63 protein-coding genes (1 of these 63 cut by a window edge) are annotated in these 54832 nt (G+C 69.1%); 20 read left to right on the top strand and 43 right to left on the bottom strand.

Annotated elements, in window-relative coordinates; all coding sequences use genetic code 11:
• Together rpsI and rplM are read right to left on the bottom strand one after the other, a co-directional pair.
• Positions 1-65 carry the 5' end (the start) of a 30S ribosomal protein S9 gene (rpsI, locus tag VNT50_RS09215; protein ID WP_325484817.1) on the bottom strand. Its footprint begins 421 nt before the window's first position, so only the first 65 of its 486 coding nucleotides appear in the window; its start codon is at positions 63-65; its stop codon lies beyond the left edge, outside the window.
• A gap of 30 nt (positions 66-95) precedes the next feature.
• A complete protein-coding gene (rplM, locus tag VNT50_RS09210) occupies positions 96-542 on the bottom strand; it encodes a 50S ribosomal protein L13 (RefSeq protein ID WP_325484816.1) in 447 nt (148 codons plus the stop codon).
• Positions 543-983: 441 nt separating this feature from the next.
• On the opposite strand from rplM, the gene galU reads away from it, so the two are divergent.
• Both galU and VNT50_RS09200 read left to right on the top strand, forming a co-directional pair.
• A complete protein-coding gene (gene galU, locus VNT50_RS09205) occupies positions 984-1871 on the top strand; it encodes a UTP--glucose-1-phosphate uridylyltransferase GalU (protein WP_325484815.1) in 888 nt (295 codons plus the stop codon).
• Positions 1872-1974: 103 nt separating this feature from the next.
• Entirely contained in the window at positions 1975-2178 is a 204-nt protein-coding gene (locus tag VNT50_RS09200) for a hypothetical protein (protein WP_325484814.1), read from the top strand.
• Between the two features lie 38 nt (positions 2179-2216).
• Here VNT50_RS09200 and VNT50_RS09195 read toward each other — a convergent pair whose 3' ends face one another.
• The gene (locus VNT50_RS09195) at positions 2217-3737 is read right to left on the bottom strand and encodes a sugar transferase (protein ID WP_325484813.1); all 1521 of its coding nucleotides are present in this window, start codon (positions 3735-3737) and stop codon (positions 2217-2219) included.
• Positions 3738-4035: 298 nt separating this feature from the next.
• On the opposite strand from VNT50_RS09195, the gene VNT50_RS09190 reads away from it, so the two are divergent.
• From VNT50_RS09190 to VNT50_RS09145, 10 genes are all read left to right on the top strand, one after another.
• Positions 4036-4944: an alpha/beta fold hydrolase gene (locus VNT50_RS09190; protein WP_325484812.1), complete on the top strand. Its 909-nt coding sequence runs from the start codon at positions 4036-4038 to the stop codon at positions 4942-4944.
• Positions 4941-5990, top strand: a complete 1050-nt coding sequence (locus tag VNT50_RS09185) for a glycosyltransferase (RefSeq protein WP_325484811.1) — start codon at positions 4941-4943, stop codon at positions 5988-5990. The genes VNT50_RS09190 and VNT50_RS09185 overlap by 4 nt, the downstream gene beginning before the upstream one ends.
• Positions 5987-6847, top strand: a complete 861-nt coding sequence (locus VNT50_RS09180) for an alpha/beta hydrolase (RefSeq protein ID WP_325484810.1) — start codon at positions 5987-5989, stop codon at positions 6845-6847. Before VNT50_RS09185 ends, VNT50_RS09180 begins: the two co-directional genes overlap by 4 nt.
• Before the next feature lie 159 nt (positions 6848-7006).
• Positions 7007-8368 carry a tyrosine-protein kinase domain-containing protein gene (locus tag VNT50_RS09175; protein WP_325484809.1) on the top strand — a complete coding sequence of 454 codons (1362 nt, stop codon included), beginning with the start codon at positions 7007-7009 and terminating at the stop codon, positions 8366-8368.
• Positions 8369-8393: 25 nt separating this feature from the next.
• Positions 8394-9551, top strand: a complete 1158-nt coding sequence (locus VNT50_RS09170; protein WP_325484808.1) for a glycosyltransferase family 4 protein — start codon at positions 8394-8396, stop codon at positions 9549-9551.
• The gene (locus VNT50_RS09165; RefSeq protein ID WP_325484807.1) at positions 9548-10648 is read left to right on the top strand and encodes a polysaccharide pyruvyl transferase family protein; all 1101 of its coding nucleotides are present in this window, start codon (positions 9548-9550) and stop codon (positions 10646-10648) included. Before VNT50_RS09170 ends, VNT50_RS09165 begins: the two co-directional genes overlap by 4 nt.
• On the top strand, positions 10645-11613 hold the full coding sequence (locus VNT50_RS09160) for a glycosyltransferase family 2 protein (protein WP_325484806.1): 969 nt from the start codon (positions 10645-10647) through the stop codon (positions 11611-11613). Before VNT50_RS09165 ends, VNT50_RS09160 begins: the two co-directional genes overlap by 4 nt.
• 200 nt (positions 11614-11813) lie before the next feature.
• The gene (locus tag VNT50_RS09155; protein WP_325484805.1) at positions 11814-13238 is read left to right on the top strand and encodes a right-handed parallel beta-helix repeat-containing protein; all 1425 of its coding nucleotides are present in this window, start codon (positions 11814-11816) and stop codon (positions 13236-13238) included.
• Positions 13219-14361 (top strand): glycosyltransferase, encoded by a 1143-nt coding sequence (locus tag VNT50_RS09150; protein ID WP_325484804.1) that lies wholly within the window; start codon positions 13219-13221, stop codon positions 14359-14361. The genes VNT50_RS09155 and VNT50_RS09150 overlap by 20 nt, the downstream gene beginning before the upstream one ends.
• A gap of 36 nt (positions 14362-14397) precedes the next feature.
• Positions 14398-15618 (top strand): glycoside hydrolase family 5 protein, encoded by a 1221-nt coding sequence (locus tag VNT50_RS09145; RefSeq protein WP_325484803.1) that lies wholly within the window; start codon positions 14398-14400, stop codon positions 15616-15618.
• Here VNT50_RS09145 and VNT50_RS09140 read toward each other — a convergent pair.
• The gene (locus VNT50_RS09140) at positions 15602-16837 is read right to left on the bottom strand and encodes an Ig-like domain-containing protein (protein ID WP_325484802.1); all 1236 of its coding nucleotides are present in this window, start codon (positions 16835-16837) and stop codon (positions 15602-15604) included. The two genes, VNT50_RS09145 and VNT50_RS09140, sit on opposite strands and share 17 nt — an antisense overlap.
• A gap of 246 nt (positions 16838-17083) precedes the next feature.
• On the opposite strand from VNT50_RS09140, the gene VNT50_RS09135 reads away from it, so the two are divergent.
• From VNT50_RS09135 to VNT50_RS09125, 3 genes are read left to right on the top strand one after another with little or no spacing between them, the layout of a single operon-like run.
• Positions 17084-18058 (top strand): glycosyltransferase, encoded by a 975-nt coding sequence (locus tag VNT50_RS09135; protein WP_325484801.1) that lies wholly within the window; start codon positions 17084-17086, stop codon positions 18056-18058.
• A gap of 59 nt (positions 18059-18117) precedes the next feature.
• Positions 18118-19251 carry a hypothetical protein gene (locus VNT50_RS09130; RefSeq protein ID WP_325484800.1) on the top strand — a complete coding sequence of 378 codons (1134 nt, stop codon included), beginning with the start codon at positions 18118-18120 and terminating at the stop codon, positions 19249-19251.
• Positions 19244-20326 (top strand): glycosyltransferase family 4 protein, encoded by a 1083-nt coding sequence (locus tag VNT50_RS09125; RefSeq protein WP_325484799.1) that lies wholly within the window; start codon positions 19244-19246, stop codon positions 20324-20326. Before VNT50_RS09130 ends, VNT50_RS09125 begins: the two co-directional genes overlap by 8 nt.
• On the opposite strand, the gene VNT50_RS09120 is transcribed toward VNT50_RS09125, so the two are convergent.
• From VNT50_RS09120 to VNT50_RS09095, 6 genes are read right to left on the bottom strand one after another with little or no spacing between them, the layout of a single operon-like run.
• Positions 20286-21719 carry a Coenzyme F420 hydrogenase/dehydrogenase, beta subunit C-terminal domain gene (locus tag VNT50_RS09120; protein ID WP_325484798.1) on the bottom strand — a complete coding sequence of 478 codons (1434 nt, stop codon included), beginning with the start codon at positions 21717-21719 and terminating at the stop codon, positions 20286-20288. The two genes, VNT50_RS09125 and VNT50_RS09120, sit on opposite strands and share 41 nt — an antisense overlap.
• Positions 21716-22726 (bottom strand): acyltransferase family protein, encoded by a 1011-nt coding sequence (locus tag VNT50_RS09115; RefSeq protein WP_325484797.1) that lies wholly within the window; start codon positions 22724-22726, stop codon positions 21716-21718. The genes VNT50_RS09120 and VNT50_RS09115 overlap by 4 nt, the downstream gene beginning before the upstream one ends.
• Positions 22726-23844, bottom strand: a complete 1119-nt coding sequence (locus VNT50_RS09110; RefSeq protein WP_325484796.1) for an acyltransferase family protein — start codon at positions 23842-23844, stop codon at positions 22726-22728. The genes VNT50_RS09115 and VNT50_RS09110 overlap by 1 nt, the downstream gene beginning before the upstream one ends.
• Positions 23837-25114 carry a polysaccharide pyruvyl transferase family protein gene (locus tag VNT50_RS09105; protein WP_325484795.1) on the bottom strand — a complete coding sequence of 426 codons (1278 nt, stop codon included), beginning with the start codon at positions 25112-25114 and terminating at the stop codon, positions 23837-23839. Before VNT50_RS09105 ends, VNT50_RS09110 begins: the two co-directional genes overlap by 8 nt.
• Before the next feature lie 2 nt (positions 25115-25116).
• Complete coding sequence (locus VNT50_RS09100) at positions 25117-26649, bottom strand: lipopolysaccharide biosynthesis protein (RefSeq protein ID WP_325484794.1); 1533 nt, start codon at positions 26647-26649, stop codon at positions 25117-25119.
• Entirely contained in the window at positions 26646-28064 is a 1419-nt protein-coding gene (locus VNT50_RS09095) for an O-antigen ligase family protein (RefSeq protein WP_325484793.1), read from the bottom strand. Before VNT50_RS09095 ends, VNT50_RS09100 begins: the two co-directional genes overlap by 4 nt.
• Positions 28065-28305: 241 nt before the next feature.
• On the opposite strand from VNT50_RS09095, the gene VNT50_RS09090 reads away from it, so the two are divergent.
• The 4 genes from VNT50_RS09090 to VNT50_RS09075 all read left to right on the top strand — a co-directional run bounded on the left by VNT50_RS09090 (position 28306) and on the right by VNT50_RS09075 (position 32663).
• Complete coding sequence (locus VNT50_RS09090) at positions 28306-29346, top strand: acyltransferase family protein (protein WP_325484792.1); 1041 nt, start codon at positions 28306-28308, stop codon at positions 29344-29346.
• A complete protein-coding gene (locus VNT50_RS09085) occupies positions 29343-30380 on the top strand; it encodes an acyltransferase family protein (RefSeq protein WP_325484791.1) in 1038 nt (345 codons plus the stop codon). The genes VNT50_RS09090 and VNT50_RS09085 overlap by 4 nt, the downstream gene beginning before the upstream one ends.
• Positions 30381-30490: 110 nt before the next feature.
• On the top strand, positions 30491-31801 hold the full coding sequence (locus VNT50_RS09080; protein ID WP_325484790.1) for a UDP-glucose dehydrogenase family protein: 1311 nt from the start codon (positions 30491-30493) through the stop codon (positions 31799-31801).
• A 133-nt stretch (positions 31802-31934) separates the two neighbouring features.
• Complete coding sequence (locus VNT50_RS09075; RefSeq protein WP_325484789.1) at positions 31935-32663, top strand: endonuclease/exonuclease/phosphatase family protein; 729 nt, start codon at positions 31935-31937, stop codon at positions 32661-32663.
• A gap of 22 nt (positions 32664-32685) precedes the next feature.
• On the opposite strand, the gene VNT50_RS09070 is transcribed toward VNT50_RS09075, so the two are convergent.
• Positions 32686-33531, bottom strand: coding sequence for a tRNA pseudouridine synthase A (locus VNT50_RS09070; protein WP_325484788.1), 846 nt, complete (start codon positions 33529-33531; stop codon positions 32686-32688).
• 167 nt (positions 33532-33698) lie between these two features.
• Between VNT50_RS09070 and VNT50_RS09065 the strand changes: the two genes are divergently transcribed.
• Positions 33699-35633: an acyltransferase family protein gene (locus VNT50_RS09065; protein ID WP_325484787.1), complete on the top strand. Its 1935-nt coding sequence runs from the start codon at positions 33699-33701 to the stop codon at positions 35631-35633.
• 37 nt (positions 35634-35670) lie between these two features.
• Here VNT50_RS09065 and VNT50_RS09060 read toward each other — a convergent pair whose 3' ends face one another.
• The 32 genes from VNT50_RS09060 to VNT50_RS08905 all read right to left on the bottom strand — a co-directional run.
• The gene (locus VNT50_RS09060; RefSeq protein WP_325484786.1) at positions 35671-36747 is read right to left on the bottom strand and encodes a GNAT family N-acetyltransferase; all 1077 of its coding nucleotides are present in this window, start codon (positions 36745-36747) and stop codon (positions 35671-35673) included.
• A gap of 170 nt (positions 36748-36917) precedes the next feature.
• Positions 36918-37568, bottom strand: coding sequence for an endonuclease domain-containing protein (locus tag VNT50_RS09055; RefSeq protein ID WP_325484785.1), 651 nt, complete (start codon positions 37566-37568; stop codon positions 36918-36920).
• 641 nt (positions 37569-38209) lie between these two features.
• Positions 38210-38803, bottom strand: a complete 594-nt coding sequence (gene rplQ / locus VNT50_RS09050; protein ID WP_325484784.1) for a 50S ribosomal protein L17 — start codon at positions 38801-38803, stop codon at positions 38210-38212.
• Between the two features lie 37 nt (positions 38804-38840).
• The gene (locus VNT50_RS09045) at positions 38841-39830 is read right to left on the bottom strand and encodes a DNA-directed RNA polymerase subunit alpha (protein WP_325484783.1); all 990 of its coding nucleotides are present in this window, start codon (positions 39828-39830) and stop codon (positions 38841-38843) included.
• Between the two features lie 174 nt (positions 39831-40004).
• Positions 40005-40403, bottom strand: a complete 399-nt coding sequence (gene rpsK, locus VNT50_RS09040; RefSeq protein ID WP_325484782.1) for a 30S ribosomal protein S11 — start codon at positions 40401-40403, stop codon at positions 40005-40007.
• A 62-nt stretch (positions 40404-40465) separates the two neighbouring features.
• Positions 40466-40837, bottom strand: coding sequence for a 30S ribosomal protein S13 (rpsM, locus tag VNT50_RS09035; RefSeq protein WP_325484781.1), 372 nt, complete (start codon positions 40835-40837; stop codon positions 40466-40468).
• Between the two features lie 231 nt (positions 40838-41068).
• Entirely contained in the window at positions 41069-41185 is a 117-nt protein-coding gene (rpmJ, locus tag VNT50_RS09030) for a 50S ribosomal protein L36 (protein WP_005050492.1), read from the bottom strand.
• Between the two features lie 90 nt (positions 41186-41275).
• Positions 41276-41497, bottom strand: a complete 222-nt coding sequence (gene infA, locus VNT50_RS09025) for a translation initiation factor IF-1 (protein WP_116648310.1) — start codon at positions 41495-41497, stop codon at positions 41276-41278.
• 190 nt (positions 41498-41687) lie between these two features.
• A complete protein-coding gene (locus tag VNT50_RS09020) occupies positions 41688-42371 on the bottom strand; it encodes a DsbA family protein (RefSeq protein WP_325484780.1) in 684 nt (227 codons plus the stop codon).
• Positions 42372-42389: 18 nt separating this feature from the next.
• Positions 42390-43223, bottom strand: coding sequence for a type I methionyl aminopeptidase (map, locus tag VNT50_RS09015; protein ID WP_325484845.1), 834 nt, complete (start codon positions 43221-43223; stop codon positions 42390-42392).
• A gap of 18 nt (positions 43224-43241) precedes the next feature.
• The gene (locus tag VNT50_RS09010; RefSeq protein ID WP_325484779.1) at positions 43242-43850 is read right to left on the bottom strand and encodes an adenylate kinase; all 609 of its coding nucleotides are present in this window, start codon (positions 43848-43850) and stop codon (positions 43242-43244) included.
• Positions 43847-45169 (bottom strand): preprotein translocase subunit SecY, encoded by a 1323-nt coding sequence (gene secY / locus VNT50_RS09005; RefSeq protein WP_325484778.1) that lies wholly within the window; start codon positions 45167-45169, stop codon positions 43847-43849. Before secY ends, VNT50_RS09010 begins: the two co-directional genes overlap by 4 nt.
• A 96-nt stretch (positions 45170-45265) precedes the next feature.
• Positions 45266-45952, bottom strand: coding sequence for a 50S ribosomal protein L15 (gene rplO / locus VNT50_RS09000; RefSeq protein ID WP_325484777.1), 687 nt, complete (start codon positions 45950-45952; stop codon positions 45266-45268).
• Entirely contained in the window at positions 45952-46137 is a 186-nt protein-coding gene (rpmD, locus tag VNT50_RS08995) for a 50S ribosomal protein L30 (protein WP_325484776.1), read from the bottom strand. Before rpmD ends, rplO begins: the two co-directional genes overlap by 1 nt.
• Positions 46137-46781, bottom strand: a complete 645-nt coding sequence (rpsE, locus tag VNT50_RS08990) for a 30S ribosomal protein S5 (RefSeq protein ID WP_325484775.1) — start codon at positions 46779-46781, stop codon at positions 46137-46139. Before rpsE ends, rpmD begins: the two co-directional genes overlap by 1 nt.
• 20 nt (positions 46782-46801) lie before the next feature.
• Complete coding sequence (gene rplR / locus VNT50_RS08985; protein ID WP_325484774.1) at positions 46802-47161, bottom strand: 50S ribosomal protein L18; 360 nt, start codon at positions 47159-47161, stop codon at positions 46802-46804.
• Positions 47162-47163: 2 nt separating this feature from the next.
• Positions 47164-47700, bottom strand: a complete 537-nt coding sequence (gene rplF / locus VNT50_RS08980; RefSeq protein WP_325484773.1) for a 50S ribosomal protein L6 — start codon at positions 47698-47700, stop codon at positions 47164-47166.
• A 6-nt stretch (positions 47701-47706) separates the two neighbouring features.
• A complete protein-coding gene (rpsH, locus tag VNT50_RS08975) occupies positions 47707-48105 on the bottom strand; it encodes a 30S ribosomal protein S8 (RefSeq protein ID WP_325484772.1) in 399 nt (132 codons plus the stop codon).
• A 112-nt stretch (positions 48106-48217) separates the two neighbouring features.
• Positions 48218-48829, bottom strand: coding sequence for a 50S ribosomal protein L5 (rplE, locus tag VNT50_RS08970; protein ID WP_325484771.1), 612 nt, complete (start codon positions 48827-48829; stop codon positions 48218-48220).
• Complete coding sequence (rplX, locus tag VNT50_RS08965; protein WP_325484770.1) at positions 48829-49188, bottom strand: 50S ribosomal protein L24; 360 nt, start codon at positions 49186-49188, stop codon at positions 48829-48831. The genes rplE and rplX overlap by 1 nt, the downstream gene beginning before the upstream one ends.
• A gap of 2 nt (positions 49189-49190) precedes the next feature.
• Positions 49191-49559: a 50S ribosomal protein L14 gene (gene rplN / locus VNT50_RS08960; RefSeq protein ID WP_325484769.1), complete on the bottom strand. Its 369-nt coding sequence runs from the start codon at positions 49557-49559 to the stop codon at positions 49191-49193.
• Between the two features lie 31 nt (positions 49560-49590).
• Positions 49591-49965, bottom strand: coding sequence for a 30S ribosomal protein S17 (rpsQ, locus tag VNT50_RS08955; protein ID WP_325484768.1), 375 nt, complete (start codon positions 49963-49965; stop codon positions 49591-49593).
• Positions 49965-50279, bottom strand: coding sequence for a 50S ribosomal protein L29 (rpmC, locus tag VNT50_RS08950; RefSeq protein WP_325484767.1), 315 nt, complete (start codon positions 50277-50279; stop codon positions 49965-49967). Before rpmC ends, rpsQ begins: the two co-directional genes overlap by 1 nt.
• The gene (rplP, locus tag VNT50_RS08945; protein WP_325484766.1) at positions 50279-50698 is read right to left on the bottom strand and encodes a 50S ribosomal protein L16; all 420 of its coding nucleotides are present in this window, start codon (positions 50696-50698) and stop codon (positions 50279-50281) included. The genes rpmC and rplP overlap by 1 nt, the downstream gene beginning before the upstream one ends.
• Positions 50698-51468, bottom strand: a complete 771-nt coding sequence (rpsC, locus tag VNT50_RS08940; protein WP_325484765.1) for a 30S ribosomal protein S3 — start codon at positions 51466-51468, stop codon at positions 50698-50700. Before rpsC ends, rplP begins: the two co-directional genes overlap by 1 nt.
• Positions 51468-51878 carry a 50S ribosomal protein L22 gene (rplV, locus tag VNT50_RS08935; RefSeq protein WP_325484764.1) on the bottom strand — a complete coding sequence of 137 codons (411 nt, stop codon included), beginning with the start codon at positions 51876-51878 and terminating at the stop codon, positions 51468-51470. Before rplV ends, rpsC begins: the two co-directional genes overlap by 1 nt.
• 21 nt (positions 51879-51899) lie before the next feature.
• Positions 51900-52181, bottom strand: a complete 282-nt coding sequence (rpsS, locus tag VNT50_RS08930) for a 30S ribosomal protein S19 (RefSeq protein WP_325484763.1) — start codon at positions 52179-52181, stop codon at positions 51900-51902.
• Positions 52182-52193: 12 nt separating this feature from the next.
• The gene (gene rplB, locus VNT50_RS08925; protein ID WP_325484762.1) at positions 52194-53033 is read right to left on the bottom strand and encodes a 50S ribosomal protein L2; all 840 of its coding nucleotides are present in this window, start codon (positions 53031-53033) and stop codon (positions 52194-52196) included.
• Between the two features lie 23 nt (positions 53034-53056).
• Positions 53057-53377: a 50S ribosomal protein L23 gene (gene rplW / locus VNT50_RS08920; RefSeq protein WP_325484761.1), complete on the bottom strand. Its 321-nt coding sequence runs from the start codon at positions 53375-53377 to the stop codon at positions 53057-53059.
• Positions 53374-54036 carry a 50S ribosomal protein L4 gene (rplD, locus tag VNT50_RS08915; RefSeq protein ID WP_325484760.1) on the bottom strand — a complete coding sequence of 221 codons (663 nt, stop codon included), beginning with the start codon at positions 54034-54036 and terminating at the stop codon, positions 53374-53376. Before rplD ends, rplW begins: the two co-directional genes overlap by 4 nt.
• Before the next feature lie 3 nt (positions 54037-54039).
• The gene (rplC, locus tag VNT50_RS08910; RefSeq protein WP_325484759.1) at positions 54040-54699 is read right to left on the bottom strand and encodes a 50S ribosomal protein L3; all 660 of its coding nucleotides are present in this window, start codon (positions 54697-54699) and stop codon (positions 54040-54042) included.
• An 8-nt stretch (positions 54700-54707) separates the two neighbouring features.
• Positions 54708-54832: 30S ribosomal protein S10 (locus VNT50_RS08905; RefSeq protein ID WP_325484844.1), on the bottom strand; the 125-nt coding region annotated here is incomplete at its 5' end.

Raw genomic sequence — 54832 nt, 5'->3', positions numbered from 1 at the left:
TGGGCGGCCGGGGTCTCGGTCGTGAACGTCTGAGGGATGTCGGTGGATTCTTCGATCTTCGCCACGAGTGTGTCCTTAGTCAGTCTGGGAGGCGCTTACTGGGCGACCTGGTCGAGGGTGAAGGCCTTGGGCAGCTGAGCGGCGTGGGGGTGCTCGGCGCCGCGGTAGACCTTGAGCTTGCGGAGCTGCTGAGCGCCCAGGCTGTTCTTGGGGAGCATGCCGCGCACGGCCTTCTCGACGGCGCGCTCAGGGTTCTTCGCGAGGAGCTCTTCGTAGGTGACCGACTTGAGGCCGCCCGGGTAGCCCGAGTGGCGGTAGGCCTTCTTCTTCTGGAGCTTCTGACCGGTCAGCGCCACCTTCTCGGCGTTGATGATGATCACGAAGTCGCCCATGTCCATGTGGTTGGCGAAGGTCGGCTTGTGCTTGCCGCGGAGCAGAACCGCGGTGTGGCTCGCGAGGCGGCCGAGCACGACGTCGGTCGCATCGATGATGTGCCACTCGCGCTGGGCTTCGCCAGCCTTGGGGGTGTACGTGCGCGTCACAATAGTGCTGCTTTCTTGATTCGAACGGAGAGGTTCGTGAATCCCGCTCCGGGGGGTTTCACCGACGGATGTCGGAGGAAACACACCAGTGGAGGGCTCACGTTCGCGGTGGCCGGCCAGCAGGGGCGCGGGCACCAAGGGTCAAGCTTACGGCATGCGGAAGCATCGGCCAAACCTCGCGCCTGGCGCGGTCCGCCCCCCATCCCCCTCTGCCGGCTCCGTGCCGCTTCAGGTGGCAGGTGGCGCCGGATACGGGCGCGGGAAGCGACCACGGCTGCCACTCGCGTTGGTGTCGCGGCGGGCGGTCACGACATCCATCCTTGCCGCTGGAAAGGATGCGGCATCGAACCCGCGCCGATTCGCGGCGATGGGGCGTCCCGTGGCACGCTCGGGTCACGCGCGCGTAATCGCCGCTTAACGCGATTCCCCTAGCGTCGGGGCATGGACACTCCCATCAAGGCAGTCATCCCCGCAGCGGGCCTCGGCACGCGCTTCCTCCCCGCGACGAAGGCGATGCCGAAGGAGATGCTCCCCGTCGTCGACAAGCCCGCTATCCAGTACGTCGTCGAAGAGGCCGTCGCGGCCGGCATCGACGACGTGCTCGTGATCATCGGCCGCAACAAGAACGCGCTGGCGAACCACTTCGACAGGGTCACCGAACTCGAGCACACCCTGGAGCGAAAGGGAGACGACGCCAAGCTCGCCCGGGTCGTCGAGACCAGTTCGCTCGCCGACATCCACTTCGTTCGCCAGGGAGACCCGAAGGGACTCGGGCACGCCGTGCTGCGCGCCAAGAAGCACGTCGGCAACGAGACCTTCGCCGTCATGCTCGGCGACGATCTCATCGATGCGCGGGATCCCCTGCTGACGCGGATGATCGACGTCAGCCGTGCCCGGTCGGCGACGGTCGTCGCGCTGATGGAGGTCGACCCCTCGCAGATCCACCTCTACGGATGCGCCGCCGTCGAGACGACGGACGAGAGCGATGTCGTGCGGGTCACCGGGCTCGTCGAGAAGCCCTCCGCGGCGGATGCGCCCTCCAACCTCGCGATCATCGGGCGCTACGTGCTGAAGCCGCAGATCTTCGATGTGCTGGAGGCCACGGAGCCGGGCAAGGGCGGCGAGATCCAGCTCACCGACGCGCTCGAGGCGCTCGCGGCCGACGAGCAGCTCGCGGGCCCCGTTCTCGGCGTGATCTTCCGCGGGCGACGCTACGACACCGGCGATCGCCTCGACTACCTCAAATCGACGATTCTGCTCGCCCTCGACCGCCACGATCTGGGGCCCGACCTCTCGTCGTTCCTGAAGGAGCTGACGCCGACGCTCTGATCGCGATCGCTTGCCACGATCGCTATACTGGGTGGGTTTCACGCCCTGCACGAACCCACCAGATCCTGCCGTACGGCACCGAGTGCACTCGATGGAGAGTCACATGGACCTCACCCCTGTCTTGCCGCTCGTCGCGGCCTGGGCGGCCGTCGCCGCCGTCATCGCCGTCCTCTTCGGGCGCATCGTCGCGCGCGCCGATCACGACGGCGAAATGGGTGCGATGACCCGCGAGGTGCTGGCCGCGGATGCGAGGGCGGTGGCCGCACGCGCCGGCATGCGCGCCGTGCGCGACGAGCGGCTGCGCTGAAGCACCCCGCCTCGTGAACCACCGGCCTCACGAGTGCGTCAGTACGCGCCGTCGCTCTGCAGCACGGCCTTGACGGTCTTGAGCAGGATCATCAGGTCGCCCGTGAGCGTCCAGTTCTCGACGTAGAACAGATCCAGGCGCACCGTCTCGTCCCAGTCGAGGTCGGAGCGGCCGCTCACCTGCCACAGTCCCGTGATGCCGGGCTTGACCAGGAAGCGGCGGTGCACCGACTTCGAGTACTGGCGCACCTCGCGATCGAGCGGCGGGCGAGGGCCGACGAGTGACATCTTTCCCATCAGCACGTTGAAGAGCTGGGGAAGCTCGTCGAGGCTGAAGCGGCGCAGGAACCTGCCCACCGGGGTGACACGCGGATCGTCCTTCATCTTGAACATGACGTCGTTGCCGCGATCCCGCGCCTCGTGCTGCAGTTCCGCGAGCCGATCCTCCGCGTCGACGTACATCGAGCGGAACTTCAGCATGTCGAAGTGGTCCCCGCTCAGGCCCACGCGGTCCTGACGGAAGAAGACGCCGCCGGGACTGGTGAACTTCACCATGACCGCGGAGATGAGCAGCACCGGCGCCAGGAGCACGATCAGCACGCCCGACGCGACGAGGTCGAAGGCTCGCTTCGTGACGAGCTTTCCGCCGCCGTAGCGCGGGGTCTCGACGTGCACCAGGGGCAGGCCGGCCACGGGTCGGGTGTGCAGACGCGGACCGCCGATGTCGGTCAGGCTGGGGGCGACGATGAGGTGCTGGCGCCCCGGCTCCAACTGCCAGCTCAGCCAGCGGACCGTCTCGGCAGACAGCTCGTTGGCGCTCGTGATGAGCACGGTGTCCGCCTCGACGCGCTGCAGCGCCTCCAGGACGTTGGTCACCGACCCCGAGATCGCGATGTCGGTGCCGGGGATGTGGTCGGCCACGCGTCCGCTCGGCGTGCAGGCGCCCACCACGAGCAGGCCGGCCGCCGGCGTGCGCTTCAGGTCGCGCGCCGTGGCGGCGATGGAATCCTCGGCGCCGATGAGAAGGACGCGGTGCGACATCCGCCCCGCCCGGCGCTGAGTGACGAGCCAGCGCCGGCACAGCCAGCGCGACAGGATCAGGCTCGGCATCGTCGCGAGAAGCCCGGCGGCGAGGATGAAGTGCAGCCCGGCCAGGCTCGTGACATACGCGAGCAGCGCGAGCGTCGTGAAGGCCAGGAAGCTGGACTGCACGATGGCCCGGTACTCCTGGCTCCCCACGCCGACGACCCGCGGGCTGCGGCTGCCGCTGAGTGAGAGCAGCACGAGGAGCGTCGCGATCAGCGCCCCCACGATGAGCCACACCGAGACCTCTCCCCGCCCATGGAGGAACGGGAGCGTGTAGGGCTGCGATCCTGCGATCGTGACGGTCAGGAGGCACGCGATGATGACCAGCGTGTCTGTCACGACGAGCAGACGCGCGTACGCCTTCTCCCAGCGATCGCGGTAGGACGTCGTCGTCGCCTCCTCAAGGGGGGCGAGAGCGCTCGGCGGCTCCTCGGGCACTTGCATCCTGTCCTCGGTTGCCGTGATGACCGCCATGTGCTGCGTACCTCCGGATGGTCATGGGTTACCCCGGGGGCCGCAGCGAGGGCGTCGACGGGCGACGTCGTTGCTCCCCCGCAACAGATCCACTCTCATCATGGACGTCGGGATCACCCCCTGAGTTACCTCTCTGTTACATCTGCATGGCCGTCTGTCTTCGCCCGCGCACCGGGCCGGCCCGCCGTCGCGCGTCTTTTCGCCGTCAGCGAGCGCTGGGCGGTTACACCCGGGAAACAGTGTCTTCACGTGGGCCGACTATGTTGCCAGTCATGCTCTCGCCCCACCTGGAGGTCCCGTGACTCAGCAGGGCCGCCTGATCGTCCCGCCCAAGCGCCGCGTTCCTCGGCGAAGGGGGGTGCTCTGGGCGAGTCTCGTCATCGTCGTCCTGGCCGTCTCGTTCGGCGCCGTCGCGGTCGCGGCATTCCGACAGGGCGCCGCTCCGCCGCCCGCGTCGCTGACTCCGGCGCCTCAAGCGTCGCCCTCGGCAACGGGCACGATCGAACCCGCCCCGGCGGGCGTCGAAGACAGCCTCACCGACGTGATCGACGGGCAGACCGTGCGGCTCGAGCTGCCGGCGGGGGATGCCGTCGGGATCGCCGTGCTCTTCCCCGGCGCGGCCGACGACCCCGCCGCGCTCCTCGCTGAGCCCTGGGCGCTCGAGCTCGGGGCAGCCGGCTGGGCGGTCGCGACGAGTGACTTCCATGGCACGAGCTGGGGATCGCCCTCGTCGACGACCGACCTGCAGGCGCTCCTGACGTGGGTCCGAACGCAGACCGACGCATCGCCGCTGCTCTTCGTGTCCACCGGCATGGGAGCGACGACCAGCCTCGCGGCCATCGCTCGCCAGCCCCTCGAACCGGTCGCCTGCTGGTATTCGGCAGCGCCCGTCGTCGACCTCGTCTCGCAGGTCGAGACCGAGCCCGCCGTCCAGGATCAGATCCTCGAGGCCTGGGGCCGGGCGCCGGGCACCGACGAGACGCCGCTGGCCTCGATCGGCTCGCTGCCGACGGAGACCGCGTACCGGGTGATCGCGCCGCCGGAGGGCTCGCCCGAGCTGCTCGCCGAGAACTCGGCCGCGCTCGTCTCGGGGCTGGAGTCATCCGGTCACACCGTCACGACGACAACCCCCACCGCCCCGGCCGACGCCGCCGTCGCCATCGAGCCCGATGATCTGCTCGGCTTCGCGGAAGGATGCGGCGCGTGACCACCGAAACGGCGACCACCAGCGGCACGACGAGAGACACGGTTCGCGTCCTGCACTCGCTCGCTCCCCCGGACGGCACCACGAAATACGTCGACCAGATGACGGAGGGCGCACCCGACGACGTCGAGGTGTCGTACTTCTCCTGGAAGCGGGCCCTCGCGGGCGACTACGACGTGCTGCACCTCCACTGGCCCGAGTTCCTGCTCCGTGCGAAGTCGGGCCGCACGCGCTTCGGCAAGCGACAGGCGATGCGCGCCACGCTGCTCGTCACGCGGGTGCGCCGCATCCCGATCGTCCGCACGGTGCACAACCTGCACCCGCACGAGCGGGGCGGCCGCGGCGAGCGGCGGCTGCTGGCGAAGATCGACCGGCGGACGACGACGTTCATCCGGCTCAACCCCACGACCGAGGTCGAGCCGTGGATGGATGCCGTCACGATCCTGCACGGCCACTACCGCGACCGCTTCGCGGAACACCCGCGCGAGGCGCGCGAAGCGGGCCTGGTGCTCTACTTCGGCATCATCCGGCCGTACAAGGGCGTCGAGAAGCTCATCGACGTCTTCACATCGCGCGACCGGCCCGGGCAGCGCCTTCGCATCGTCGGCTCGCCCACTCCCGAGCTGAGCGAGCGGATCGCCTCGCTCACCGCCGATACGCCCGACGTCACGACGCGCCTCGCGTTCGTCGACGACGACGAGCTCGTGCGCGAGATCAGCCGGGCCTCGCTCGTCGTGCTCCCGTACGCCGAGATGCACAACTCCGGCGCGGCGCTCGTGGCCCTCTCGCTCGATCGCCCGATCCTCGTGCCGCGGAGCGCATCGAATTCCGCGCTCTCCGCGGAGGCGGGACCGGGCTGGGTCATCGAGTACGACGGGGAGCTGACGGATGCCGCCCTGTCGGCCGCCCTCGAATCCGCTCGCACGATCGACCCTTCGTCCCGCCCCCGGCTCGACGGCCGCGACTGGGACGAGGTGGGCAGGCGGCATCGGGCGGTCTATCGCGACGCGATGATCGCCGCCGGAAGCGGAAGGATGAGAGCCCGATGACGACGCGACTGGGCCGCATCGCGGCCGTGGTTGCGATCGCCGCGCTCGCCTTGACCGGCTGCGCGGCGACGCCCGCGTCCGCGCCGTCGACGTCCGCCCCCGGCGTCGATGTCGAGCGGGACATCACCTACCGGGAGGTGGACGGGCAGGAGCTGCAGCTGGACGCCTGCCTGCCGGGCGACCACGAGCGGCCGCTCCAGACGCTCGTCCTCGTCCACGGCGGGGCGTTCGAGACCGGCGACCGGTCGACGATGCTCGGCGTGTGCGAGATGCTCGCCGCCGGCGGATTCGCGGCGTTCGCCGTGGACTACCGGCTCATCCCCGACACCTACCCGGCGCAGGTCGACGACGTGAGCGCCGCGGTGGCGTGGCTGCGCGAGCCCGCCCAGGTCGAGGCCTTCGGGCTCGGCGATCAGCTGTCGCTGCTCGGCAGCTCCGCGGGCGGGATCATCGCACTCAGCGCGGCCGCGGCCGCCCCCGTGCCCGTGACATCGGTCGTGACCCTCTCGGCCGCCGGCGACCTGACGGCCGACGCCGCGGCGCTCGGACACCCCTCGGCCGCCCTGGAGAAGGTCGTGCTGGCCTACCTCGGATGCAAGAGACCGGAGGACTGCGCGGTGGCGGGCGAGGCATCCCCGCTCACTGTGGCCGCCCGCCTGCCGCGCACCCTCCTCGTGCACGGCTCCGACGAGATCATCCCGATCGAGCAGGCCGAAGCGCTCGACGGGGCGCTCGATGCCGCCGGGGTCGAGCACGAGCTGATCGTCGTGCACGGCGACCGGCACGGTCTGCAGCTTCTCAACAGCAAGACACGGGCCGCGATCCTCGCCTTCCTCGACTCGAACTCGTCACCATGACTTCACACAACGCTCATCGAACGCAACAAGCACGCAACATGACCTCGATAGGTTCGACGTGTTCACTCGCAACCGGAGCGTGGCGTTCCGTTGCGTGGCGTCGTGGATCCGGAGCACGAGTCCTGGACTGACCGTCAGGCACCGACGAACGGACACCGTATGAGCTCCACGACACTGATCCGATCAATCAAGAAGTGGTGGTGGGCCGTCATCGCCCTCACCCTCGCGGGCGGCCTCGCCGGTGCGGCCAGCACGCTGCTGATGACTCCCGAGTACTCGTCGAGCAGCCAGATCTTCGTCGCATTCGACGCACCGACGGGAGCGGGCTCGGCCGAGCTCGTGCAGGCCAACAACTTCGCGATCCAGAAGGTGTATTCCTACCAGGAGGTCGTCGACTCTCCCCGCGTTCTGGCCGACGTGATCGACACGCTCGGACTCGACACGACGACCGACGAGCTCGCCCGCGACGTCTCGGTCTCGGTGCCCGCGAACAGCGCCGTCATGCAGATCAGCGCCACGGCCGCGAACCCGCAGGATGCCGCGACGCTGACGACCGCTGTCGTCGAGTCGTTCAGCGACACCGTGCGGGAGCTCGAGACGCCCTCCGGCGGCGGCGTGCCGCCCGTGCGCATCGAATCACTGCAGGACCCGATCCCCGCCGAGGACCCCTCGTCGCCCAACGTCCTGCTCAACATCGCACTCGGCCTCTTCGTGGGTCTCGCCGCCGGCGTGATCTGGATCGCCGTCGCGGCCGTCTCCGACCGCCGCGTCTATTCATCGGCCAGCCTCGCGGGCCGCCACGAGTCGATCCGAAGCCTCGGCACCGTGCCCGCGCCATCCGGCGCCTCCTCCGTCACCGAGGTCTACGATCAACCGCTGAGTCGGGTCGCCGAGGCCTACCGCACCGTCGCCGCCACACTCGGGCACACTCCCGGCGCGCGGCTGGGCATCGTCGCGGTCGCATCGGCGACCCCTCGCGACAGCACATCGGCCCTCACCGGCAATCTCGCCCTCGCGATGCAGGAGTTCGGTGTGCGCACCGTGCTCGTCGATGCCAACCTCCGCTCCGGCACGATCTCATCCTCGCTCGGGCTGACCGGTCCCGGCCTCGCCGAGTGCCTGACGGGCACGTCGACCGTCGCGAACGCGCTGCAGACGGTGAACGGGCTGACTGTCCTTCCCTCAGGCGCCCCGACCGAGAGCCCGGCGGAACTGTTCTCGGGACGCCGCTTCGAGGAGATCCTGAAGACGCTCAGGTCGCAGTTCGACATGGTGCTCGTGGATGCCGCGCCCGCGCTTCCGCTGAGCGACACGCTGTTCGCGGCGACCGCCGCCGATTCCACCGTTCTCGCAGTCTCGGCCGGCCGGGTCACTTCGTCAGAGGTCACCGCCGCGGTGGACGCGCTGGCAGCCGTGAACGCCGATGTCATCGGCGTCGTGGTGCTGGATGCCGCCGTGTCGGGTGTGGATGCCGACCCAGCGGCATCGATGTACCGCGACCTGCGACCCGCCGGGGTTTAGCATCGCGGGGCACCAGGTCGATGCCGTGCGAGTCCTCATCCTCACCACCTCGCTCTCCGGCGGCGGTGCCGAGTTCGTCGCCCGCACGTGGGCGAGCTGGCTCGGCGCCCGCGGCCACGACGTGCGCGTGCTCACCACCTCGGGGTGCACCGCGCGCACGCTGGAGGGCGGCGCGCGCGCCCGCGCCCTCGAGGGCCGGGGGCATCTCGGTGCCGTCCGTGCGCTCCGCGCGGAGCTCACCCGCGAAAGCGCCGACGTGGTCCTCGCGCTGCAGAGCTACCCCAACCTCGTCGCGATCGCCGCGCTTGGCGCACGCCGGAGCCGTCCCGCCCTGATCGTGAGCGAGCGCAACATCACCACCCGCGAACACGAGCCGGTCGGCCTCGGCGAGCGGCTGAAGATGTGGCTCGCCCGGCGCCTGTACCACCGCGCCGACCTGGGCATCGCGGTCTCCCATCCGGTGGCCGCACAGCTCGTGAGCGCGTTCGGTATGCGCGGCGGTCAGGTCGTCGTGGTTCCCAACCCGTCAGCGCACTCTGCTGAAGTGCGGGCGGCGGAGGTACGGGGCGCGGAGGTACGGGGGTCTGAGATGCGGCGGGCCGAAGCACCGGGCGCCGACGCACCGCGGACAGAAGTGCGCGAGGCCGACGGCATCCCACTGCATCTCGTGCTGCCCCTCCGCCTCGTACCGCAGAAGCGGGTGGAGCTGGCGGTAACGGCCGCCGCGCTGTTGCGCGCCGGCGGTGCCGACGCCCGCCTGCTGTGCTTCGGCCAGGGCCCCGGCCGGCCGGCCCTGGAAGCGTCGGCGCACGCCGCCGCTGTGCCGCTGTCTCTTCGCGGCTGGGTCGAGGATTGGGTGGCCGAGACCCCGCCGGGCTCGATCGTCGTGCTGCCGTCGTACCGGGAGGGTTTCGGCAATGTGCTCGTCGAGGCCGCCCTCGGCGGCATCCCGAGCGTCGCGATCTCCAATTCCTACGGCGTCGCCGACGCGCTCGTTCCGAGCATCACGGGCGAGCTGGCCCTGACCGGCACCCCCGAGGCCGTCGCGGCCGCAGTCCTCCGCGCGCGGAGCTCGTCGATGCGACACGTCAGCGGCTGGGCCCAGCGCTTCTCGACCGACGAGAGCGGCCGCCTGCTCGTGGCGTCCCTGCACAAGGCAATAGCGAGGAGAGACCGCGCATGAGAATCCTGGCATCGGCCGTGGGCCAGTACGACAACGTGGGTGACACCGTGCTGCGACGAGGGTTCCTCGATCACCTCCGAACGATCGCGCCCCTGCGGGTCTACGTCGGCGACAAGACCGACGACTACATCAGCGGTCTCGGCCTCCACGCCGACGACATCCCCGTCCGCGACTCGAAGGAGTGGCGCCGCGCGGTGTCGAAGCAGCTGCTGACCGGCAGCGGGGTCTACGCGTTCGACACGGGCGAGACGGAGGTGCAGGCGGCATTCGCCAAGCGCTACCTGAAGCTCGCGCCGCTGCTCGTCGTGAACCGGCTTCGCGGCGGCGTCGCGGTGCAGCTCGGCGTCGGTGTGCGGGAATCCACCGTGTGGCGCCACCCCATCGCGGCCGTCCTCCGGCTCTGCCACATGGTCTCTTGGCGGGACTCCCCGAGCCGCAGCATCATGAACCTCGGCACCGTCACCCCGGACTGGGCGTTCGCGCTCGGGTCGCCGGACGAGCTCCTCGCCGATGCCGAACGCCCGCGGCCGCTGCTCGCCATCGCCGTCCGTCAGGGGCTCAGCCACGCGGCCAGAGAGAAGCCGAGCACCGAGTGGATCGACGCCGTCGCGTGGCTCGCCGAACAGCTCGGCCTGCGGCCGGTGGTGCTCGCCCAGATCGAGCGCGACGGCCCGCTGGCCCGCGAACTCGCCGCCCGGCTGGGGTGCGATGCGGTCGTGTGGCTCGATGATAATCACGCGCGCCAGGAGGAGCGGCTTCGCGCCGTCTATCGCGACAGCGCCATCGTGCTGAGCGATCGCCTCCACGCGGTCGTGATCGCCGCGACCGAGGGAGCGGTGCCGATCGCCCTGAGCAGCGGGCCGATGGACAAGGTCACCCGAACGCTCGAGGGGGCGGGCATCCCGCGTACGAGCGTTGCCCGCGACCTCGGCGATCGCGACGCCGCCCTCGCGACCATCCGTGACGCCCTCGGCCGAAGGTCCGCGATCATGGTGGCGGTCACGACCGCCCGCACCCGGCTGGCCGCCGTCACCGACACCCTCCGCGCACGGGTGCACCGCACGGCACGGGTGCACCGCAAGGAGAAGGCGGCGTGAACGGCCCGCTCGTCACGGTCGTCATCCCGGCCTACCGCGCGGCGGAGTATCTCCCCGACACCGTCGCCCGTCTCGCCCGGCAGGAGTTCGCCGACTTCGAGGTCGTGATCGTGGAGGACGGATCGGGCGATGAGACCGCCGACGTCGCGCGTGGGCTCGATCGCCGCTACGAACGGGTGCGCGCGATCGTGCTGTCCGTGAACGGCGGAGTCGCCCGCGCCCGCCGGCGCGCGGTCGATGAGGCGACGGGTGAATATCTGTGGTTCGTGGATGCCGACGACACTTGGCCCGACGACGCCCTCGTCATCCTGGCCGACCTCGCACGCGAGTCGCGCGCCGATGTCGTCGTGGCAGGTGCGGAGTTCGTCTACCAGGACGGCGGGCGTCGCCCGATCGCGGCCCCGCAGTCGGCCCCGGTGACAGGGCCCGAGGCATTCGGCATGCTGCTGCGCGGCGAGCTCACGGGTCACCTCTGGAACAAGCTGTTCCGCCGCAGCGTCATGCAGCAGTGCTCTTTCGCTCCCGCGCGGGTGCAGTCCGATCTCATCATGGTGGCCGATGCCCTGTCCCACGCCGATCGCGTCGTGTTCTCCCCGAGCTCGGTCTACGAGTACCGGCTTCGGCCGGGATCGATCATCACCTCGACATCCAAGCGCGCCGAATCGCTCGCCATCATCGACGAGGCGGTGCGGGCGGATGCCGAGCGCCTCGGCCTGACCGCATCCGAGGACTACCGCTACTTCCGCGCCCGCTACATCCAGCTCTCCGGCATCAAGGATGCCCTGCTCGCCCCCTACGACCCCGTCGAACGCGCTGCGCACCTCAGCGCCCGGCGTCGCAGCCTGACCGCTGCGGACGTGTGGCTCTTCGCCCGGCGCCGCGACGCGCGACGCTTCGCCCTCGCCGCGACCGCCAAGACGTCCGTGCGTGCGCACCGCGCACTCCTGAAAGCGGCCGAGCGGTGAACACGCGTGTTACGCGACAGCGACGATCGCGTGAAACATCGCACGCGCACGGAGGAGCCGCCTGCATGCCTGACCTAGCATGGGAGGCGACATCGGGTCGGCACGCATTCCTCGGAGTGCACTGGGGGCGGACATTGCCAGAGCCACGTCGTCGCCGGCCGGGAACCGCGCGACGCGGGCGCCATCGAAGGAATCTGCTGATGACACGATCACCGCTCCTCCCGAACGCCGCTCTGACCGTCCTGGCGACCCTGCTGCTGTCAGCGGCCGCGGTGACGGTGCCATCGCCCGCCCGGGCCGCCACCACCGTCGGCGCGGGCACCTACCAGGAGACATCCGCCGCGATCGCCTATGCGGGCAGCTGGAGCACGCTGCGCTCGTCCGCGTCGAGCGGGGGCTACATCCGATACTCGAGCTCAGCGACGGCGTCCGCGACGCTCACCTTCACCGGGCCGAACATCACCTGGTACACCTGGAACTCTCCCACCGCCGGAATCGTCGACGTGTACGTCGACGGCGAGTACCGCACCAGCGTCGACAACTACTCGCGCTCCACCACTTACGGCGTGCTCGCCTTCAGCGCGCATGACCTGTCCGCCGGAGCGCACACGATCAGCATCCGCGCGACCGGCCGCGCGAACCCCGCCTCATCGGGCAAGGTCACCCACCTCGACTCCTTCGTCGTCGGCGAGAACCGCTCACCCGACACGACCCCCACCGACGCCTACCGCTACGACGCGTGTCCCGCGGCGACCGTCACCGTCGCGACGGCGACGCAGCTGACCGCGGCCCTCGCCGCGGCGCGGCCCGGCAGCGTCATCTCCCTCGCACCGGGGACGTATCGCGGCGGCTTCCAGCTGACCGCCTCCGGCACTGCGAGCGCGCCGATCTGGGTCTGCGGTCCGCGCAGCGCGGTCGTCCAGGCCACGTCGACGTCCTCGGGCACGGCGCTTCGCGTGACAGGCACCGAGCACGTGCGCCTCGCCGGGTTCACGGTCTCGGGGGCGCTCCAGGGCGTGATGGTCAAGCAGAGCAGGTATGTGACCGTGGCCGATCTGGTCGTGAAGGACACGGGCTACGAGGGGATCCACCTGTACGGCAACACCACCGACAGCGGCGTGCTGTACAACACCGTCGCCCGCACCGGCAGCCACGACGTCGCGTTCGGGGAGGGCATCTATATCGGCACTTCGCAGCGCCGGTGGGCGGAGGTCACCGGCGGTGCGGCGGATCGCTCCGACCGCAACACGATCATCTACAACACGATCATCGACGCCGGCGCCGAGCCGATCGAGGCGAAGGAAGGCACCAGCGCCGGGCGCATCGAAGGCAACACGATCACCGGCCGGCTGAGCGGCTCGCGGGCCATCGGCTGGATCCTGGTCACCGGCAATGACTGGCTCGTGGCCGGCAACACCGGCACGGATGCCGTCACCAACGGCTATGCGTCGATGTACTGGGACACATGGGGCTATCGCAACCAGTTCGTCCGGAACACCGGCGCGGTGGACGCGAGCGGCAACGGCGTCTGGGTGCATGGCGCGGATCGAGGCGTGCTCGTCGGCTGCGATAACCGCGTCACCGGTGCCGCGGGAGGGCTGACGAATGTCTTCTGCACTCCCTGAGCTCACCGAGGCGGCGCCCCGCCGCGGCCGCCCGCGCGTGGCGTTCGTCGTCACCTCGCTGCACGGCGGCGGCGCCGAGGCGGTGGGCATCGCCTGGATGACGTGGTTCATCGACGCGGGCCACGATGTCAGCGCGATCATGGTCTCCGACAAGCCGGTGTCCGAGCTCGTGCCCTCCAGCGTCACGGTGCATCGCCTCGGCACGCTCCGCGGGCACGGCGCCAAGGTGAGCGCCCTGCGCCGGCTCTTCCGAGCTGAGGCGTACGACGCCGCGGTGGCGCTGCAGACGTACCCGAACCTGCTGGCGATCGCGGCCCGCGGTCGGTCGCAGAGCGGGCCCACGCTCGTCGTCACCGAGCACAACCTGATCAGCCTCGGGCTCGCGGGTTCGTCGCCGTCGCACCGCGCCAAGGTGTGGCTCGCGAAGCGCTGGTACCGGCGGGCGGATGCCGTCACCTCGGCGTCGCACCCCGTGGGCGCCGAGATGGCGGCCGCCTTCGGCGTCCCGCCGAGCCGCAGCCTCGTCGTGCCGAACCCCGCGCTGGCGAAGGTCACCGACCGGACGCCGGTCGCCCGTGTGCCGGGCACGGAGGCGGGCGTCCAGCTCGTGCTCGCCTGCCGGCTCGTTCCGCAGAAGAGCCCTCACCTGGCCCTGCACACCGCTCGCGCCCTCGCGGCCCGGGGCATCCGCACCGAGGTCGTCTCGTTCGGCGGCGGCCCGCTGCAGGATGAGCTCGTCGCCCTCGCCGATCGGCTGGGCGTGCCGTTCACGCCCCACGGGTGGGTCGAGGACTGGTTCGAGCACTTCGCGGAGAACTCCGTCGTCATCCTCCCCTCGCACCGCGAGGGGCTCGGCAACGTGCTCGTCGAAGCGGCGGCGCGGGGCGTCCCGTCCGTCGCGGTGTCGACGGCCCTCGGCGTCGCCGACGCGATCATCCCGGGCGTCACCGGTGAGCTGGCGCTCGATGACGATCCGGAGTCCATCGCCGATGCGGTCGAGCGCGCCGCGTGGCTCGACGTGAGCGGTGTCGACGACTGGCTCGAACGCTTCAGCGCCGACTCGAGCGGATCCCTCCTTCAGCAGACGATCGACTACGCCCACCTCATCCGGGCGGCGAGATAGATCGTGCGTCGGCCGCGTCTGGGGATCGTGGCGGCGGTGGCGGGCTCCACGGCCGCGCTGGTCGCCGTGCTCGCCATGCTCGTGGCGATCCCCGCGCATGCGCCGGTCGTTCCGCCGGGCATCGAGGACCCCTCCGGCGGCACGACGGCCGGCGCGCGCACGGACGACGAGGCGCTCCGCTTCGGCGACGGGAGCTATCTGAACGGCCACGACTATCTGCGGGGGGTGAACATCTACAGCCTCGTCTTCGCCGGCAAGCAGGCAGACCCGACGGCCCTCGGCGAACCGCAGTCGAGTTACGACTACCTCGCCTCGCGGGGCGTGAGCATCGTCCGTCTCGCCGTGCCGTGGCAGAGGCTGCAGGAGATTCCCGAGGGGGGCGGGGCCCTCGATGGACTCGCCGCCCCGGTGAGCACCCCGTACCTCGATGCGGTCGAGGAGCAGGTGCGCAGGGCCGCCGCCGCCGGCATCCGCACGATCATCGACCTGCACAACGGGTGCACCTACCCGTGGGGTGCCGGCGCGTTCGTCGAGGGCAGCGTGCGCTGCGGCGACGGCATCAGCGAAGCGCACGTCAGCACGATCTGGACCAGCATCGCGGAGCGCTTCCGCGGCGACGAACGGGTCGCCGCCTTCGACATCTTCAACGAACCGCGGTGGTCGGTCGGCGTCGACGTCTACAAGCGGTATGCCCAAGTGGCCGTCGACGCGATTCGCGCCACCGGTGATCAGCACACGCTGTGGGTGGAAGGCATCCTCAGCGACACGCGCGGCCGGGTCGCCGCGATCGCGCCGGACGGACCATGGATCGCCGACCCGCTCGGCAAGGTGATGTACTCAGAGCATTTCTACGACAACGAGGCGGGCGATTCGTTCGACCCCGGGGTGGACCACACCCGCGTGCTCGAACGGCTCAGCACCTTCGCCCGGTGGTGCCGTGAGTGGGCGGTGCGCTGCTCGGTGGGCGAAGTGGGCTGGCCGTCCGGCGGCGCCGGCGGGGTGCAGACCGCGGAATCCGGCGAGGCGTGGAACGACCTGTTCGAGCGGTTCTACGCGATCGCCGACGAGTACGAGCTCGACGTCACGTATTTCGCGGCATCCAGCGTCAAACAGGTGGGAACGCTGCTGGCGTACGTCGGGAGCGAACCCGGCCTCCCCTCACCCAGCGGAATCGACACGGCTCTCTCGCAGGCGGAGGTCATCGAGCGGCATCCATCGCGCCCCTCTGAAGAGAGCGGACTCAGTTCGCCACAGTGACGGTGATCGGCGCGCTGACGCCCACGTTGCCCGCGGCGTCCGTCGCCCGCGCCGTCGCGACGTAGGTGCCGTTCGGCGTCGCGGACGTGTTGGTGTTGAACGTCAGCCGGTAGTCCGACCCCGTGAACGCCGCAGTACCCATCCGGCGGGTGCCGACGTAGATGCCGACATCGACGACGCCCACGTTGTCGGTGGCGTTGATGATCACGGTCGTCGTGCCCGAGAGCGTGGCACCGCTCACGGGCTGCACGAAGCTCACCACGGGCTGCTGGGTGTCGGGCGGGGGCGTCGAGCCGAAGGCGCTCCAGCGCTCCGCCGCCGCCAGGAAGTCCGCGGTGGCGAAGCCGGGGGTGCTGTGCCCGTTCGCATGCGTGCGCAGCGACGCCTCGGCCGCGACAGGAGCCGCGAGGGCCAGCAGCGCGAGCCCGTGGTCCTGCGGCGGCACCACCGTGTCGCTCTCATTCGGCTGCGACACCACGATCCGCATCTTCGCCGCGGTCCACGACGCCGCCGGGTGGCGTGCGGGATTGGCCGCCTCGATCGCGGCAAGGTCGTCGCCGAAAGCCGCGATGATGGAGGCCTGGCCGCTGCCGCCCTGGTCGTAGTGGGCGCGGAGGTTGTAGGACGAATTGACGTTGTACATGCCCGCGATGTTCGGCAGCAGCCCTGTCGCGTACGTCTCGATGCAGAGGGCACCCCCGCCCGACGTCGAGCGCAGGGTGTTGGTCGAGATCGTGAAGAGCCCCGACATGTACGAGTAGCCCGCCACCTGGAGGGCGACGGCGGTGGGGTGGGAGTAGAGGGTTCCGCCCGCCGTCTGGCAGATCGCGATCGCGCCGCGATCGACGACGGCTTGCGAGCTCGATTTGAATCCGCCGTCGAGCGCGTTGTGATCGCTGCCCGATCCGTGGAAGAACCACACGACCGGCACCGGCACGCCCGAGTACGGCTTCACGGACTGCGGGACGTAGATGCGCGCGGCATCGCCGTCGATGCGCACGCAGACGTTGTCGAAGAGCGTGCCTCCCGTCGTCACCTGATTCGCCCTGCGGAAGTACTCGCCCGGCAGCTTCGGGGTCGGGGAGGGCGTGGCCGCCCACGCGGGGGCACCCGCGGACGCGAGCAGCAGACCGCCCACCCCGCCCGCGGCGATCGTCATGAACCCTCGACGCGAGAGCTCCTTGGGGGAGCGTGCGTCGTGCTCGACTTCGTCCATCATGTGCCGTCCCCGCTCTGAAGGAGTCCGCACGAAATCGCGCGCCTGGACCGTGAGGCCGAGACTACGGTGCCCGTATGAACGCCGCATGAAGAGTCGTTACGGGCGGGTTAAGCCCCGTCGATTCCCCTGCGGTCCACGCACGCCGGGCGTTACTGTAGCCCGTGAATGGGCAGTCGCCAATGGCGTGTCGGCTCCACGTACAGTGCGACCGGGTCACCCCTCGCACCCGACGCGAGGAACGATCACATGTCACATGCAGATATCCCCGGTGCCGGAGCCAAGTCCCTTCTCGTCTGCTCGACGGGCGGCCATCTCTCCGAGCTGGTGAGGCTCGAATCCCGGATGGGCGCCCACCCGGACAGCCTCTGGGTGACATTCGACACCCCGCAGAGCAGGCAGCTCCTCGAGGGGCGCCGCGTGCACCACCTGCCGTACATCGGTCCGCGCGACCTCAAGGAGACGGTGAAGGCCGCGCCTGCCCTCAGGCGCCTGGTGCGCGGCGAGCGGTTCGACGCCGCGATCAGCACGGGCGCCGCCGTCGCCGTCGCGGCGCTCCCGACCGCCGTCCTGTCGAAGGTGCCGAGCACCTACATCGAGAGCGTGTGCCGTCTGCGCGGACCGTCGGCGACGGGACGCCTGCTGCAGCGGGTGCCGGGGATGCACCTGCGGACGCAGCACGGCGGCTGGGCCGATGGACGATGGAAGTCCTGCGCGAGCATCCTCACCGATTTCCGGAGCGAGGTCTCGCCGGAGCCGCGACCCATACAGAGCGTCTTCATCACCCTGGGCACGATTCGCGGCTACCGCTTCGACTCGGTCGTCGACGCGTTCCTGGCAACGGGGCTGGCGAACGAGCACACGGTGTGGCAGCTGGGCGATACGAAACGAACGGATGCTCTGCCCGGCCGGGTCTTCGACTACATGTCGCCGAGCGAGTTCGCTCTCGCCGCTCGCGAAGCCGATGTGGTCGTGACCCACGCCGGTGTCGGCACGCTGCTCGAGATGCTCGGGTTGGGGATCTACCCCGTGCAGGCCGTGCGCCGCGCCTCGCGTGGGGAGCACATCGACGACCATCAGACGCAGATCGCCGATCTCGTCAACGCGACAGACATCGGCATCGCCGTCGAGGGGCCCGCGCTCAGCGTGGCGGCGCTCGAACACGCCGCGCAGAGGCGGATCATCGACGGTCTTCGCGTTCCGCGCCCGTCGGCGCTGGTCTGAGGATGACGGGAGATCCGGAGTCCGCCACCGTCGAGGGAAGCACACGAATGGGAAGTGAAATGCCACAACCACGCGACGTCTTCGCGGTCGGACGGGGACAGTACGAGAACATCGGCGACGGGCTCCTTCGACGCCCCCTGCTCGACTGGGCCCGCGCGGCAGGCCGGCTTCACGTATACGTGGGCAACTCGCCGGAGGGCTACGACGAGAGCCTGGGGGTCCGGCCCGAGGACGTCGTATACCGGTCGTTGTCGTCGTGGTACGCCGCCCTCCTCAAGGCCGCGGCGGCCGGCACGGCGGATTCGCTCTACAAACCCGGGGAGATCCAGCTGACGCTCGTCGGCATGAAGGAGCACATCGCGATGCTCCCGGCCGTCGCGCTCGTGCGACTGCGCGGCGGAAAGGTCGCCCGCATCGGGGCGGGGGCGCGAAACTTCGCTCCGCTCCCGAGGGCGCTCATGTGGCCGTCGAACGCCCTCAGCAGCATGACCCGGTGGCGCGACCAGGGAACGGCCGACTACCTCGGCTTCGGCCCGGCGATGCCGGATCTCGGTTACACCGACGGCATGGCGGATGACGAGCTGCTGGCATCCCTTGAGGGCGCCGGCCGCGAACGGGATCTGCTCGTCGTGTCGCTTCGGGAGGACGTGGAGGTGGCGCCCCGGCCATACCCCGGCGAGTCCTGGTTCGAGGGTGTCCGCGAGGCGGCCGCCCGGATGGGCCTGGACATCTGCGTCGTGACCCAGGTCTCGGTGGACGATGACCGCTCGCGGCGCCTCGCTGCCGAGCTCGAGGCCGAACTCGTCTCGTGGCCGGAGCCCGTCAACCACGCTCCGCAGGAGGAGGCCCTTCGGGCCGTGTATCGCCGCGCCCGCGTGGTCGCCAGCGATCGGCTCCACGTCATCATCGCCGGCCTGACCGAGGGCGCGGCCCCCGTGGGGCTGCTTCTCGACGACGACGACAAGATCGCCCGCCACTTCGCCACGATCGGCGTCGAGGGAGTCGCCTTCAATGCCATCGACCTCAGCGGCGAAGACATCGCGGAGAACATCGTGACGATCGCCGCGAAGCGGCCCGTCGCGATACGCGCCCTCATCGGCGCGCGGGCGCGCCTGCGTGAGGTGCGCGACGACCTCCTCGCGCTGCTGACGCGCAGCGACGCCCGCGATCTGGTGGGAGCATCCCGTGGGTGACCGGCCGACCGTCTACCACGTCGGCCGTGCGGGAGACATCCCCGGCGGCATGACGCAGGTCGTGAACGCGTATCTTGCGTGGCCCTTCGAGCAGGTCGCGGTCGAGGTCATCGAATCGCGCGGCGATCCCGGCGATCACGTGACCGCGCTGCGCCGCTTCACGCGTGCGCTCGGCCGGCTGCGGGCGATCAAGCGCCGCGGCGAGCGCGCGGTCATCGTGGTCCACCTCTCGGAGCGCGGCTCGTTCGTCCGCGAGGGCAGCCTCGCGAGGTACGCGGCCCGGCTCGGCCTACCCGTCATCGCCCACCTGCACGGCAGCGAGTTCGCCGTGCACGAGCGCGAGCACCCCAAGTCCGTCGGAGCGGTGCTCGGCGCGTGCGCCCGGGTGATCACGCTTTCGGAGGAATCGAGCGAGATCAGCGCCCGCCACGTCGGCGCCGACCGCGTATCGCTCGTCCCCAACGCGATCCCCGACGGCATCGGCGTCCAGAAGGAGCGCACGATCGTGTTCGGCGGCGTCGTCTCGCACCGCAAGGGCATCGACGTGCTGCAGGATGCCTGGCGCGAGGTCGGTCCCGAATTCCCCGGTTGGGCGCTCGTCATCGCGGGGCCGCTCCGCGACGAGCACCTCGTGGACAAGGACATCGCGGGCGCACGGTTCTTGGGGAGCGTCGGCCACAAAGACCTGATGGAGCTTCTGGAGCACGCATCCGTGGCGGTGCTCCCCTCACGCGACGAGGCCATGCCGATGTTCATCCTCGAGGCCATGGCGCGCCGGTCCTGCGTCATCTCGACGACGGTCGGCGGAATCCCGGCGGTGCTGGGCGAGGGGCACGGTGTGCTCGTCGCTCCGGGCGACGCCGCCGCCCTCGCGGCGGCCTTCCGCAGGGTGCTCGGCGACGCCGCCGAGCGCGCCGCGATCGCCGCGCGCGGTCACGACCGCTTCTTGCTGTCCTACTCGGCTCAAGCGGTCTTCCCCCGCGTCGAGAGCATCTGGCTCGAGGCTCTGGGGGAGATTCCCGAACGCGAGCGCGTCAGCGCAGCATCCGCCGCACGCGCTGACGCAGGCGTGTGAGGCGGTTTCCGCGCGATACGTTGTCGTAGCGACGGAGGAACGGCCGCATGCGGCGCAGGAAGTAGGCGAGCGATCCCCGTCGGCGTGCCTCGGCGAACGCCTCGTGGCTCTCCTCCGACATCCGCCGACGCAGCCGGATCAGCTCGACGCGCTGCGGGTCGATGCCCTCCAGCGATGCCGCAACTCGCTTGCGGGGCACGGAGAGCCCCGCCGCGACATCGTCGTGCAGGCGCACCGACAGCCCGATCCGGCGGTGCCGGAAATTGCCCCCCTGGGTGGCGGCGACCTGCTCGACGGTCAGCGGCACCGACCAGACGGCCGCCTCGTCGGCGAAGATCTCGTCGATGTCGGGATGCCTGCTCACGACGACGTTCGTGCCCCGCCACTCCTCCTTGTACTCCGGCAGCCAGCCGTCGCCGAAGGCGACGTCGGCGGTCTCGGCGAAGATGTCGTCGCAGAAGTTGCAGGCGTTCGCCTGAAACATCGCGTGACCCCAGTTGCCGCCCACGAGGTCGTGGGTGTGCGCGGTCTTCGTAGTGCCGTCCTTGGCCGTGGCCTGTACGTCGTAGTGGCTCGAGAGCCGGCCGGGCACCTTGATGCGGAAATCGACCGCCTCGAGGTCGTCGGGCTCGACGCCCGCCTGCCACGCGAGCGACTCGGCGAACGCCTGCGACTTGAGGTGGCCGCACACCAGCCCGAGGAAGTACTTCAGCTGCCCGCCGAACACCGCATCCTGCTCCGAGAGCAGGCGGGCCGCGCGAAGGAAGCACGGCACTCCGATGACGGCGTACCGCTTGCCGTTGCCTCGGACGGCCTGCAGGATGTCGGCCATCGTGGTCGCGGTGTACATCGACTTGCGCTCCGCGGCGAAGGCCTCGGGTGTGTCCGACGTCGTGTAGGAGAACATCGGACCCGACTCGGTGTGCGTGGGCGTGACGTGGATGACTGCATCCACCCTGTCCCGACGCAGCAGCTGCTCGGCCACCCAGCTCGTCAGCCCGCCGGAGCTGCTGCCCATCAGGCGGCTCTCGTCGTTGAGGCGCGCCGCCTTGAGCGTCGAGAAGTAGCCGACGCGCGGGTCGTGCCGCAGGCCGGCGAAGCGGTCGTTCGCGATCGCGTCCTCGTTGCGGGATTCGTCCGAGAACGGGCACACCCGGCTCGCTTCGCGCACCGCCGCGGGGGTTGCTCCGGTGAGGTCGGCCTCGTACGAGCGCCGGGTTCCGATCTGCACCCGCACCGCCCCGCCGGTGCGCGCCGCGCACGCCCCGCATCCCACGCACATGCCGCGCCCCACGACGTCTTCGATCGTGTGCATGGGCCCTCCCGGTTCCGGCGCGATGGCGCCGGAGGCGACCGGCCGACCATCGCGGGGGGTCATGGTCTGGTCGGTCATGCGCTCTCCGTCCGTCTGGCGGCAAGTCGCCGCTCGAATGCGTGGGGAAGGTTGAAGATGCCTCCGATAGGCCCGAGCACGCGGTACAGGGCGAGCGGGATCACCGTCGCGAGAAGGGTCAGGGCCACGGAGATCAGCAGGGCGGAGGTCAGCCCGACCGGCACGAGCGGCACGAGCACCGCGAGCAGCATCGCGTGCATCACGTAGACCGGAAGCGTCCGCGAGCCGACATAGAGGAAGGGACGGGCGAGCGGGCGCACCTTGGCCGCCATCGCCGCGATCACGAGGCAGGCAGCGACGCACAGCACCGACAGCGCGACGCGCGACGCGCCGCGGAACGGATCGTCGATGAGCGTGAATGCCAGGATGCCGGCCGGGATCGCGACGACCGCGACCACGAGCAGCACGACGTTCGCGCGAGCGGCGACGCCCTTCCAGAGATCCGACAGCCGGGCGCCGAGCAGGAAGAAGAAGAGGTACAGCGCGACCGATCGCCACACGCCGTTCCCGCCCGTCGGGATCAGGTCGGACGCCGCCAGCACGGCGACGACTCCCGAGATCGACAGCGGGATCCAGGCCGGCCAGCGGGCGGTCAGGCGCCCGATCACGAGGTAGACGATGAGGGCGTAGAGGAACCACAGCCCGTTGGTCGGCCACACCGGCGAGATGAGCAGCGCCGACCACGGGTGCGTGTCGCTCAGCGGCCACGGCACGACGCTGAACCACACGGCGCGCAGCAGCATCCAGGCGAAGTACATGTAGAGCAGCAGCGCGAGTCTCGACGCGAAGAGCCCGCCCCACGTCCGCCTGATCGCGGACGCCGCGAACACCCCCGAGATCAGGAAGAACAGGGGCATGCGGATGGCGGTGAGGTATAGGTTGAGCGAGTCGAGCCATCCGAGCTGCCAGCCACCGACATCCATCAGCTGCAGCGTGTGGGCGAAGACCACCAGGATCATCGCTCCGCCGCGTGCGACGTCGGCCCAGTCGAGCCGCGCGCCCGCCATCAGGGGACCTCCCCCGGGGTGTGGGCCTCGGGGCGCACCGCCCCGGCCGGCGCGGCCGCGGCACCCGTCCTCTTCTTCCTGCCGAAGGGATAGACGAAGAGCCACGTGATACGCGTCAGGTAGCGCGTGAGCACGATCGAGAGCACCACGACCAGCGCCACCAGGACGGCGATCAGCAGCAGGCCACGGCCCGGCAGGAGGTAATCGAGCTGCGGGAAGAGCGTGAGCGGTGCCACGAGCATCGCGATCACGAACACATGCACGAGGTAGATGTTGAGCGTGCGGACGCCGACGTACAGCACCCACTCCAGCACCGCCAGCCGCACGAGGTAGTAGGCGAGGGCGAACCCGGTCGCGATCGCGAGCAGTTGGCCGGCGAACGCGATGCCCGGAACGCGGTTCACGACGGGGAGCAGCGTCGCGAGCAGGCCGAAGCCGCAGAACCCGCCGACGAGGGCGATCGCCTTCCACGGCGTCACGGCATCGACGGCGCTGTACACCCTGCGGTGGAACATCGCGCCGATCGCGAAGAAGATCAGGTACTCCGTCATGCGGTTGATGCCGACGTTCCGCGAATCGAGGATGCCCGACGACGAGAGCACCGAGAGCACGGCGGCGAGCGCGAGCAGCACCCACGGCGGCGCCTTGCGGAACAGCCAGAGCACGAGCGTGAAGATGAACAGCGCGTAGATGAACCAGTACGAGCTGATCGGCCAGAACAGGATGCCCAGCAGCGCCAGGGGATCCTGCGCGGACTGCCCAGCTCCGTCCTCGCGCACGTTCGGTGCAACCAGATAGAAGACGTAGCGGATCACGGACCACAGGATGTAGAGGTAGAGGTACTGCCTCAGCCGGCGGCGCCACAGATCGGCGAACGACCAGTCGGCGACCCTCGTGTGGAACATCCCGGAGATCAGGAAGAATGCCGGCATCGGGAAGAGCTCGAGAACGAGCTTGATGCGTCCGATGCCCGCCGCGTCGAATTCGATCGAATTGAGAAACAGCGTGGTGTGGTAAGCCACGATCAGAATGATCGCGACGCCCTTGACGAAGTCGACCCACTCTCGCTTGCCGACATCCTGACGGATGAAGCCCCCCGGCCTCACGAATTCAGCCATCTCTTGCCCCAGTTCCTGATAGCGCGGTCGGTGACATCGCTTTCTGTGTCGGACCGCCGATACGGACGATGTTCCGCCCGGCGAGTTCTCGAGCGGATGCCGCCCCCCGACGGATCCGCTCGCTCGTGTCCGGGCCATCCAGGGCGGCGTCCGCCACCCGGACGATCTCGTCGGCCATGCCGGCGCGCGGAGTCACGCACAGCTCGGGCCAGCCGAAAAGTCTCATGAGTCCCTCGACCTTGCCCTGCGTCGCGAGGGTGATGGACGGGATGCCTTGGGACAGGGACATGACGGCGAGGTGCATGCGTCCCGTGACCGTCAGCGACGCGCCCTGGGCGAGCGCACGGATCGTCGAGGGCGCCAGCACCTCCTGCACGAAGGTGACGCCGTCCGCCCCGACCGCGTCGAAGACGGCGCGGCAGGCGGTGAGGTCATCGGCCGTGCTGCGGACGACGTGCGGAAGCAGCACGACATGCAGGCCGCGGGCGCGGAAGTGGCCGATGACGGCGACGTACTCGGGCACCTGGTCGAGCTTGCGCGCGATCAGTCCGCTGCAGTTCACCAGCACGTAGGGGCCGCTCACCGGAGCGAGCACGGCAGCGGCGGCCGCGGCATCCACTCGGTCGTCGGTGAAGACGATGTCGGCCGTCTCGATCGCGCCCTGGATGCCGGCATCCCGCACGCGGGCGGCCGATGCCGGATCGCGCAGGAGCAGGCGCGCGCCCGCCGCGCCCGCCCGCCGCAACGAGGCCCATGCGGGCCGGGGGGCGGCGCTGTTCCAGCTGAAGCCGAGCACGGTGGAGTCGAACCCCGCCTTCGCGGCGGCGGCGGCGAGGCTCGAGCGGCGCAGCGACGGCCGCAGGACGTACACGCCGTCCATGATGTCGGCGCCGACGATCGACACGGTCGCCGCACCGTCGACGGCGCAGGCCAGCCTGACGACGTCGTCGCGGTGGGCGGCGCCCTGGCCATAGAACAGATCGGCCAGGGGCAGGATCGTCGCCCGCGGGGCGAGGTCGACCGGAAGTGCGAAGTCATCGGCGCCGCGGGTGACGACGGTCACCGGCAGGTCGGCCGCGGCCAGGAATGCCTCGACCATCGCCTGGTCGCCGATGTTGCCCGCGCCCGGCGGCGCGATCAGCACGTGTCGCTCGTTGCCCGGAAGGCCCACGGATGCCGCGAAATCGCTGCGGAAGCGACGCGAAGTCCACCCCGTCCAGTCCACGACATCCCGCCGCAGACTGCGGAATCGCCGGGTGAGTCTGCGCAATCTCATCGTTCCTCCAGGGGAGTCTCGGGGTCATCGAGTGTTTCGGCTCGGGGTGCGTCGGCGGCAGCGCTCCGCCGGAAGAAGCGTCGTGCGGAGAGCATCCCCATCACGTCCCTGCGGAAAGGAGGGAAGACGAGCGCCGCCAGACCCAGGGCGGCGACGAGCGCGGCGAGCCCGAGCAGGATGCGGACGAGCGTCTGCTCCTCGGGGATCGCGAAGGTCGCGGCGAACGACGCGGCGGCCGCGAAGCCGTACACCACGAGGATGCGGAGGCCGTTGAGGAAGAGCCGCATCACGGGTGCCGTCGAGTATCTGGCGATCCACAGGCAGCCGACGGGCCACATCAGGGCGGCCCCGACCGCATAGGCGATCGCCACCCCGTTCACGCCCCAGAGCGAGCCCACGATGATCAGGCCGATGACGAGCGGGCGGGTGGCGAGCGTGTACCAGAGGTACGGCGTCGTGAGCCCCTGCGAGAGGAAGACCCAATAGGTCGAGTAGGCGGCCGCCTGGAAGAAGCCCGCGACGGCGAGGATCTGGAAGATCGGCACCGACGGACCCCACTGGGGACCGAGCGAGATCGCGATGACCGCGGGCGCCTGAGCGACGGAGAGGGCCAGAACGAAGCTGACGAGGTTCAGCATGATGGTCTGACCGAAGGCGATGAACTCCGCGTAGCGGGCGGGCTGCTCCCCGAGGCGCGAGAGCGTCGGGAGCGCCACCCGGGTCGAGGGCGCGTTGATCTGGTTGAGCGGCAGCAGCATCAGCTGGAACGCCCGGTTGTAGAAGCCGAGGCTCTGCGCCCCGAACATCCGCCCGATGACGAGCGAGTCGACGTTGCGGCTCGCGTAGTTCAGAACCTGTGCCCCGACGAGGCCGCCGCCGAAGGTCAGCAGCGGCTTCATCTGCTCGCCGCGCTTCGGGAGGCCCGGCCACCATCCGCCGATGAACGGCAGGACGAGCACCTGGAGCAGTGCCTGCAGCACCTGCTGCGCCACGAGCGCCCAGTATCCCCAGCCCCACAGCGCCAGGACCAGGGCGACACCGAGCGCGACGACCTGGGCGAAGATCTCCAGGCCGGCGAGCCGCCCGAACCTGAATCTGCGGTTGAGGTCCGCCCGGTACTGCGTCGCGATGCCGTTGAAGAGGAACGTCGAAGACAGCACGAGCGTGATGGCGATCAGACGGTCATCGTCGTAGAAGTTCGCGATCGGCACGGCGAGCACGGCGACCACGAGCGTGAGCGCGGCGCCGATGCCGACGTTGATCCAGAACAGGTTCCCCCGCTGGCCGGCCGACAGGGTCTTCGCCTGGATCGCGGCGCTGGACAGGCCGAAGTCGCGCAGGATCTCGCCGACGCCGATGATGGCGATCACCATCGTCGTGACGCCGTAGTCCACCGGCGAGAGCAGCCGGGCGAGCAGCACGATCCCGGCCAGCTGGACGGTGATGCGGATGATCTGCCCCGAGAAGGTCACGGCGGCGCCGCGGGTCGCGACCGCGCCGAGGCCCTTCTTGCTCTGCGTCGTCGTCATGCGGTCGCCGGCGAGAGCACGGACGCCGGCGCGGACGTGCCGGCGTGCAGGGAGAGGATGACAAGGAACCCGATGATGATGTGCATGTTGCGCACACCATCGAGCGAGTTGAAGCCGGAGATCGCGACGCTGTACGCGACGAGGGCGAGGATGACGCCGAGGTCGTTGTGAGACCACGCGCTCCAGACGAGGGAGCCCAGGAGGAGCACGAACAGCAGCAGCCCAGGCAAGCCGATGCTGACGAGCAGCTGCAGCATCGAGTTCTCGATGATGATCGTGTCGAAGAGCCGGCCGGTCTCCCCCGACGTGCCCGGACCTGTGCCCAGCCAGCCGGAGTAGGCGGCGGCATCCAGGGCGACCGTGACGGCCCGCTCGCGAACGCCGGCCGACAGCTGCGACTCGATCGATTCCGCCCGTTCCATGAGCGGGCCGAAGTTGAGCACGGCGATGCCGCCGATCACCGTCATCGCGAGCAGCTGCAGCCACCGGGAGATGTTCTGCCAGCCGATGAACACGGGACTCACCAGGAGCGCGAAGCCGACCATCACGCCGATGGCGACGATCGATCCGCGCGAGACCGTGGCGACGACGCCGGCGGTGGAGAGGAGGCCGCAGACGAGCGCCCACCTCTTCCCCGACGTGAGCCAGCGACCGATGCCCATCGCCGCGGGGATGCAGAGGAACGCCGCGGCGAAGAGCGGGTGCGTGAACGCCGCGCGCGCCCGGTAGACCGAGAAGCCGAACTCCTGGGTGACGCCCAGCGCCGCCGAGATCGACCCATAGATCGGCGACCCGCCGAGCAGCATCTCGAGCACGGTGTAGGCACCGACGAGCGCACCGAGCACGAGGAAGGCGGTCGAAAGCAGTCGCGCCTCGGCCCGGGCGTCGAAGACCAGGATGGGCAGGAGCGCGCCGGCGAGAAAGCTCATCGTCCAGCCGAGCGAGGTCTCGGTGCCCCCTGTGGTGACGACGCTGACCACAAGCCAGATCGCGAGGAGACCAGCCGTCGCGTAGACGGCGAACCGCGGTCCCATGCGCGCCGTCTCCGGCGGATCCCCCACGTCGCCCGGAGGCCGCTGGCCGAGCACGACACGGCGGAGGACCCAGATGCCCAGGAGGATCGCGAGGGGCGGAAGCGCATTGAACGGGCCGTCGTTCGGGATCAGCCGCGTCGGGAAGAGTGCCAGCACGCCGAGCGTGATCGTGGGAATCCAGTGCACCGGCACGAGGAAGACGGCCACGGCCCCCGCGGCGATGGCGGGCAGCGCCAGCGCCGCCCCGATCGAGGGGTCGATGACCCGGAGCAGCACGGCGGTGACCGCGGCGACGCCGATCGCGCCCAGCACGAGCAGCAGCGTGATGCGCCGCGCGTCGCGCCCGGACCGCAGGGCGACCAGGTGTCCGCGCGCCCTCATCCGCAGTCGGCCCCGTCGGCGCCGCGCGTGGACCTGCACAGAACGCTCCCCATGTCAGCGACGCTAGCCGCCGAACGTGAAGGCCCTGTTTCGGGACGATTAATCCTGGGGGCGGCGCCGCGCCCCGGCTCCCGATGCTCCCATGGCGGCGGAAATCACCCGAATCCCGCGGGATTGCGTCTGTGTAAATTCTCGATGAACCGGCCGCGGGAGGCGGCGGCGCGCGCCTATCCTCGCCTGCATGACCGAGCACTCAGCACCGCCGCGAGCTGCGGCGGTACCGCGGCGGGACGTCACGCTCGACGTGCTGCGCGTCGTCGGAATCGCCGCGGTGGTCGTGGCGCACGTCTGGTTCCGCGAGGAATGGGCGCATGCGTTCATCTTCAGCTGGAACATGCCGCTGTTCTTCTTTCTCACCGGATACCTGTGGAAAGACCGTCCCTTTCCGGTCATGCTCCGCCGCCGGGCGGAGATGCTGCTGCTGCCGTACGCGTTCTGGCTCGTCGTGTGGAGCGCCGTCTTCGTGGGCGTGACCGGCGACCTGACCGTCAGGTTCGTCGTCGGCCAGCTGCTCGGCGGCCGCTACATGTACGGCAAGCCGTTCTGGGCCTTCTGGTTCTCGACCGCGCTGTTCGTGCTCGTGATCGCGTACTGGCTCATCCGCCGGCTCCCGTTCTGGGCCCAGTGGGCGATCGCACTGGCGCTTCTGGTGCCGGCCTACGTCGCCCCGGACCTCGTGCGGATGGCACCGTGGGCCGCGGCGACCGGCGTGTGCTGCCTGGTGTTCCTCATGGCCGGCCGCACCGTGCGCCGCTACGAGGGAAAACTCGGCGCGCTCGCGCGCCCGCTCATCGGGGCGGCAATGGCGATCGTGTCGTTCACCGCCTTCGCGACGGGCCTCGTCCACCCCGTCGACCTCAAGCTCGTGGACTTCGGCAGTCCCGTCCTAGGAGTGCTCCTGGCGATCGCGATCGTCACGGGGCTGGCATGGATGCTGCGCGCCGTCGTCGATGCGACCCGCTTGCACTCGGCGCCTGCGCTGAGCCTCTTGGCGGAATCCACGTTCATGGTCACCCTGACGCATGCCGGCATCCTGTGGGCTCTCGACCCGCTGGCCCTCCCGCCGATCCTCCAGTTCGCCTTGGCGCTGTTCGTGCCGTGGGGCGCGGCTCTGGTCGTGCGGCACACGCGCGCCTCCCCGCTGCTCACCGGAATGCCCCGCCGAGCGTCCTCCCGAGCTGTCCCCGCGCGGGTGCACGCGAGCAGCAGCGGCCGGCCATGACCATCGTCGCGGAGGGCCCGAGCAGACTGGGTTGGGCGGATTTCGCCCGCGGCGCGGCGATCCTGTGCGTGGTCTACTTCCACGCCAGCCTGTTTCTCGGCGTCGTCGGCATCGACCACACGCTGGGCCGAGCGAAGCTCGCGTTCGAGCTCTTCCCGCTCCCCGCGTTCTTCCTGATCGCGGGCGTCTTCGGGGCACGCGGCATTCTGGACGGCTCCTTTCGCGAGCTCGCCGCCAAGCGACTCATCCCCCTCGCCTACATCTATGCCCTGTGGTCGCTGCTGCGCTTCGCGATGTTCGCGCTGTTCCCCGCGCTTCCCTCGCGTGACACCGACATCCCACCCGGCGATCCCCTGTCGCTCGTGATGCTGCCGGTGCTGCCTGCCAGCCTGTACTGGTTCCTCTATGCGCTCGCCCTGTTCACGCTCGTCGTGTGGGCGCTCCGCCGCGTTCCCCGCTGGGTTCTCGTGGCCGGTTCGGCGGTGCTTTCGACCCTCTTCACCGCGGGCATCGTCAATACGCACACGATCGCCTGGAACCGCATCGGCGCGCTGCTCTTCTTCTTCGCCATCGGAGTGTGCTTCAGCCGCGAGATCGTCGCCGCGATGCGCGTCTCGCGGCCGCGCCACCTCGCGATCGCGCTGGTCGCGTACGCGGGCATCGTCGTGCTGCTGTTCATGTTCCGCGGAGCGGGCCGCGTGCCGTTCGTCGTGCTCGTGGGGCAGTGCATCGGGGTCGCCGCGCTGCTGATGGCATCGAAGCAGCTGGCGCGCGTGCCCGCGCTCGGTTTCGTCTCGCATTCGGGCAGGCAGTCGCTGCCGATCTACCTCGTGCACATCCTCGTCATCCCGCCGATCGTGCTGGTGCTCGGAGCCCTCGGCGCGCACGGGCCTGCCGCCATGAACATCGCGATCGCCATCGCGGTCACCGCGTTCGCCGTGGTCGCCGGCTTCGGGCTGGCCGCGCTCGCCACGCGGGCGCCGTGGCTGCTCGCCCCGACCCTGCGCGTTCCCGCCAAGGCGCCCGCACGCTAGGCTCGCGTGTCGCCTTCGCCCACGGGGCCGCGGGCATACCCCCTGACCAATTCCGGTAACGCAACTCTGGTAGTAAGGGATAACGCCCGGGTCGCGACGTGAGGAGCAGTATGCGTCTGTCAGTAATCGGTTGTGGGTACCTCGGTGCCGTTCATGCCGCAGCCATGGCCTCCATCGGGCACGACGTCGTCGGCATCGACGTCGACGAGCGGAAGGTCGCTCAACTCGCCGCAGGCAAGGCGCCCTTCTTCGAACCGGGCCTCGAGGAGCTGCTCGTCGAGGGTGTCCAGTCGGGCCGGCTGCGGTTCACGACCGACACGTCCGCGGCGTTCGGAGCGAGCGTGCACTTCATCGGCGTCGGCACGCCACAGCAGAAGGGCGGCTACGCCGCTGACCTGACGTACGTCGACGCCGCCGTCGACGGCCTGCTGCCGTACCTCTCCCCGGGCGACATCGTGGCGGGCAAGTCGACGGTCCCGGTGGGGACCGCCGCGACCCTGGCGCCCCGCATCGGCGCCAAGGGCGCGACCCTGGTCTGGAATCCGGAGTTCCTCCGCGAGGGCTGGGCCGTGAAGGACACGATCGACCCCGACCGCCTCGTCGCGGGCGTTCCGGAGGGCGACGACGGCGTCCGCGCCGCGGATGTGCTGCGCGAGGTCTACCACCCCGCCGTCGCGAAGCAGACCCCCTTCATCGTCACCGACTACGCGACGGCCGAGCTGGTCAAGGTCGCAGCCAATGCCTTCCTCGCCACGAAGATCTCGTTCATCAACGCGATGGCCGAGATCGCGGAGGTGACGGGAGCAGACGTCACCCAGCTGGCCGACGCGATCGGGCACGATGCACGCATCGGGCGCCGCTTCCTGGGCGCCGGCATCGGCTTCGGCGGCGGTTGCCTGCCGAAGGACATCCGGGCGTTCTCCGCGCGGGCGGAGGAACTCGGCCGCGGCGAGTCCGTCGCCTTCCTGCGCGAGATGGATGCCATCAACCTGCGCCGCCGGGACCGCGCGGTCGAGCTCGTCGTGCAGGCCCTCGGCGGCTCGGTATTCGAGAAGAACGTCACCGTGCTCGGCGCGGCGTTCAAGCCGCACTCCGACGACATCCGCGACTCGCCTGCGCTCGATGTGGCGGTGCGCCTGTACGGCCTCGGCGCGGCGGTGACGATCACCGACCCCGCCGCGATCGAGAACGCCCGCCGCATCCATCCCCAGCTGACGTACGTCGAGGACCGCGACGAGGCGCTGCGGGGGGCGGATGCCGTGATCGTCGTCACCGAATGGGACGAGTACCGGCGCCAGCTGAGCCCCGAGGCGGCGGGCGCGCTCGTGAGCGGGCGCGTCGTGGTGGACGGCCGCAATTGCCTCGACGCCGCCGCGTGGCGCCGGGCCGGGTGGACGTACTACGGAATGGGCCGCCCGTGACGTCACCTGCCACGGGCTGACAGCCCTTTACTGGGCATCGACTTTACTGGGCATCGGATTTACTGGGCATCGACCCCGCATCCACATGGGGGATACCCGCCGGAAACGCAGTCATCCTAGGCTGGTGGTCGCTATGAAGGTCATCTCGTACAACCTCCGCAAACATCGAGCGGCCACCGAGCTCGTGGGGCTCGCCGAACGCCATGCACCCGACATCCTGTGCCTGCAGGAATGCGACACCAAGGACCTTCCCGACGAGATCGCCGGGCTGCGCCTCGCCGAGGCGACGCAGGGCAACCGGCTCGGGCTGGCGCTGTACTACCGCGAGAATCAGTACCGCGCCAATGAGGTGCGTGCGATCGCCCTGAAGAAGTCGCTGCACGACCGCGTGCTCAAGCCCGCCCACGAGCGCATGCTCGGCGTGCGACTGCACGACATCGACGAGAACCGTGAGCTCATCGTCGCCTCGTTCCACGCCGCGCCCCTCACGGCGCTCAACTCGCTGCGCCGCCACCAGATCCGGGCGGCGCTCTCCGAGCTGCAGCAGCTCGGCCCCGGCCTGCCCGCCCTCATGGTGGGCGACTACAACTATCCCGTCTTCAAGGAGCACCTCGGCCAGAAGGTGCGCGACCAGGGCTACGAGCTGACCCTCAGCGATGCGCGCACGTACACGCGCTACAAGTTCTTCCGGGGGCACTACGACTTCGCGACGTCCGTCGGGTTCGACATCGCTCGAGTGACGACACTCCCGCAGGGCCGGTCCGATCACCTGCCGATCCTGATCGACGCAGAGCTATCCCCCGCGCGTCGCGTGGGCCTGAGCCGATCTCCCCTGCATCCCGTCAGCGCCGAGAGCGCGTGACGCACGCGATCGTCACCCCGGGTCAGTCCGCCAGCCGCCGCGCCCGGGTCTGCTCCGCGCGGGTCGCCAGCTCCGCGTCCGCCGGGTAGCCGACCTCGGTCAGCGTCAGGCCGCGCGCGGCGAGCACCGTGAACTCGCTCGTCCGCTCGCCGGCGTCGCGCAGCGCCGCGAGGTCCTCGACATCCAGCCGCCCCTGTCCCACCGCGACGCATCCGCCGACGAGCGCCCGCACCATGCTGTGGCAGAACGCATCCGCGCAGACGCTCGCGATCAGCACGCCCTCGGTGTCGCGGTGCCACCCGAAATCGAGCAGTGTGCGGATCGTCGTAGCCTCGTCGCGGGGCTTGCAGTAGGCGGCGAAGTCGTGCAGTCCCCGCAGCGACCGCGCCCCGGCATCCATCAGCTCGACATCGAGCGCGGCGCGCACGGTCGTCGTCCGGTGCCGCTCGAGCGGGTCATAGCCGCTCACGGCATCGGCCACGCGGTACTCGTACCGGCGCCACACCGCCGAGAAGCGCGCGTCGAAACCCTCAGGCGCGAGTCGCGTCGCCGTGACCGCGACATCCGAGTACGCGCCGAGCACACCGCGTAAGCGGAGCGCAAGCCCCGCGATGGGGTCGGATGCCGCGTCCCCGCGCCGCGTCGCCGCGAGGCGGCCGAACTGAGCATCGTCGAGGTCGGCATGGGCGACCTGCCCGCGTGCGTGAACCCCGGCATCCGTCCGTCCGGCGACCGTCAGCGCGACGCGCGATCCGACGATGCGGGCGAGGCCGTCCTCGAGGGTGCCCTGCACGGTGCGCAGCCCCGGCTGCCGGGCCCATCCGCGGAAGTGCGTCCCGTCGTAGGCGATGTCGAGCCGGATCCGCACAGGCCCAGCCTACCGAGCGCGTCAGCCGAGCACCTCGACGGGCACCTCGACGGGCACGCTCACGATGCATCGGATGCCGCCGACCGCTCGTACACTGGTACGGCGTCCGACGCGGCATCCCCCTCCTCCGCCTTCACCGGCCCGCGTTTTCACGGGCGCCGTCTCCCATGACCCACCTCGCCGCAACCACCCAGCCCCAGACCCGCTACGCGGGTCTGGACGGCATGCGCGCAATCGCCGTCGCCGTCGTCGTTGCCTACCACCTGTTCCCCGGCTGGTGGTTCGCGAGCGGCTTCCTCGGCGTCGATGTCTTCTTCGTGATCAGCGGGTTCCTGATCACCTCGCTCCTGATGCGCCCCGAGGCCGCGCTGGGCACGGGTCCGGGGCTCGCCGACTTCTGGCGACGCCGCGCACGCCGGCTCCTCCCGGCCCTCGGCCTGCTGCTGGCCGTGTGCTGCACGGTCGCGTGGCTCATCGGCGGTGATGTGCTCGTGGATCTCGGGCGGCAGGTCGTCGGTGCGCTGACGTTCAGCTACAACTGGGTGTCGATGGCCGTCGGTGCGGACTACTTCAGCGCGACAGCGCCCGAGCTGTTCCGCAATCTGTGGTCGCTCGCGGTCGAGGAGCAGTTCTACGTGCTCTGGCCGCTCGCGCTGCCGCTCGTGCTCGTGATCCGTGCGGTGTGGGTGCGCGTGCTCGTGGCGCTCGCGGCCGCGGCCGGATCGGCCGCCCTGATGGCCGCCGTGGTGGGTGGCGGCGGCGACCTCACGCGCGCGTACTTCGGAACCGACACCCATGCCTTCGGCATCCTGATCGGCGTCGCGCTCGCCTTCATGGTGGCCAGGATGCCGCGCCGGGCCTGGATGACGAAGCATGCCGTGCGGCGTCTGATCGTCGTCGTCGGGGCCGCAGCCCTCCTCGGGCTGCTCGTCGTGGCGTGCCTCACTCCGGCCGATGCGACGGCCACCTTCCCCGGCGCCCTGCTGGCCGCGAGCCTGCTCTCGGCGCTCGCCATCTTCTGCGGCGTGTGGCCCGGGTCGTGGTTCGGACGCGCCCTCGACAACCCCCTGCTCAAGTGGGTCGGCGATCGCTCGTACGGCATCTACCTGTGGCACTGGCCACTCCTCGTGCTTCTCATGGCGGGCCTGGAGGGAAGCGGTCCCGAGGCGGGCGTACCGCTCGGCGTCTCGCTCGCGGCGCTCGCCCTGACCTTCATCGCGGCGACCCTCTCGTATCGGATCGTCGAAATGCCCTTCCGCCGTCGCGGGTTCCGCGCCATCGCGGGTGCCGTCGGCCGGGGACTGGCGGGCACACCGCGCAGTCGCCTGGCCGCGCTCGCGCTCGTCGCGATCGCGGCGCTCGGGGTGGGCGGAACGACGGCGGCCATCGCGGCGGCGCCGGCCGAGACATCCGCCGAGTCCTCCATCGCTGCCGGGCAGGCCGCGCTCGAGGCCGCAGAATCGCCCGCGGCCCCTGCCCCTCCGCCTGTGCCCCTCGCGGCTTCGCCTTCCGCCGCCGGTGCTCCGTCCGCGTCGCCGACGCCGGTCACGGGGGCGGAGATCAGTGCAGTCGGTGACTCCGTGATGCTGGCCGCCACCCCCGCACTGATGCAGAGATTCCCGGGCATAGCAATCGACGCGGCGGTCTCGCGGTCGATCTGGGCCGGGCCCGACATCATCCGCGGGCTCGCCGACAGCGGGCAGCTGCGCCCCTACGTCGTCGTCGCCCTGGGCACCAACGGACCGGTGAACGCCGAATCCCTCGAAGAGATGGCGCGCATCGTCGGCCCCGACCGCCACCTCGTGCTCGTGAACGCGCATGCCCCGCGCGATTGGATCGCCGGCGTCAACGCCGATCTGCTCGCCTTTGCAACGACGCATCAGGGCGTCGCGGTCGCGGATTGGGCGACCGCGATCGCCGGGCACGAAGATCTGCTGGCCGGCGATCGCATCCACCCCACTCAGGGTGGTGGGGATGTCTTCGCCCAGGCGATCGATACGACCGTGCAGAGGATCGAGTACGAGCGTGCCGAGCACGCGCGCGCACGCGAGGTCTTCGCCCTGGGGGTCGCGGAGAAGCTCCGAGGCACGACATCGCCGTAGCCGGGCGCGGGGCGCGCGGCATGGGCGTCGTGGAACGTCAGAACTCCTCGACGAGGGCGACGGATCGCTCGACGGCGGAGAACCCCATCCCCTCGTACAGCGTGTTGGCGCCTGTCGGGCTCGCGGTGTCGACGTCGAGGATCGCCCGCTCGAGCCCGGCGTCGCGCGCGGCCCGCAACAGGGCCGCGATCACGGCGGGAGCCAGACGCTGTCCGCGCCGGTCGCGAACCACACCGATCAGGTCGATGTAGACGCTCGAGAATCCCTGGGCGGCCCAGTCCTCCTCGTTCACGGAGCCCAGTGCGAACGCGACGACGCGCACGGGATCGCCGAGCGCGTCCGTCGCACCGGGTGCACCGGCATCCACGTTCTCGACGATGACGAACGACAGATCGCCGCGGAACAGCTCGCCGCCCACGAACTGCTGCCAGCGCTCGGGTGCGCTCGGCTGACTGCCCCAGTGATCACGAAAGGCATCGTTCCGCGCGAACCGGGCGGCATCAGCGAACTCAGGCGCATATGCCACGACGCGCATGTTCTCCGCGATGGCGATGTCGGGAATCGGATCGGACAGCGGTCGCGCCATTCCGGCGAAATAGCGCTCGATCCTCATCCCCCGGCGCTCCGCGAGCCGGATCGCCGCCGTGTTGGGTTCATCCGCATACACCAGGAGCCAGGCGGGCAGCGTGCTGCGCGTTGCCGCCATCAGCTGCAGGCACCGCTCGGCCGACCAGCGCAGAACCTGCCGGCCGATCCCCCGCGCGCGCAGTTCGGGATGCACGCCGCCCATGGCGTAGGCCTGCACCCGGGTCTCGCGGCCGGGGGCGAGGCTCGCCCAGGCGGTCGCGACCGCCCTGCCGTCGGCATCCAGTCCCACGAGCGAGTCGGTCGCGGGATCGAGGTAGGGGGTGTCGAACTGATCGGCGACCTCTTCGCGTGCCGTCACCCAGGTCGGGTGGTCGGCGCGGTCCATGGCCCGCGCCAGCACCATGAGGGCGTCGATGTCGGCCTCGGCCGCGGGCCTCCACACCGCCACATCCGGGTGTTCGGGCACGGTCGGCCGCGCGGGTGCGGTGATCCGCTCGTCGAGGGGCGGCAGCTCGGTCTCGCTCACCGGCCCAGCCTAGCCAGACCGCGATTTCCCGTGCGCATAACTCCTGCAAACCGGAGCCAGCCCACCACTCAATGTGCGGAAACGTGCCGACCCGCGCCGCGCCGCCGCGCGGAATGCAGGAGTTGTGCGCATCTCGTCAACACGGAGAGCCAGCCACTCGAACGAGCGACCTAGACCCGGCAGTGCACGTGTGCGGCGAGCAGCTCACGGATGGCAGGCGCGATCACTCCAGGGTGGTACATGATGTCCTCTGCGAGGAGGCGCAGCGTCATCAACCCACGTGATGCCGCCGCGAGATCCCGCCGCCTGTCGCGCTTCTGCGCCGCCCATCCTTCGTGAAAGGCCTTGCTGTCGCACTCGATTATCAGGCAGCCCTCGACCAGGAAGTCCACGCGGCCGACACCATCGATCTCCGCCTGCACCTCGAATCGAAGCCCCATCTGTCGGAGCGTCAGGCGTAGGAGAGACTCGGGTCCCGACTCGCAGCGCCCGTCCACGAGTCGCAGCAGCACGTCGTAGCGCGCGGGGAGCGCGGCGAAGACATCCCGCAACTCGTCCATCGTAATGACGGCGAGGAACAGAAGGTTGTCGAGGGTCGCGACCACTGCTCGCGCCGGCTGACACCTGATCAGCGTCATCAGGGCGTCGCGCAACGACACGACGTGCCGCGCTTCCGCCGGGTCGCGGAGGTGCCCCCAGTGCAGGCGGACGCTCCGATCGTCGCGGCCCCGAAGCCAGCGTTTCACCCTGGCGTTCGCGTGCGGAGAGCGCAGACGCGACATCGCACGGTCGACGTGCACGTGCGTCCGAGAATCTTCCATCACGAACGCGCCCGTAGTCGCCACCGCGCTGACGCAGGTCAATCTCCCCCCGACCCTCACCGCGACGTCGGATCCGTCGTCGACGGTCGCGGCGACATACCGATCGCGGCGGAGACGCGTGAGCCTCCCGGACCGGACCGCCGTGGTGATCTGCCTGGGCCGCATGCCCATCGCGAGAAGGTCGGCTCGGGTGAGGACCCGTTCATCGATGCTCTTGGCGAGTGCTGCGGCTGATCCCATAGACGGACCGTGACAGGTTGCTCACACCCGCAGACCGCGACCATCGATATCTGTGAACCTCCGCCGGGCCACCCGATCTGTGGAGGAGATGGTCACCTGGAGGAGCCGGCGGCACGAGATATGGGGGCCGGCGAACACTCGCGCGCACAACTCCTGCATTCACAGGCCGATCCCGCCCCGGCCGCCGCCGTTCCGCGGGCGCCAAGGGCCGCGCATCGCGGATTGCAGGAGTTATGCGCACTGGCCAGGACCCGAGGCCGGCGGGGGAACGGCGAAACCCGAGGCGTCAGGGGGAACGGCGAAATCCGAGCCGGCGGGGGAACGGCGAAACCCGCGGCCTCGCCGTCAGGCGTGGCCGCGGGTTTCGCGGTGGTACGGGTGCGCCTCTCGACGCGATCGGACTACTCCGACTTGGCCTCGGCGTCGGCCGACGCGGTCGCCTCATCCGACGTGGCGGCCTCGTCCGACCCAGCGGCCTCATCCGTCGCGGCCGCCTCGTCCGGCGCGGCGGCCTCTTCCGAGGCGGCCTCGGCATCGACGGCCGGCTCCTCCTCGACGACCTCGGCCGGCGCGGCAGCGGCGGCCTTCTTGGCGGACCCGTCGGCGGGCTCAGCACGGCGCTTTGCCTTCGGCTTGACCGGCTCGAGCACGAGCTCGATGACGGCCATCGGTGCGTTGTCCCCCTTGCGGTTGCCGACCTTCGTGATGCGCGTGTAGCCACCCTCACGGTCGGCGACGAGCGGCGCGATCTCGGTGAAGAGAACGTGCACGACCTCCTTGTCGCCGATCACCGAGAGCACGCGACGACGCGCGTGCAGGTCGCCGCGCTTGCCGAAGGTGATCAGTCGCTCGGCCAGGGGACGCAGGCGCTTGGCCTTGGTCTCCGTCGTCGTGATCGAGCGGTGCGTGAAGAGGGCAGCGGCGAGGTTCGCAAGCAGCAGGCGCTCGTGTGCGGGGCCGCCTCCGAGGCGGGGACCCTTCGTGGGCTTAGGCATTTTCGGATGTCTCCAGGATCAAAGGGGGAAGAGGGGCTCAGACGGTCTCGTCGTCGTAGCCGCCGTAGAAGTGGGCGCCGTCGAAGCCGGGCACCGAATCCTTGAGCGACAGACCGAGCGAGATGAGCTTGTCGCGCACCTCGTCCACGGACTTCTGACCGAAGTTGCGGATGTTCATGAGCTGCGTCTCCGAGAGAGCGACGAGCTCGCTGACCGTGTTGATGCCCTCGCGCTTGAGGCAGTTGTACGAGCGGACCGACAGGTCGAGGTCCTCGATCGGCATCGACAGCTCGTTGGTGAGCACCGTTTCGACCGGCGCCGGGCCGATCTCGATGCCCTCCGCCTCGACGTTGAGCTCGCGGGCGAGGCCGAAGAGCTCCGTCAGGGTGCGGCCGGCCGACGCGACGGCGTCGCGCGGGCTGATCGAGGACTTGCTTTCGACGTCCAGCACGAGCTTGTCGAAGTCGGTGCGCTCACCGGCACGCGTCGCGTCGACGCGGTAGCTGACCTTGAGCACGGGCGAGTAGATCGAGTCGATCGGGATCTGACCCGCCTCGGCGTACTCGTTGCGGTTCTGCGTCGCGGAGACGTAGCCGCGACCGCGCTCGATCGTGAGCTCGAGCTCGAACTTCGCCGAGTCGTTCAGCGTCGCGATGACGAGGTCGGGGTTGTGCACCTCGACGCCCGCGGGGGCCGAGATGTCGGCCGCCGTGACCTCGCCGGCGCCCGTCTTGCGCAGGTACGCCGTGATGGGCTCATCGCGCTCGCTCGAGACGACGAGCTGCTTGATGTTGAGGATGATCTCGGTGACATCCTCCTTCACACCCGGGATGGTGCTGAACTCGTGCAGCACGCCATCGATGCGGATGCTGGTGACGGCTGCACCGGGGATCGACGACAGGAGGCTGCGACGAAGCGCGTTCCCGATCGTGTAGCCGAAGCCGGGCTCCAGCGGTTCGATGATGAACCGGCTGCGGAACTCCGCGATCTTTTCCTCGGTGAGTGTGGGACGCTGTGCGATCAGCACTATGGGTTCCTTTCGATCAAGTGCCCGCTATATGACACTTGCGTGATGTGAGGTGTTGAGTTGTCGTCGACGGATGCCTCGTGTCGAGGCATCCGGAATGTCTGAGTGGTCGCTTCGCGACCGGCGTGCGCAGGCCCGCGGGTGAGGGCGTCATCCGACGCCCTCACCCGGAGACTAGACGCGGCGGCGCTTGGGGGGACGGCAGCCGTTGTGCGCCTGCGGCGTCACATCGTTGATCGAGCCCACCTCGAGGCCGGCGGCCTGAAGCGAGCGGATCGCCGTCTCGCGGCCCGAACCCGGGCCCTTGACGAAGACGTCGACCTTCTTGACACCGTGCTCCTGCGCCTGACGGGCGGCCGACTCGGCGGCCATCCCCGCCGCGTAGGGCGTCGACTTGCGCGAGCCCTTGAAGCCCACGCCACCCGACGATGCCCAGCTGATCACAGCGCCGGACGGGTCGGTGATCGAGACGATCGTGTTGTTGAACGTCGACTTGATGTGGGCCTGGCCCAGCGCGATGTTCTTCTTCTCCTTGCGACGCGGCTTGCGCGCGGCGGTCTTGGGTGCAGCCATGTGCGGTTCTCCTGATGTTCGTTGGTTGAGTAGCCGCGAAGCGGCGTATCGAAACCAGGCGCCTAGCGCGCCTTCTTCTTGCCGGCGACGGTGCGCTTCGGGCCCTTGCGGGTGCGAGCGTTCGTCTTCGTGCGCTGACCGCGCACCGGGAGGCCGCGACGGTGGCGGATGCCCTCGTAGGAGCCGATCTCGACCTTGCGGCGGATGTCGGCGGCCACCTCACGGCGGAGGTCACCCTCCACCTTGTAGGTCTCGATGTTGTCGCGAAGGGCGATGAGCTGGTCGTCGCTCAGGTCCTTGACGCGCACATCGGGGCTGATGTCGGTGGCGGTGAGGATCTCGACGGAGCGAGTCCGGCCGATGCCGTAGATGTAGGTGAGGGCGATGACCACGCGCTTATCGCGCGGGATGTCGACGCCGGCAAGACGTGCCATGCGGGTTCTCCTGGGAGTGGTGTGGAGGTGTGGAGCAGAATCGGTGCCCGGGCCTCCAGCCCGGGGTGTCCCCCGCGCTCCGAAGGGAGAGCGGGTTCTGAATCTGCCTTGTGTGTTCAGTTGTGTGGAGGGAAGTGCGAGAAGTGCTGGGAGATCTCGGTACGGCGCTGCGCGCCTACTCGATCTTGATTCGAGTCGGATCAGGCGCTTCGCGCCGTGATTCGACTCGAATCAACCCTGGCGCTGCTTGTGGCGCGGGTTGGACTTGCAGATGACCATCACGCGGCCGTGGCGGCGGATCACCTTGCAGTGATCGCAGATCGGCTTGACGCTGGGGTTTACCTTCATGATGTTTCCTGTTCGCTGTCTTCGTGCCCGTGGGGATGCGCGGCGGTGGGCCGCGGCATCCGGATCACGGGCCGTTACTTCTCGACCGGTCTAGCGGTAGCGGTAGACGATGCGACCGCGCGTGAGGTCGTAGGGGCTGAGCTCTACGACGACGCGGTCTTCGGGGATGATGCGGATGTAGTTCTGCCGCATCTTGCCGGAGATCGTGGCGAGCACTTTGTGTCCATTGGTGAGCTCAACGCGGAACATCGCGTTGGGCAGCGCCTCTGAAATAGTGCCTTCGATCTCGATGACACCGTCTTTCTTCGCCATACACTCGCTAACGCTTGTGCAGACCGGTCGGTCTGCGGTGGTTGGGTTGTGGTGCCGGGCGACCGGATCGCTGAAACCGCGGACACGCCGAAAGAGGCGCAAGGCACCAAGGATCAATAGTACGTGATAGTGGATGCCGCGGCAACTCGCTGCCGCAACCCCTCACATGATCGCGGAGGGATGGCCCCGCTCAGCCCTGAAGGCGGTCGACGATGTCGACCTGCGGGTCGCCGGTCAGGGTGAGACGCTCGCCATTCACAACGACCGTGGGCGTTCCGATGTTGCCTGTGGCCGGATCCGGCGGCGTCGACTGGGTCATCGCCGTGACGAACTTCGCGTACGTCTGGTCCGCGATACAGGGGGCCGCGCCGGCCGCGCCGGCGGTCTCGGCGAACGCGATGATCTGATCGTCGGTCAGCCCTGCGGACGGCTCGGGCGGCTGGTTGGCGAACATCTCCTGGAGGAACGCCAGCGACGCATCCGGCGACGACTCCGCGACGCAGTACATCGCGTTCGCGGCGCGCGTCGAGAAGGCCGTCCCCTGGGACTTCGAGTCAAGGATCGCGATCGGGTGGATGTCGAGCGTGATGGAGCCGTCATCCACGAGGCCGGCGAGCGTCTCGCCGTACGCCTCTTCGAACGCGCCGCAGACGGGGCACATGAAATCGACATAGGTGGCGACCACATCCGGCCCGTCACCCACGTGGATCGCACCCGTCTTCGCGTCGATGTTCGCCGACTGCGGGGGCTCACCCGGCGCGGTCGCCTGGTTGTTGAGCACCACGACCACGACGCCGACGACCACGAGCACCGCCACCACCGCCACGCTGACCCAGATCGCGAACCAGTTCGTCTTGCGCCCACCCGTTGCCATTGCTATCCGATCTCCACGTCATTGAATGGGCGAGGGGACCACGCCGAACGGCGCCAGTCCCGCTGCCCCGCCATCGGGTGCGGTGAGCACCCAGATTCCGTCATCATGCACGGCCACGCTGTGCTCCCAGTGGGAGCCCGCCGAGCCGTCGCGCGTCGAGACCGTCCAGCCGTCGTCCTCGACGAACGTCGCCTCGTCGCCGGCGGCGACCATGGGCTCGATCGCGAGGACGAGCCCGGGCCGCACCTCCGGGCCGGGGTCGGGCACGCGATAGTTGAAGACCGAGGGCGACTCGTGCATCTTGCGCCCGATGCCATGCCCGACGTAGTCGCGCAGGATGCCGTAGGTGCCCGGCTGTGCGTCGACGTAATCCTGCACGGCGGCACCGACATCCGCCACATGGCGCGCTCTCGCGAGCGCGGCGATGCCCGCCCACAGCGAGCCCTCGGTCACGCGGGAGAGCTCCTCGCGCTCGGCGACGACCTGCGGCCGCGCGGGGTCGGGGAGCACGAACGTCACGGCGGAGTCGCCGTTCCAGCCGCTGCGCTCGGCGCCGCAGTCGATCGAGACGATATCGCCGGGCTGCAGCGCCCGGTCGCTGGGGATGCCGTGCACGACCTGCTCGTTGACCGAGGCGCAGATCGTGTGGCGATAACCGCGCACGAGCTGGAAGTTCGATCGCGCACCGCGGCCGGTGATGATCCGGGATGCCGCGGCATCCAGTTCGATCGTCGTGACGCCCGGCGCGATCATCGCGCGCACCGCGTCGAGCGCGGCCGCGGTGATGAGCCCTGGTTCCATCATCGACCGCAGCTGGGCGGGGGTTTTGTAGATCGAGCGGCGCAGGCCCATTCCGTCGGTCAGCAACCCTCAGGCAGCGGTCCGGCGTTCGAGGCCACGAGCCTCGAGCGCCGCGATGATGCGCGTGGTGATCTCATCGAGCGATCCGACGCCGTCGATGCGATCGACGATGCCCTGCTCACCGTAGGCGGCGAGGATCGGCGCGGTCTCGCGCTCGTAGATGTCGAGACGATGGGCGATGCCGGCGTCGGTGTCGTCCGACCGGCCCTGCTCCTCCGCGCGCAGACGGAGGCGCTCGAGGCTCTCCTCGCGCGGTACGACGAGCTCGATCACCGCATCCAGTGACTCGCCGCGCGCGGCGAGGAACTCTTCGAGGTGGGCGACCTGCTGCGCGTTGCGCGGGTAGCCGTCGAGGAGGAAGCCGTGCGCGGCGTCATCCTGCGACAGGCGGTCGCGCACGATCTCGCTCGTCAGCTCGTCGGGCACCAGGTCTCCGCCGTCGACGATCGCCTTGACCTGCCGGCCCAGCGGGGTGCCCTCCTTGATGTTGGCCCGGAACACATCGCCCGTGGAGACGACCGGGATGCCGAAGGCCTCGGCGATCCGGACACCCTGGGTTCCCTTCCCGGAGCCCTGGGGGCCGACGATCAGGAGGCGGGCCGTGGTGACTGAGGTCATCGCAGGAGTCCTTCGTAGTGGCGCTGCTGGAGCTGCGCGTCGATCTGCTTTACCGTCTCGAGACCCACACCGACGATGATCAGGATCGACGCTCCACCGAACGGGAAGTTCTGATTGGCGCCGACCGTTGCCAGCGCGATGAGCGGCAGCAGGGCGATCAGGCCCAGGTAGATCGAGCCGGGGAGCGTGATGCGCGTGAGCACGTAGTCGAGGTACTCGGCCGTGGGACGACCGGCGCGGATGCCGGGGATGAAGCCGCCGTACTTCTTCATGTTGTCGGCGACCTCGACCGGGTTGAACGTGATCGCGACGTAGAAGTACGTGAAGCCGATGATGAGCAGGAAGTAGACCAGCATGTAAACAGGCGAATCACCGGTCGTCAGGTACTGCGAGACCCAGGTGACCCATCCGGCCGGCGATTCGCCGACGGCGGGCTGGTTGAACTGGGCCAGCAGCGCCGGGATGTAGAGCAGCGACGACGCGAAGATCACGGGAACCACACCGGCCATGTTGACCTTGATCGGGATGTACGTGTTCGTCCCGCCGTAGGTGCGGCGACCGACCATGCGCTTCGCGTACTGCACCGGGATGCGGCGCTGCGACTGCTCGACGTACACGACGAGCGCGACCACCACGATTCCCACGGCGAGGACGAGGAGGAACACCTCGAAGCCGCGCGCGAGCCAGATGGCCCACATCGCGCCGGGGAACGTCGCGGCGATCGAGGTGAAGATCAGGAGCGACATGCCGTTGCCGATGCCGCGCTCGGTGACGAGCTCTGCGAACCACATGATGAGGCCGGTGCCGGCGGTCATCGTGATGATCATCAGCAGCTGCGCCCACCACACGTCGTTGGTGAGGAGCTGCTCGCACGCCGGGACGCCCGTGTTGCCGAAGAGCTGACCGCTGCGCGCGACGGTGACGAGCGTCGTGGACTGCAGGAGCGCCAGGGCGATCGTGAGGTAGCGCGTGTACTGCGTCAGACGCGACTGACCCGCCTGGCCCTCCTTGTAGAGGGTTTCGAAGTGCGGGATGACCACGCGGAGCAGCTGCGTGATGATCGTCGCCGTGATGTAGGGCATGACGCCCAGGGCGAAGATCGAGAGCTGCAGGAGCGCGCCGCCCGAGAACAGGTTGACCAGCGACAGCAGCCCGTCCGTGCTCGAACTGGCGCCGATGCACTCCTGCACGTTCGGAAAGTCCACGAACGGTGCCGGCACGTGCGCGCCGAGTCGATAGAGGGCGATGATCCCCAGAGTGAAACCGATCTTCCGGCGAAGGTCCGGGGTGCGGAAGATCCGCGCGATAGCGCTAAACAAGAACGTGCCTCCTGACGGACGTGCGGGTGGCCCTCTGATCGGTCGGAGTCCAGGACTCCGACCGATCAGGAAGCATCACGGGATTCACCCGCAAGCTCAGCCTACTGAGCCCCCAGCTGCCACGATCTTCTGCTCGGCGGAGCCAGAGACCTTGTCAACTGCGACATTCAGCTTAACCGCAATGTCTCCGGTGCCGAGCACCTTGACCTTCTCGTTCTTGCGGACGGCGCCCTTGGCCACGAGGTCGACGACGGTGACCTCACCGCCCTGCGGGTAGAGCTCGGCGAGCTTCTCCAGGTTCACGACCTGGTACTCGACGCGGAACGGGTTCTTGAACCCGCGCAGCTTCGGGGTGCGCATGTGCAGCGGCATCTGCCCACCCTCGAAGCCGACCCGCACGGTGTTGCGGGCCTTGGTGCCCTTGGTGCCACGACCGGCGGTCTTGCCCTTGGAGCCCTCACCGCGACCCACGCGGGTCTTTGCGGTGTTGGCACCCGGGACGGGACGCAGGTGATGCACCTTCAGCACGCCCGGGCGCGACACGACGGCGTCGGCCTTCTTCGGAGCGGCCTTGGCGGCGGGAGCCTTCTTCGCGGGGGCCTTCTCGGCCTTGTCCGCGCTGTCGGCGGCCTTGGCGGCCGGCTTCTTCGCAGCCGGCGCCTTGGCGGCAGCGGCCTTGGCCGGCGCCTTCTTGGCTGCGGTCGCCTTGGCGGCCTTCGCCTCTCCGGCCGTGCTCGCACCGAGCTCCGTCGAAGTGTCCTTCTTCTCAGCCTTCTCGGCCATTAGTCGATCTCCTCAACCTTCACGAGGTGGGCGACGGTCTTGACGTAACCGCGCGTCTGCGCGTCGTCGGGACGGACGACGGAGTCGCCGATCCGCTTGAGACCGAGGCTGCGCAGCGTGTCGCGCTGGTTCTGCTTCTCACTCACCTTGGACTTGATCTGCGTGACCTTCAGACGATCGGCCATCAGGCACCTACCTTCGCAGCCGCGGCGGCTTCTGCCTCCGCGCGGACGAGGCGCGCGGGGGCGACCTGGTCGAACTCGAGTCCGCGACGAGCGGCGACCGCGCGGGGCTCCTCGAGCTGCTTCAGGGCCGCAACCGTCGCGTGCACGATGTTGATCGTGTTCGACGAACCGAGCGACTTCGAGAGCACGTCGTGGATGCCGGCGCACTCGAGCACGGCGCGGACCGGACCACCGGCGATGACACCGGTACCGCCCGAGGCGGGACGCAGCAGCACCACACCGGCGGCGGCCTCACCCTGCACGGGGTGCGGGATCGTCACGCCGACGCGGGGCACGCGGAAGAAGTTGCGCTTGGCCTCTTCGACACCCTTCGAGATCGCGAGGGGAACCTCGCGAGCCTTGCCGTAGCCCACGCCGACGACGCCGTTGCCATCGCCCACGACCACGAGGGCCGTGAAGCTGAAGCGGCGGCCGCCCTTGACGACCTTCGAGACGCGGTTGATGGTGACAACGCGCTCGAGGAACTGGGACTTGTCGGCGTCACGCGAACCGCGGTCACGGTTCGGGTTGCGCTCACGTCCGCCACGACGGGGCTCGCGCTCCGGCTGCGCCTCGGGCGCGGCCGTTTCGGCAGCAACTGCCACTTCGGTCTCCTTGATTTCACTCACAGGTTCAGCCCCCCTTCGCGGGCGCCGTCGGCGATCGCCGCGACACGTCCCGCGTAGCGGTTGCCACCGCGGTCGAACACGACATCCGAGATGCCGGCAGCCTTCGCACGCTCGGCGACGAGCTCGCCGACCTTGCGGGCCTTTGCGGTCTTGTCACCGTCGAACGAACGCAGGTCCGCTTCGAGGGTGGATGCCGAGGCCAGGGTGTTGCCCTTGGCGTCGTCGACCAGCTGGACGAACACGTGGCGCGCGGAGCGCGTCACGACGAGACGCGGGCGCGCATCGGTACCGACGACCTTCTTCCGAAGGCGTGCGTGTCGACGCGAACGAGCGTCGGACTTCGACTTCACAGCCATGGTTACTTACCACTCTTTCCGGCCTTGCGGCGCACGACCTCGCCGGCGTACCGCACACCCTTGCCCTTGTAGGGCTCGGGCTTGCGAATCTTGCGGATGTTCGCGGCCGCCTCGCCGACGGCCTGCTTGTCGATCCCACTCACGGTGAGCTTGTTGTTGCCCTCGACCGTGAAGCTGATGCCCGCGGGCGGTTCGACGAGCACGGGGTGCGAGAAGCCGAGGGCGAACTCGACCGAGCTGCCCTTCTGTGCGACGCGGTAACCGGTGCCGACGACCTCGAGGCCCTTGGTGTAGCCCTGGGTGACGCCGATGATGTTGTTGTTGATGAGGGTGCGGGTGAGGCCGTGGAGCGATCGCGATTCGCGCTCGTCGTCGGGACGGGTGACGAGCACCTGGCCCTCTTCGACCTTCACCTCGATGGGGCTCGCGACGGTGAGCGCGAGCTCACCCTTCGGGCCCTTGACCGCCACATCCTGACCCTCGACCGACACGGTGACGCCGGCGGGGATGTCGATGGGAAGACGTCCGATTCGAGACATGGCTGACTACCACACGTAGGCGAGGACTTCCCCACCCACGCCCTTCTGCTCGGCCTGACGGTCGGTGAGAAGACCGGAGGAGGTGGACAGGATGGCGACGCCGAGGCCGCCGAGAACACGGGGGATCTCGGTCGAACGTGCGTACACGCGCAGGCCGGGCTTGGAGACGCGCTTGATGCCGGCGATCGACCGCTCGCGGTTCGGGCCGTACTTGAGCGTCAGGGTCAGGCTCTGGCCGACGCGGGCGTCTTCGACGGCCCAATCGGCGATGTAGCCCTCACGCTTGAGGATCTCGGCGATGTGCGACTTCAGCTTGCTCGACGGCATGTTCACGGAATCGTGATGCGCCGAGTTCGCGTTGCGCAGACGGGTCAGCATGTCTGCGACCGGGTCTGTCATTGTCATGGTCTGTTTCCTTCGTTCATTCGGTTTCGACGGCCGTTACACGGCAGGCGACCTGTGATGATTTCCTCGATGATCGAGTAGCCGGCGGAGCCGGCGTCTCGACAACCGTTGTTCAGTTCTCTTCGTTGCGGAACGGGAAGCCGATGTGGCGCAGGAGCGCGCGGCCCTCGTCATCCGTCTTCGCGGTCGTGACGATCGTGATGTCGAAGCCGCGGACGCGGTCGATCTTGTCCTGGTCGATCTCGTGGAAGACCGACTGCTCCTGCAGGCCGAACGTGTAGTTGCCGTTGCCGTCGAACTGCTTCGGCGACAGGCCGCGGAAGTCGCGGATGCGGGGCAGCGCCAGCGACGTCAGGCGGTCGAGGAACTCCCACGCGCGGTCGCCACGCAGCGTGACGTGGGCGCCGATGGGCTGGCCCTCGCGGAGCTTGAACTGGGCGATCGACTTGCGCGCCTTCGTGACGACGGGCTTCTGACCCGTGATCTTCGTGAGGTCGTCCACGGCCCCGTCGATCACCTTGCCGTCACGCGCCGCTTCACCGACACCGGTGTTGACGACGACCTTGACGAGGCCGGGGATCTGGTTGACGTTGACGTAGCCGAACTCCTCCTGCAGCTTCTGCTGGATCTCGGCCCGGTACTTCTGCTTCAGGCGCGGCTGGGCTGCGCCGTGAGGCCTGCTTTCAGCGCCAGGGCCAGCCGGCGCGGCAGTCGTTGTGCTCATTACAGGTCCTTACCTGACTTCTTGGCGAAGCGCACGCGAACCGTGCGTCGCTGACCGTCCTTCGTCACCTCTTCGACGCGGTGGCCGACGCGGGTCGGCTTCTTCGTCGAGGGGTCCACCAGCTGGACGTTCGAGATGTGGATCGGCGCTTCGAACGTCTCGATGCCGCCGGTCTTCGTGCCGCGCTGGGTCTGGCCCACGCGGGTGTGCTTGGTGACGTAGTTCACGCCCTCGACGAGAACGCGGTTCTGCTCGGTAAGGACCTCGAGGACCTTGCCCTGCTTGCCGCGGTCGCCGCCGCGCTCGGGCTTGGCGCCCGAGATGACCTGAACCAGGTCACCCTTCTTGATCTTCGCCATGACTAGATGACCTCCGGTGCCAGCGAGACGATCTTCATGAACTTCTTGTCACGAAGCTCGCGGCCGACCGGTCCGAAGATGCGGGTGCCGCGGGGCTCCCCGTCGTTCTTCAGGATCACGGCGGCGTTCTCGTCGAACTTGATGTACGAGCCGTCGGGACGACGCGTCTCCTTGACGGTGCGGACGATGACGGCCTTGACCACATCGCCCTTCTTGACGTTTCCGCCGGGGATCGCGTCCTTGACCGTCGCCACGATGGTGTCACCGAGACCGGCGTAGCGGCGGTGTGAACCACCGAGCACGCGGATGGTGAGCAGCTCCTTCGCGCCGGTGTTGTCGGCGACCTTGATGCGGGATTCCTGCTGAATCACTTCTACTCCTTAAGGGCAAGCGGGCCGGGGCCTACTTGGCCTTCTCCAGGACCTCGACGAGGCGCCAGCGCTTGGTGGCGCTCAGCGGACGCGTCTCGTTGATGAGCACGAGGTCGCCGATGCCGGCGGTGTTCTGCTCGTCGTGGGCCTTGACCTTCGACGTGCGACGGATGACCTTGCCGTAGAGGGGGTGCTTCACGCGGTCCTCGACCTCGACGACGATCGTCTTGTCCATCTTGTCGCTCACGACGTAGCCGCGGCGGGCCTTGCGGTAGCCACGGGCGTCCGCGTCGCGGACGTCGTGGGCCGAAGACTCGTGGCCGGACTCGACGACGGGCGTCTCGACCGCAGCCTTCTTGGCGGGCGCCTTCTTCGCGGGCGCCTTCTTCTCAGTGGTCTCAGCCATTACTCGGCCTCTTCCTTCACGGCCTCGTCGGCGGCATCCGCCTTCGTGGCCTTCGTCTTCTTCGCCTTCGCCTTGACCTCGACGGGTGCGGGCGTGGCACGGATGCCCAGCTCGCGCTCGCGGATCACGGTGTAGAGCCGCGCGATGTCGCGCTTGACCGCACGGATGCGGCCGTGGCTCTCGAGCTGGCCGGTGGCCGACTGGAAGCGCAGGTTGAACAGCTCTTCCTTGGCCTTGCGCAGCTCCTCGACGAGGCGCTGGTCTTCGAACGTGTCGAGCTCGCTCGGAGCGAGCTGCTTGGTGCCGATCGCCATTACGCGTCGCCCTCCTCGCGCTTGATGATGCGTGCCTTCAGGGGCAGCTTGTGAATGGCACGGGTCAGGGCCTCGCGAGCGAGCTCCTCGTTGACTCCGGCGACCTCGAAGAGGACGCGACCCGGCTTGACGTTTGCGACCCACCACTCCGGCGAACCCTTACCGGAACCCATGCGGGTTTCGGCCGGCTTCTTGGTGAGCGGACGGTCGGGGTAGATGTTGATCCACACCTTTCCGCCACGCTTGATGTGACGCGTCATCGCGATACGAGCGGACTCGATCTGACGGTTCGTCACGTAAGCGGGCGTGAGGGCCTGGATGCCGAACTCGCCGAACGACACCACGGTGCCACCGGTCGCCTGACCGGAACGGCCCGGGTGGTGCTGCTTGCGGTACTTGACCTTGCGGGGGATGAGCATTACGCCGGCGCTCCTTCTGCCACGGGGGCGTCGTTGCGGGGGCCACGCGGAGGACGACGGTCGCCGCGGTCACCACGGTCGTCCCGACCGCGGGACTTCGGCGCGTTGGCCTGCTCGCGCGCGAGTTCCTTGTTCGTGAGGTCGCCCTTGTAGATCCAGACCTTCACGCCGATGCGGCCGAAGGTGGTCTTCGCCTCGTAGAAGCCGTAGTCGATGTTCGCGCGGAGCGTGTGCAGCGGCACACGGCCTTCGCGGTAGAACTCCGACCGGCTCATCTCGGCGCCGCCGAGGCGACCCGAGACCTGGATGCGGACACCCTTGGCCCCGGCACGCTGGGCGCCCTGCATGCCCTTGCGCATCGCGCGGCGGAATGCCACGCGGGCGCTGAGCTGCTCGGCGACGCCCTGGGCGACGAGCTGAGCGTCGGCCTCGGGGTTCTTGACCTCGAGGATGTTCAGCTGGATCTGCTTGCCGCTGAGCTTCTCGAGGTCGGCGCGGATGCGCTCGGCCTCGGCCCCGCGGCGACCGATCACGATGCCCGGGCGGGCGGTGTGGATGTCGACGCGGACGCGGTCACGGGTGCGCTCGATCTCGATGTTGCTGACACCGGCGCGGTCAAGCGTCGTCTGCAGCAGCTTGCGGATCTTGATGTCCTCGGCGACGTAGTCGGCGTAGCGCTGTCCGGGCTTCGTCGAGTCGGAGAACCACCGCGACACGTGGTCGGTGGTGATGCCGAGGCGGAAGCCGTACGGGTTTACCTTCTGTCCCATTACTTGCTCGCCTTCCGTGGGGTTGAGCTTGTCTGGTCTGCCGGCGCGGCGTCAGCCGCCTCCGGCGTCGCGAGCACGACCGTGATGTGGCTCGTGCGCTTCTTGATCTGGAATGCGCGACCCTGTGCGCGGGGGCGGAAACGCTTGAGCGTCGTGCCCTCGTCTACGTACGCGTTCGCGATGTAGAGGTCGCGCTCGTCCAGGTATGCGCTGTCCTTGTCGGCCTTGACCCGAGCGTTCGCGATTGCGGACGCGACGAGCTTGTAGATCGGCTCGCTCGCGGACTGCGGCGCGAACTTCAGGATGGCCAGGGCCTCCTGGGCCTGCTTGCCCTTGATGAGAGCAACGACACGACGAGCCTTCTGAGGGGTCACGCGGATGTGTCGCACTCGTGCGATGGACTCCACCATTTCTCTCTCCTCCTCGGTCGCCTAGCGGCGACGGCCCTTCTTGTCGTCCTTCTCGTGGCCGCGGAAGGTGCGGGTGGGCGCGAACTCGCCCAGCTTGTGGCCGACCATGGTCTCGGTGACGAACACGGGGATGTGCTTGCGACCGTCGTGCACGGCGATCGTGTGACCCAGCATGGCCGGGATGATCATCGAGCGACGCGACCAGGTCTTGATGACGTTCTTGGATCCCGCCTCGTTCTGCGTGACTACCTTGCGAAGCAGGTGGTCATCGACGAAGGGGCCCTTCTTGAGACTGCGTGGCATCTTCCTCTACTCCTACTTACGCTTCTTGCCGGCGGTACGGCGACGCACGATGTACTTGTCGCTTTCCTTGTTGGCGTGACGGGTGCGGCCTTCCTTCTGGCCCCACGGGGTGACGGGGTGACGTCCACCGGACGTCTTGCCCTCTCCACCACCGTGCGGGTGGTCGACCGGGTTCATGGCGACACCGCGAACGGTGGGACGGATGCCCTGCCAGCGCTTGCGGCCGGCCTTGCCCCAGTTGATGTTCGACTGCTCGGCGTTGCCGACCTCGCCGATGGTGGCGCGGCAGCGTGCATCCACGTTGCGGATCTCACCCGAGGGCAGACGCAGCTGGGCGTACGGGCCGTCCTTCGCCACGAGGCGAACCGATGCGCCGGCCGAACGCGCCATCTTGGCACCGCCACCGGGACGCAGCTCGATCGCGTGGATCACGGTACCGGTGGGGATGTTGCGCAGCGGCAGGTTGTTGCCGGGCTTGATGTCGGCGCCGGAGCCCGACTCGACGATGTCACCCTGCGACAGCTTGTTCGGCGCGATGATGTAGCGCTTCTCGCCGTCGGCGTAGTGCAGGAGGGCGATGCGCGCCGTGCGGTTGGGGTCGTACTCGATGTGAGCGACCTTCGCGTCGATGCCGTCCTTGTCGTTGCGACGGAAATCGATCACGCGGTACTGGCGCTTGTGGCCACCACCGATGTGGCGCGTCGTGATGCGGCCCTGGTTGTTGCGACCACCGGTCTTGGAGAGCGGGCGCAGCAGCGACTTCTCAGGCGTCGATCGGGTGATCTCGGCGAAGTCAGCCACCGACGAACCGCGGCGACCGGGGGTCGTGGGCTTGTACTTGCGAATAGCCATTGTTTAGTCCTTCGTCCCGACCGTCAGCCGACTGCCGTGAAGATGTCGATGGTGCCCGAGCGGAGCGTCACGATGGCACGCTTGGTGTCCTTGCGCTTGCCGGTGCCGAAGCGGGTGCGGCGGGTCTTGCCGACGCGGTTGATCGTGTTGACCCCGGCGACCTTGACGCCGAAGATCTTCTCGATGGCGAGCTTGATCTCGGTCTTCGTCGCGCGGGTGTCCACCAGGAAGGTGTACTTGCCCTCGTCGATGAGCCCGTAGCTCTTCTCGGACACGACCGGCTTCAGGATGACGTCGCGCGGGTCCTTGTTCAGGGCAGTCTGCAGGACGGAGTCGGTGCTCATTCGGAGACCTCCTGGGTGGAGACGGCCTTCGACGAGACGAACGCCTCGTAGGCGGCCTTGGTGAAGACGATGTCGTCGGAGACGATCACGTCGTAGGCGTTGAGCTGGTCAAACGGCAGCACGTGGACGTACGCGAGGTTGCGCACGCTCTTCACGGTGATCTCGTCCTGGCGGTCGATGACCACGAGCACGCGGTTGGTCGCGCCCACGTCCGACAGGAACGCGGCGGCGGCCTTCGTCGAGGGCGCGCCCTCGATGCCGAAGGACTCCACGATGTGGAGGCGCTCGCCGCGAACCCGGTCGCTGAGCGCGCCGCGCAGGGCGGCCGCGATCATCTTCTTGGGGGTGCGCTGCGAGTAGTCGCGCGGCTTCGGGCCGTGCACGATGCCACCGCCGGTCATGTGCGGCGCGCGGATCGAGCCCTGACGGGCGTTACCGGTGCCCTTCTGCTTGAAGGGCTTGCGGCCGGCACCCGAGACCTCACCGCGACGCTTGGTCGAGTGCGTTCCCTGGCGAGCGGCGGCGCGCTGCGCGACGACGACCTGGTGGATCAGCGGGATGTTCGTCTTGGCGTCGAACACCGAGGCCGGAAGCTCCACGGAGCCTGCCTTCTTGCCGTCGGTGCCGCGGACGTCAAGCGCAAGAGTCTGGTCAGCCATGGACTAGGCCCCCTTCACTGCGTTGCGGACGTAGACGATGCGGCCGCGTGCGCCGGGGACGGCGCCCTTGACGAGCAGCAGACCCTTCTCGGCGTCGACGGCGTGCACCGTGAGGTTGAGAACGGTGACGCGCTCGCCACCCATGCGGCCGGCCATGCGCATGCCCTTGAAGACGCGGCTCGGCGTCGACGAGGCACCGATGGAGCCGGGCTTGCGGTGGTTGCGGTGCGAGCCGTGCGAAGCGGAGACGCCCTTGAAGTTGTGGCGCTTCATGACACCCGCGGTGCCCTTGCCCTTGCTCGTGCCGACGACGTCGACGAGCTGGCCGGCCTCGAAGGTGCCGTCGACCGTGAGCTCCTGGCCGAGCGCATACTCGCCGGCATCCGCGGTGCGGATCTCGGTGAGGTGACGACGGGGGGTCACGCCGGCGGCCTCGAAGTGGGCCGTCTGGGGCTTGTTCACCTTGCGGGGGTCGATCTGACCGTAGGCGATCTGGACGGCGTTGTAGCCGTCCTTCTCGGGGGTGCGGATCTGGGTGACCACGTTCGGTGCGAGCTCGATGACGGTGACGGGGACGAGCTTGCCGCTCTCGTTCCACACCTGGGTCATACCGAGCTTCGTGCCCAGCATGCCCTTGGAAATCTTTGCGTTGATGTCAGCCATGTCGAACCTCAGAGCTTGATCTCGATGTTGACATCGGCCGGCAGATCAAGGCGCATCAGCGAGTCGACGGCCTTGGGCGTCGGGTCGACGATGTCGATCAGACGCTTGTGGGTGCGCATCTCGAAGTGCTCGC

This window comes from Microbacterium sp. (assembly GCF_035554235.1).
Lineage (GTDB): Bacteria > Actinomycetota > Actinomycetes > Actinomycetales > Microbacteriaceae > Microbacterium.
This window is presented reverse-complemented; position numbering and strand designations above follow the sequence as displayed.

What these genes read in the sequence shown, in the direction of transcription:
- galU (WP_325484815.1), top strand. Translation starts at nt 984, where the DNA reads ATGGACACTCCCATCAAGGCAGTCATCCCCGCAGCGGGCCTCGGCACG.
- VNT50_RS09200 (WP_325484814.1), top strand. Translation starts at nt 1,975, where the DNA reads ATGGACCTCACCCCTGTCTTGCCGCTCGTCGCGGCCTGGGCGGCCGTC.
- VNT50_RS09195 (WP_325484813.1), bottom strand. Translation starts at nt 3,737, where the DNA reads ATGGCGGTCATCACGGCAACCGAGGACAGGATGCAAGTGCCCGAGGAG.
- VNT50_RS09180 (WP_325484810.1), top strand. Translation starts at nt 5,987, where the DNA reads ATGACGACGCGACTGGGCCGCATCGCGGCCGTGGTTGCGATCGCCGCG.
- VNT50_RS09175 (WP_325484809.1), top strand. Translation starts at nt 7,007, where the DNA reads ATGAGCTCCACGACACTGATCCGATCAATCAAGAAGTGGTGGTGGGCC.
- VNT50_RS09165 (WP_325484807.1), top strand. Translation starts at nt 9,548, where the DNA reads ATGAGAATCCTGGCATCGGCCGTGGGCCAGTACGACAACGTGGGTGAC.
- VNT50_RS09155 (WP_325484805.1), top strand. Translation starts at nt 11,814, where the DNA reads ATGACACGATCACCGCTCCTCCCGAACGCCGCTCTGACCGTCCTGGCG.
- VNT50_RS09150 (WP_325484804.1), top strand. Translation starts at nt 13,219, where the DNA reads ATGTCTTCTGCACTCCCTGAGCTCACCGAGGCGGCGCCCCGCCGCGGC.
- VNT50_RS09140 (WP_325484802.1), bottom strand. Translation starts at nt 16,837, where the DNA reads ATGATGGACGAAGTCGAGCACGACGCACGCTCCCCCAAGGAGCTCTCG.
- VNT50_RS09135 (WP_325484801.1), top strand. Translation starts at nt 17,084, where the DNA reads ATGTCACATGCAGATATCCCCGGTGCCGGAGCCAAGTCCCTTCTCGTC.
- VNT50_RS09130 (WP_325484800.1), top strand. Translation starts at nt 18,118, where the DNA reads ATGCCACAACCACGCGACGTCTTCGCGGTCGGACGGGGACAGTACGAG.
- VNT50_RS09120 (WP_325484798.1), bottom strand. Translation starts at nt 21,719, where the DNA reads ATGACCGACCAGACCATGACCCCCCGCGATGGTCGGCCGGTCGCCTCC.
- VNT50_RS09115 (WP_325484797.1), bottom strand. Translation starts at nt 22,726, where the DNA reads ATGGCGGGCGCGCGGCTCGACTGGGCCGACGTCGCACGCGGCGGAGCG.
- VNT50_RS09110 (WP_325484796.1), bottom strand. Translation starts at nt 23,844, where the DNA reads ATGGCTGAATTCGTGAGGCCGGGGGGCTTCATCCGTCAGGATGTCGGC.
- VNT50_RS09100 (WP_325484794.1), bottom strand. Translation starts at nt 26,649, where the DNA reads ATGACGACGACGCAGAGCAAGAAGGGCCTCGGCGCGGTCGCGACCCGC.
- VNT50_RS09095 (WP_325484793.1), bottom strand. Translation starts at nt 28,064, where the DNA reads ATGAGGGCGCGCGGACACCTGGTCGCCCTGCGGTCCGGGCGCGACGCG.
- VNT50_RS09090 (WP_325484792.1), top strand. Translation starts at nt 28,306, where the DNA reads ATGACCGAGCACTCAGCACCGCCGCGAGCTGCGGCGGTACCGCGGCGG.
- VNT50_RS09085 (WP_325484791.1), top strand. Translation starts at nt 29,343, where the DNA reads ATGACCATCGTCGCGGAGGGCCCGAGCAGACTGGGTTGGGCGGATTTC.
- VNT50_RS09080 (WP_325484790.1), top strand. Translation starts at nt 30,491, where the DNA reads ATGCGTCTGTCAGTAATCGGTTGTGGGTACCTCGGTGCCGTTCATGCC.
- VNT50_RS09075 (WP_325484789.1), top strand. Translation starts at nt 31,935, where the DNA reads ATGAAGGTCATCTCGTACAACCTCCGCAAACATCGAGCGGCCACCGAG.
- VNT50_RS09065 (WP_325484787.1), top strand. Translation starts at nt 33,699, where the DNA reads ATGACCCACCTCGCCGCAACCACCCAGCCCCAGACCCGCTACGCGGGT.
- VNT50_RS09055 (WP_325484785.1), bottom strand. Translation starts at nt 37,568, where the DNA reads ATGGAAGATTCTCGGACGCACGTGCACGTCGACCGTGCGATGTCGCGT.
- rplQ (WP_325484784.1), bottom strand. Translation starts at nt 38,803, where the DNA reads ATGCCTAAGCCCACGAAGGGTCCCCGCCTCGGAGGCGGCCCCGCACAC.
- rpsK (WP_325484782.1), bottom strand. Translation starts at nt 40,403, where the DNA reads ATGGCTGCACCCAAGACCGCCGCGCGCAAGCCGCGTCGCAAGGAGAAG.
- rpsM (WP_325484781.1), bottom strand. Translation starts at nt 40,837, where the DNA reads ATGGCACGTCTTGCCGGCGTCGACATCCCGCGCGATAAGCGCGTGGTC.
- rpmJ (WP_005050492.1), bottom strand. Translation starts at nt 41,185, where the DNA reads ATGAAGGTAAACCCCAGCGTCAAGCCGATCTGCGATCACTGCAAGGTG.
- infA (WP_116648310.1), bottom strand. Translation starts at nt 41,497, where the DNA reads ATGGCGAAGAAAGACGGTGTCATCGAGATCGAAGGCACTATTTCAGAG.
- VNT50_RS09020 (WP_325484780.1), bottom strand. Translation starts at nt 42,371, where the DNA reads ATGGCAACGGGTGGGCGCAAGACGAACTGGTTCGCGATCTGGGTCAGC.
- map (WP_325484845.1), bottom strand. Translation starts at nt 43,223, where the DNA reads ATGGGCCTGCGCCGCTCGATCTACAAAACCCCCGCCCAGCTGCGGTCG.
- VNT50_RS09010 (WP_325484779.1), bottom strand. Translation starts at nt 43,850, where the DNA reads ATGACCTCAGTCACCACGGCCCGCCTCCTGATCGTCGGCCCCCAGGGC.
- rplO (WP_325484777.1), bottom strand. Translation starts at nt 45,952, where the DNA reads ATGGCCGAGAAGGCTGAGAAGAAGGACACTTCGACGGAGCTCGGTGCG.
- rpmD (WP_325484776.1), bottom strand. Translation starts at nt 46,137, where the DNA reads ATGGCCGATCGTCTGAAGGTCACGCAGATCAAGTCCAAGGTGAGTGAG.
- rplR (WP_325484774.1), bottom strand. Translation starts at nt 47,161, where the DNA reads ATGGCTGTGAAGTCGAAGTCCGACGCTCGTTCGCGTCGACACGCACGC.
- rplF (WP_325484773.1), bottom strand. Translation starts at nt 47,700, where the DNA reads ATGTCTCGAATCGGACGTCTTCCCATCGACATCCCCGCCGGCGTCACC.
- rpsH (WP_325484772.1), bottom strand. Translation starts at nt 48,105, where the DNA reads ATGACAATGACAGACCCGGTCGCAGACATGCTGACCCGTCTGCGCAAC.
- rplE (WP_325484771.1), bottom strand. Translation starts at nt 48,829, where the DNA reads ATGAGCACAACGACTGCCGCGCCGGCTGGCCCTGGCGCTGAAAGCAGG.
- rplX (WP_325484770.1), bottom strand. Translation starts at nt 49,188, where the DNA reads ATGGCGAAGATCAAGAAGGGTGACCTGGTTCAGGTCATCTCGGGCGCC.
- rpsQ (WP_325484768.1), bottom strand. Translation starts at nt 49,965, where the DNA reads ATGGCTGAGACCACTGAGAAGAAGGCGCCCGCGAAGAAGGCGCCCGCC.
- rpmC (WP_325484767.1), bottom strand. Translation starts at nt 50,279, where the DNA reads ATGGCGATCGGCACCAAGCAGCTCGCTCCGAGCGAGCTCGACACGTTC.
- rplP (WP_325484766.1), bottom strand. Translation starts at nt 50,698, where the DNA reads ATGCTCATCCCCCGCAAGGTCAAGTACCGCAAGCAGCACCACCCGGGC.
- rpsC (WP_325484765.1), bottom strand. Translation starts at nt 51,468, where the DNA reads ATGGGACAGAAGGTAAACCCGTACGGCTTCCGCCTCGGCATCACCACC.
- rplV (WP_325484764.1), bottom strand. Translation starts at nt 51,878, where the DNA reads ATGGTGGAGTCCATCGCACGAGTGCGACACATCCGCGTGACCCCTCAG.
- rpsS (WP_325484763.1), bottom strand. Translation starts at nt 52,181, where the DNA reads ATGCCACGCAGTCTCAAGAAGGGCCCCTTCGTCGATGACCACCTGCTT.
- rplB (WP_325484762.1), bottom strand. Translation starts at nt 53,033, where the DNA reads ATGGCTATTCGCAAGTACAAGCCCACGACCCCCGGTCGCCGCGGTTCG.
- rplW (WP_325484761.1), bottom strand. Translation starts at nt 53,377, where the DNA reads ATGAGCACCGACTCCGTCCTGCAGACTGCCCTGAACAAGGACCCGCGC.
- rplD (WP_325484760.1), bottom strand. Translation starts at nt 54,036, where the DNA reads ATGGCTGACCAGACTCTTGCGCTTGACGTCCGCGGCACCGACGGCAAG.
- rplC (WP_325484759.1), bottom strand. Translation starts at nt 54,699, where the DNA reads ATGGCTGACATCAACGCAAAGATTTCCAAGGGCATGCTGGGCACGAAG.